Raw genomic sequence first — 54,851 nt, 5'->3', positions numbered from 1 at the left:
TGACGTCGAGCCCGGCCGCCCGCAAGGCCTCGATCTTGGCCGGATTATTGGTCATCAGCCGCACCCGGGTCACGCCGAGCAGGTCGAGCATGCGCGCGGCATAGCCGAAGCGGCGCTGGTCGAGGCCGAAGCCCAGAATTTCGTCGGCGTCATAGGTGTCGTGGCCCTGGGCCTGAAGCTTATAGGCCCGCACCTTGTTAGCGAGGCCGTTGCCGCGCCCTTCCTGGTCGAGATAGAGGATCACGCCGCCGCCGTTTTCGGCCATGATCTTCGCGGTGTGACGCAACTGGTCGCCGCAATCGCATTTCAGCGAGCCGAACAGATCGCCGGTCAGGCAGGCGGAATGGAGCCGGACATGGACCGGGCCCGACAGGTCCGGCTTGCCGACGATCACCGCAGCCTGGTCGCGCAGGCCCTCGCCGCCCCGGAACACCACGATTTCGGAATCGGGCGCCCCTTCGAGCGGGACGGGCGCACGGCCGACGAGATGGAGCGAGAGCACCTTTTTGGCGCGAAAGGCGCGCACGTCGCAGCCCCGGACCTCCTGCAACTGAGACAAGGGTTCGGACAAGGGCGCGACGATCGCGCCGGGCAGAAGCGTGGCGAGGCGCAACAGATCGAGCGCCGCCTCCTCCGCCGCGCCCGGCGCCGACACCGGGGCGTCGATGCGCGCCTCCTCGTCGGCGAGCAACGCGCCCACCCGTTCAACGTCGATGCGCGGCGTGGCGACGAGTCCGGGCGTCGCCCGCTCGACCCCGAGCCGGCGCAGCCTTTGCGGCGAAAGGATCAGATTGGCGCGACCATTCGAAAGATTTTCGAGAATGGCGGCGGAGGCGGAATCGAGGTTCTCGGCCGGAAAGACCAGCAGGCGCGCGGCGCCCTCGGTCAGGACGACCGGCCGGCCGGCGCGCAGTTCCGCCATCGCGCGCTCGACACCGACCGCGCCGGAAACCGCAGGCGAAGAGAAAAGAGCCGATATATCTGTCATTTACCAGTAGTTTCCAAACCCACGCCGCGCCTTTTGCGTCCTTCTAGATAATCCCATTAGGACGTGAGAGCCAGCCTTAAGCGAGAATGGCGCCAGAGACAAAAATAATCCACTTATCTAGAAACTTATCATAACACACTGTTATTACTAGATAACATTTTTAAACTACCTTCTTCTTCGGCTCCGACGCCTGCGCATGAACACTCCACTTTCATTGCAGGAGATCCAACAGGGGCGGGCGGGAATCAGCCGAACAGGCCAGGCGGGCGCCAGATCATTTGTGCGTAAACCTCGTCGCCGCCATCCTCTGCCAAACCAAGGCGGCGATAGAGCTTTTCCGCGCCAATATCGGCGCGCGACATTAAGACCCAGCGGCCTGCCATGCCTTCGGGCCTCCTCCGGGGCAATGAATGGACCAGCGCCGAGGCCAGAGCCGCCCATTCCAGCGCGCGCGAGAGGCAAAACAGACCGAAACGGAAATCGGCGTCGCCCGCGGTTTCCGGCCGCAGCCGAATCGCGCCGGCGGCCGTGACGATCTCCATCGCTTCTCCTCTTTCACTGCGTCCCCGCTTCGCTATAGTTTCGCACGAATGGCGGGTCGGGGGAACATCATGAGCGAAGCCTTATCCGACGACGGCGCGGCGAAAATCGTCAGCGCCGCGGATTTTTTTTGCCCTATCGCGGCGCCGGTTTCACCGTCGCGGGGTTCGAACCCCGGCTGCTGCTGCGCGAGATCGACGAAGGCCCGGACCGCCCGCCGTTTCGCCCGCGATTCCGGTATCCCAGGGGTTGTTGGATTGGTAGGACGGCGCCAGCCCGAGCAGGGTCGTCTGCGGCGTTCGTCCGATGCCGCAACTTTGGGGACGGTCTTTGCCGCATGCGACGCCGAAGTCGCGGCGGCCTGAGCGAAACGATCGGCCATGGGGTTGCGCGGCAGCATCGATATGGTTTCCGGCGCTCTCGTCGAAGGCTGGGCCTGGGACGACGATCAACCGGAGGCGCCGGTCAGCATCATCGTCCTCGCGAACGGGGCGGTGGTGGGGCGTTGTCTCGCCAATCGCTTCCGGCGCGATCTTCTCGATGCGGGGATCGGCGACGGCAGGCGCGCCTTCAGCCTCCCGTTCCGAAAACGTCTTCCGGGCGGCGAGCGTTATACGGTCGAAGTCCGGCGGGAGGAGGACGGCGCCTTGCTGCCCGGTTCTCCGAAAGTCATCGAAACGCCATTGTCCTTCGACCAGGCCGTGGCGGACGAATTGGCCCGCATCCTTGCGGCCGCCGAGACGGACGAGGATTTCGAGCGGCGCATGGCCTTCCTGCTGGATCGGGCCGAGAAGCTGAAAAGCGATTACAGCCGGAAACGCAGCGGTCTCGCCGAGCGCGAGAAGCGTCAGCGATGGCAATCGCAGGACCCGGCAGGATCGCCCAACGGCCATCCCGCTCCCGAAACGCGGCCGTCGGCTTTGGTGATCGACGACCGGCTGCCCGACCTCGCCAGGGACGCTGGATCGAAGGCCATCGTCTCGCATATGCAATCGCTGCAAAGGCTGGGTTTCGACGTGAGTTTCGCGCCGGCCGACATGCGCGGCGACGCCGGCGCGCTCGAAGCTCTGGGCGTGACCTGCCATCTGAAGCCATGGGTCAATTCGGTGGAGGAAGCGCTTGAGCGCCAGCGCGGCGCCTATCGCCTGGTCTATCTGCACCGGTTTTCCAACGCCTCGTGCTATCTCGCCCTGGTCCGCAAGTTTCAGCCGCGCGCCCGGGTCATTTACAGCCTCGCCGATCTGCACGGGTTGCGGCTGGCGCGGGAAGCCGCGGCGGAACAGCGCGACGACCTCGCGCGGCACAGCGAATGGCTGCAGCAGCAGGAACTTTGGTTCGCCGCGCAGGCCGACGCCATCTTGACCCATTCTCCGGTCGAGCGGGAGATTTTGCAGCGGCGTCTGCCGCCCAGGAAAATCTTCGTCGCTCCGTGGCATGTCGCGCCCAATCCCGCCGGCGCCCGCTTTGCGCAACGCAATGGCGTGGGATTCCTGGCCCATTTCGCCCACCGGCCGAATCTCGACGCGGCGCAATCGCTCGTCAAATCGATCATGCCGGAGGTTTGGAGGAGAGACCCATCGATCCCCTGCTTTCTCGCCGGCAGCGAAATGCCGGAGAGTTTGCATCGGCTGGCGAGCGAGAGGGTCCGCATACTGGGCGCCGTCGCCGATCTCGGCGAGATTTTCAACAGCGTCCGCCTCACGGTCGCGCCATTGGCTTACGGCGCCGGACTGAAAGGCAAGGTGCTCGACAGCCTGGCGGCGGGCGCGCCCTGCGTCTATACGCCGGTCGCGGCCGAGGGATTCGCTTTCCCGAGAATTCTCGCCGATCAGATACGCGCGACGCCCGCCGAAATCGCGGAAGCCGTCGTCGCCTTGCACAATGACGAGGCGCTGAACGGACAAGTCCGCGAGGCGGGGATCGATTTCGTGCGGACGTCATTCAGCGAAAGCCAGGTCGACGCCGCGCTTGGCGAAGCGGCGGGTTTGCCCGGGAAAAGCCGCGAGGCCGCAAGGGCCGAGGCGCCGGACATGGCCCGCTCGGACACGAATGGCGCTTGACGCCTCCGGCAAGGGAGAGTTTTGGCGCATAGGTCCGATGCGCCTGAGCTTGCCATAGTCGCCCTCCGGGCTTAAAGGCGGAAAGGCTCACCGGAACGCCTTCATGCGCCTTTGTCGTCTCGCCCTCGCCGCCCTCCTTGTTCTCGCGCCGGCGCTTGTCGCGCCTGCCCGCGCCGAGGGCGCGAAAGATTTCGGAACCGAGCTGGCGGTGAAAGTCGTCAATAAATCGACGCCCGAACTTTGCGCCGAGCGCGACAATGTCGAGCTGGATTTCATCTCGCCGCAGGTGCGCCACATGACCGTGCAGGCGGTCCATCCCGCCTATATCGGGATGATCAAGACCGACCGCTGGGCGCCGGATTTTTCCGCCTGCAACATGCCGCATGGCGAGGGCGCGCTGCCGCGCAAGACCTTTTATGAATCGCCAACCCTGTGGCTGACCGGCCTGATCGATCCCAATTTCTGGCGCCCGACCAATATTCCGATCAGGGTCGGCGACCATGTCGAGTCCGGTTTCGCCTATATCCAGCTCTGGATGCTCTATCGCGAACGCGCCGAGGAGGTTCTGGTCCTCTATCCGGCGGACGGCAATTGGCGCATTCGCCCCCTGCCCTTCGGCGACATGCGCTGGACGGCCTATGGCTCGTCGTTCCAGATCGGGCCGCTGGAGGTGCAGGATTCGCCCGCGGGCCCCCGTCCGATCGTCGCGATCAAGGACATCGCTTTCAATCCCGCCACCAAGGCGTTCACCCTCGATTTCGTCCGCGGCGGCTCGGCCACCGTGACCCTCAAACTGGTCGATCAGGACCATATCGCGCTCGACGTGAGCTATTCCGGGGCCATGCCCGGCGATCTGCCCTTCGCCGCCCTGCGCTCGATGTACACGACCGAGACCAATTCCGACGTCGCCCGGGTCGCCTGGCGCGAAAAGGACGGCAAGGGCTGGAAGGAATCGCCGATCATGAGCTTCCCGGGCGCTTCCGTCACCGAGCTATGGGCGGGGCGTCATGCGCCCTCGCGCCATAATCTCTCGGCGCCGGACATGGTTTTCTCCCATTTCGCGCCGTGAGCGCCGCCCCGCGCCTCCTCTGGGTTGACATCGCGCGCGGCGTCGCGCTGTGGGCCATGTTCGCCTTCCACTTCACCTGGGATCTCGGCCATTTCGGCTGGATCGCCCCCGGCCTGCTCTATAGCGAAAGCTTCCACTGGCTGGGCCACGCCATCGCATCGAGCTTTCTGCTGCTGGTCGGGATCAGTCTGGTCCTCTCCCGAAAGGCGCGCGGGCCGCTGCTGCTCAGCCGCGCCTTCTGGCGCCGCTGGGCGACGATCACTGCGGGCGCGGCGGCGATCAGCGCGGCTTCCTTCTGGCTTTTCCCGCAATCGCCGATCTTTTTCGGCATTCTCCATCTGATCGCTTTATCGAGCCTGATCGCCGCGCCCCTGGTCGAGGCGCCGGCATGGATCGCGCTCTCCCTGGGCGTCCTGGCGCTGGCCGCGCCAACGCTGTTCGCCGGTCCATTCTTCGACGCCAAAATCTTCTGGTGGACCGGGCTTGGAACCTTCGAGCCGCCCAGCAACGACTACCAGCCGCTCCTGCCCTGGCTGGCCATGGTTCTGTTCGGTGTGGCGCTGGCCAAATTTCCTCTCCCAGCGGGCGGCGAGAGGGAGTCAGGGCGTGCGCTGCCCCGGGGGCTCGCCTTTTTCGGACGGCATTCCCTGACCTTTTATCTGGTCCATCAGCCGATTCTGTTCGGCTTCATGTCGCTTCTCGCTCTCTTTGTGGTTTCGCCGGGTCAGGAGCGGCTATTCGTCAGCCAATGCGCGGAGCAATGTATCCGCGAGGCCGACCAGCCGGACCTTTGCCACCAGACCTGCACTTGCGTGGTTTCGCGCGCCAAAGCCGCCGGCTTCTGGCCGCGCATGGTCCGCGACGCCTTGACGCCCGAGCAGAAGACGCGCGCCCATGACGACGTCGTCGCCTGTTTCAGCGGGCAGGCCATGTCGAAAGACGCGGGCCGTCCAGGCGGAAAATAACGATTTCGTGATCGCAATTCGGCCGACTCGGCGCGACCAAACGCAGCCTCGCGCGTTGGACGTTAACAATAAGGCTAAGCGCGCTCGGCGCGCGCCTGCGAGGTTATGCCATGGAAACGATCAAAAAGGCCCGGGGCTTCGCCTCGATGGATCCCGAAAAGCAGCGCGCGATCGCACGCAAGGGCGGCGAAAGCGTTCCGCGCGAAAAGCGCAGCTTTTCCCAGAACGCTGAACTGGCCGCGGAAGCCGGGCGCAAAGGCGGACGTAGCGTCAGCCCAGCCAACCGCAGCTTCGCCCGCGACAAGGATCTCGCCAAGACGGCGGGTCGCAAGGGCGGGCGTGCGGCTCACGCCAGCGCCGAAAACGAACATCGCTGAACGAAAAGAGGCCCCCGCAGGGGCCCCTTTGCCATTCCTTTCGCGCGAACGCCGCGCGGATCAGTGGGCGACGTCGGCCCAGATCTTCTTTTTGGTGAAATAGAGCAGTCCGGCGAACACCAGCAGGAAGATCATCACGCGGATGCCAACGCGCTTGCGCTGCTCCATGGTCGGTTCGGCCGCCCAGTACAGGAACGCCGCCACGTCCTTCGAATATTGATGGAGCGTCATCGGCGCGCCGTCGGTATATTGGACCTGGCCGTCGTTCAGCGGCTTGGGCATGGCGATCTTGTGACCCGGGAAATAAAGGTTCCAGTTCGGGTCGTCCGGATGAGTGTAGCCATTGAGAATGGCGTAGATCATATCCGGGCCAACTTCCTGATACATGCCGCCGGGAATCGGCAGCGCATCGAAGATGAACCACGGAAAGCCGCGCTCATATTTGATCGACTTCGCGAGCAGTGACATGTCCGGCGGCGCGGCGCCGAGCGAGGCCGCGGCCGCTTCCGGATTCGGGAAGGGCGACGGGAAATAATCCGCCGGGCGGCCGGGCCGGTCGAACATTTCGCCCTGCAGGTTCGGCCCGTCGTGGATCGTATAGGTCGCGGCGAGCGTTTTGACCTGCGCCTCGGTGAAGCCCGGGCCGCCCGGCTCCGCGAGCGTGCGCATCGGGATATGCAGCTCGTGGCAGTTCGAGCAGACTTCCTTGTAGATCTGGAAGCCGCGCTGCAACTGGGCCTGGTCGAAGGCGCCGAAGGGACCGGCGAAGCTCCACGACTGACGCTCAGGCTTCGGCGTTTCGGTCGATCCGCCTTCCTGGGCGCGCAGGCTCAGGGTGGTGAAGGCGACGCAACCGAGCAAGGCCGCCGCCGCGATTCCGAACTTTTTGGTAAAAGCCATTGTTTGAGTTCCTCGAAATCGGCCGGTCAGCCCTTGGTGTGGGGAGCGGAGGCGCCGCCGTGCTTGGCGAGGACCGCGTCGGCGATGGTGGCCGGCACCGGCTTGGTCTTCTCGAAAAGGCCAAGCAACGGCAGAACGATCAGGAAGAAGGCGAAATAGGCCACGGCCAGGATGCGCCCGGCGAGAACGTAGCCGCCTTCCGGAGGCATGGCGCCGATATAGCCCAGGCCCACCGCGCAAACCACGAAGACCCAGAAGAAGACCTTGTAGATCGGACGGTATTTGGCCGAACGCACCTTGGAGGTGTCGAGCCACGGCAGGAAGGCCAGCAACGCGATCGACGAGAACATGGCGATGACGCCCGCGAGCTTGTTCGGGATCGAGCGCAGGATCGCGTAGTACGGCAGGAAGTACCATTCCGGCACAATGTGCGGCGGGGTCTTCATCGGATTGGCGCGGATGTAATTGTCCGCGTCGCCGAGGTAGTTCGGGATGAAGAAGATGAACCAGCAATAAAGGAGCAGGAAGATCACGATGCCGAGCGAGTCCTTCATCGTCGCGTGCGGGGTGAACGGCACGGTGTCCTTGGCGACGTCCTTGATCTCGACGCCGTCGGGATTGTTCTGACCGACGACGTGCAGCGCCCAGACATGCAGGCCGACCACGGCGACGATGATGAAGGGCAGCAGGTAATGCAGCGCGAAGAAGCGGTTCAGGGTCGGGTCGCCGACCGAATAGCCGCCCCACAGCCAGACCGTGATCTGGTCGCCGACCAGCGGGATCGCCGAGAACAGGTTGGTGATGACGGTCGCGCCCCAGAAGGACATCTGGCCCCAGGGCAGCACATAGCCCATGAAGCCGGTCGCCATCATCAGCAGGAAGATGATCACGCCGAGGATCCACAAAACTTCGCGCGGCGCCTTGTAGGAGCCGTAATAGATGCCGCGGAACATGTGGATATAGACGGCGAAGAAGAACATCGACGCGCCGTTGGCGTGGGCGTAACGCAGCATCCAGCCCCAGTTCACGTCGCGCATGATCTTTTCGACCGATTCGAAGGCGAGGTCCGAATTCGGCACGTAATGCATGGCGAGCACCACGCCGGTGACGATCTGCGCGATCAGCATGAAGGAGAGGATCGCGCCGAAGGTCCACCAGTAATTGAGGTTCTTCGGGGTGGGATAGGCGACGAAGGAGCCGTGCATGAAGCTCAGGATTGGCAGGCGGGCTTCAAGCCACTTCACCAGGCCGTTCTTCGGCTCGAAAGTTGACAGTCCGTGCATTGGGAATCTCTTCGAAAAATGGCGGGAAAGGCGGATGTCCGGCGCGCGCCGGACCACGATCAGCCGATTTTGACCTTGGTGTCCGTCAGGAAGGAATATTGCGGAACCGCCAGATTGAGAGGCGCGGGGCCTTTGCGGATGCGGCCGGACGTGTCGTAGACGGAGCCATGGCAGGGGCAGAACCAGCCGCCATATTCGCCCTGGTGGCCGAGCGGGATGCAGCCGAGATGGGTGCAGACGCCGATGACGATCAACCATTCCGGCTTTTTGACGCGGGCGGAATCGGGCTGCGGATCGCGAAACGTCTTCCAATCGACGTCTTCCGCTTCCTTGATTTCTTTCGCGGTGCGGTGGCTGATGAATACCGGCTTGCCACGCCATTTGACGGTGACGATCTGGCCGACCGCGATCGAGCCGATGTCCACTTCGCTCGAGGCCATCGCCAGGGTCGAGGCGTCGGGGCTCATCTGGTTGATCAGCGGCCACACGACGGCGGCCGCGCCCACGGCGGCCATCGCGCCGGTGGCGATGAACAGAAAGTCTCTGCGTGTCGGTTCGACCGTCGTTGCGCTGGCCAAAGTCAATCCCCGTTCGTTGGCCGGCTTCGCGCCCGGGACGGACCCCTGTTCCGCCCGCGACGGGAAGCCGATGAATTTCGCGCGTCCTAGGTCTCGGTCTTCGGCGCGCGGCGATCATTCTCCGCCAAAATTCTCGATTCCGCCGGCCGTCGAAAGACCTGATGCGATGTTGAATTTGGGCGAGCCTGTTTGCGTAAGCGCCGTTATTTGGCGCCTTTCCGACCCATTGTCCATATCTTCGCCCAGATTGAAGGGCGCCCAATTCGGCCAGTCCGCCACGCCCAGGGCTTAGGCAAATCCCCCGATGCCCAATCATGCGGCGCGGCTCGATGGGCCGACGCCGATGAAAGAGACAATATTGGCCGTGCGCCCAGGTGGTGCTATCGAACGCCATGCCTTCGGCCGACGCCTCCCTTTGCCTCGCCCTCTATCAACCGGAAATCCCGCAAAACGCGGGAACCATGCTGCGCCTCTGCGCCTGTCTCGGGGTGGACGCCGCCCTGATCGAGCCGGCTGGATTCCCGGCCTCCGACAGACACTTCCGCCGCGCGGGTCTGGACTATCTCGACCATGTGCGCATCACGCGCCATGTGTCCTGGCGCGCCTTCGCGGAATGGCGTGCGACAAGTAGCCGCAGGCTCCTGCTGCTCTCGACGCAAGGGGCGACGCCCTATTCCGATTTCGTCTTCCGCGCGGACGACATTCTCATGGTCGGCCGCGAATCCGCGGGCGCGCCGGCCGAGGTCTTCGCGGCCGCCGACGCCACTTTGCGCATTCCGATGCGCCCGAAACTGCGTTCGCTGAATGTCGCGGTGGCGGCGGCCATGATTTTGGGCGAAGCTCTGCGCCAGACGGGGGGATTCGCTCAAAAAGGCGAACAAGGGGAGTTTTCGTGAAAGACACGATCATGGATGTGCGCAAGCGCGTGGCGGTCGAATGGTTCGACGCGCTGCAGTCGCGCATCATCGCCGCCTTCGAGGCGCTGGAGCAGCGCGACGACGCCGTTCTCGCCGAACCCGGCGCCGCGCCCGGCCGATTCGCGCTGACGCCCTGGGAGCGGACCAACCACGACGGCGCGCCCGGCGGCGGCGGCCAGATGGCTTTGCTCAAGGGCCGCCTGTTCGAAAAGGCCGGCGTCCATTGCTCCGCGGTCCATGGAACCTTCGCGCCCGAATTCGCCAAACAGATTCCCGGCGCGGAATCCGACCCGCGTTTCTGGGCGGGCGGCATTTCGCTGATCGTCCATCCCTGGAATCCGAATGTTCCGGCCGTCCATATGAACACAAGGATGGTGGCGACGACCCGCGCCTGGTTCGGCGGGGGAGCCGACCTGACCCCGGTTCTGGACGCCCGCCGCACCCAGGACGACCCCGATGCGATCGCCTTCCACACCGCCATGCGGGCGGCCTGCGAGGGCCATGAGGTCGCTGATTACGCCCGGTTCAAGGCCTGGTGCGACGATTACTTCTTCCTCAAGCACCGCAACGAGCCGCGCGGGATCGGCGGCATTTTCTACGATTACCTCGAAGCGGGCGGCGACGCCTTCGAGCCCGCCTTCGCCTTCACCCGCGCCGTGGGCGAGGCTTTTCTCGACATCTATCCGCGCCTCGTCGAGGCCAATATGGGCCGGGCCTGGACGAATGCGCAACGCGAGGAGCAACTCGTGCGGCGCGGCCGCTATGTCGAGTTCAACCTGCTCTACGATCGCGGCACGATTTTCGGCCTGCGCACCGGCGGCAATGTCGACTCCATATTGTCATCCATGCCGCCCATAGTGAAATGGCCCTGATGCGCATTCCGCATGATCCATGCGGAACGCCTATTCCGTTGGCGTGAAAATCCGCTCGCGATTTCAAGGATTTTCGCGCCATGGCGTTCCCGCGGATTGCCCAGCAATCTTGCGGAAACCGTATGAAAAGGGAAGATTCGGCCGGCGCCTGCGCCGAACGAACACGAGAGGCAAAAGAGGAAAGATATGGACTTCAAACCCGGCGAGGTCGTGCAATTGAAATCCGGCGGACGCAGCATGACCGTGGTGCGCCAGACCAAGGATCAGGTCGAACTCACCTGGTACGCCGACAGCGACGATGCGATCCGCACCGCGATCGTTCCGGCCGCCTGCCTGTCCCTGATCGAATTCGACGACGACGAAGAATTTGACGACGAAGACGAGGACGAGGACTGAATTGGCGCGATCGGCGGCGCCCGGCGTTCGTCGCCGCTAATGCAGGTCGAAATCGGACGGGCCCCCTTCGGGGACATAAACGCCGTCACGCCGGATCGCGCCATGGGATTCGCGGCGCGGCGGCGCCGGATATGGATATTGGGCGCTCAATTCGGCATGGAGCGTGACCGGGCGCAGGTCGCCGGGGCGGCGCGGCGGCGGCGGTGGCGGCGATTGCGCCAGAATGCGCTCCGTCTGCGCCAGAAGCGACGCGCGCCACCGGCGGCGGATCAGGTCCGGCGCCGCGCCTGAGACCGCCAGGCTTTCACCGCGCATCGCAAGCGCCGGCCGCTCGCGCGGCGCGCCAGCCTGAGCGACGTCGAGATCGTCGTCGAAATCCGGCGTCTCCGGCAGATTGTCCCTGGGCTGCGGCGCGATCGTGTTCTGCCGCGCCGGCCGGCAGATGTGGCGCGGCCCCGTCGAGCGCATGCCATGCATCGCCAGATCGACATGCATGTGATTGTAGTGGAACGGATTTGAACCGGGGCTGAGCACCGTCGTGAAGAGTTGGCAGGCGCCGCCGTGAAGATCGCGCAGGAAGGCCTGCGTCTGCTGGTCGCCGTGGGTCCAGTCGTGGACATAGGTGATCTTGCGTCCATCGGCGAGGCGGTAGCCGCCGATGTCGATGGCGTTGCCGAAGGAATGTTCCGAGAGCCGCGCGCCGAACTGGTGGTTCATGGAGCGGCAATTATAGGAGCCCATCGACTCGATCTCGACGACCTTTTGGCGGAAACGGGCCTCGGCCGCCGGCTGGACCACTTCGGCCAGCCATTGGTTGAGCTCCGCCACCATCGAGCAGTCCAGCGTCTGGGTCGAGTTGAACATCACCGCGCCGTCCTGCAGCGCGGTGACCTTGAGCGGCCGGGTCAGGCCGCAGATCGACGGGCCGTCGATCTCATGCGACGCTGGCCGGACATAGGCCGAAAAGGCGACGCGATGGTCGGCGAAACAGACATTCTCGGCCCGCGCGCGCCAGGCCGGGCGTTGGGCGCGCTCGAATTTCGAGCATCCGGCGAGGCCGCCGAGCCCGATGACGAACAAGAGGAAAGTAAGACCGCGACGCGCCATAGCGCGATTCCTGCGGCCTGGGCGTTAATCTCCCCTGAAGCAGGATGGTTAATATGTAAAATTCGCGCGACCGTGGCAAGAAAACGGCAACCCCGACCGGGCGTCGCGAGACGCCCGTCTCACGATGGGCTTATAGGGGCCGCCGCCGAGCGATCAGGAATCCTTGTGTTCCGGCGGGCTGTTTGGCGCGCCCTGCGAAGCGCGGCTCGCCATGAAACGCTCGAATTCCTCGCGGTCGCGGGCGCGGCGCAGGCCTTCGAGATAGTCGTAAAAGGCTTTTTCCGCCTCGTGGATCTTGCGGCGCTCTTCCTCCAGGCGCTCCAGTTCGGCCTTGCGCCATTCATCGAAGGCGGCGTTGCCGCTCGACGCGCCCCAGCCGCCGGCGAAATCGCGCGCCATTCCGCCAAGCCCGGCGCGCCTTTCGAATTCGCCCCATTTTTCCTGGGCGAACTGGCCGAAATCGCCCGCATAGCGAGTCTTGCTCTGGTAGATTTTCCAGCCCAGCAGGGCGAGCCCGACCGGCCAGAAGAAGATGAAGCCAAGGATGATCGCCGCGATTTCGATCGGCTTCCAGCGCATGCAGCCGCGATGACCACGATGCGCACCAGCATGTTGTGAGCAGTTCATCGAACACTCCCTTCACCGCCGTCGATCGAGACCGCGATGTGAATGTAATATACATTTACATCTGAGCCATTCACAGGGGGCGGAGAAAAATTTGTTTCAGCCTCGCGGAGGCAGGATCGACGATACGCCCAGCGCCTTGCGCACGGCGGCTTCGACCAGCGCGGCGACCGAATCCTCCAGCAGCGCGAGCGCCTGATCGGGCGTTTCGCCGAAATGTCCGGCGAACATGAGGTCGGCGATTCCATGAGTCGTCGCCCAGATTTCGAGCGCCAGCACGCGGGCGCCGTGCTCGGGGGCGTGAAACTGGCGCAGCACCGCCACGGTCGTGCGCAGCAGGTCGTCGAAAGCCCTTTGCCCGGCCCTGTCGCCGCCCTGGCGCGCCAGTGCGCCGGCGTCGCCGAACATCGCCTTGTAAAGGCCCGGCTCGGCCTTGGCGAAGGCGAGATAGGCCGCGCCGCGCCGGCGCAGGGCGGAAACGGCGTCCGGCCTGCCGCCGTCCCAGGCGCGCCCCAATTGTTCGTTGAAATGTTCGAAACCCTGCTGCGCCAATTCGGCGATCAGGGCGTTGCGATCGGCGAAATGGCGATAGGGCGCGGCGCCGGTGACGCCGACCCTTTTGGCGGCCTCGGCGAGGGTGAAGCCGGCCGGACCGCGTTCGGAAATCAGCGCCCGCGCCGCCGCGAGCAGCGCCTGGCGCAGCTTGCCATGGTGATAGCCCCGCCCCTTTTCGGCACGCCGTCCGCAAAAGCCGCCCTCGGCGCCCATGCCCTCACCCTGCCCTTCGATCCCGCGCGACTCGATGCTCCGTCATTAAGCGCGGAGCGGCCTCCCGTTTCAACGTCTGACCCGAGCAAAACCGGCGCCCGCGAAAAATGCGAAAAAAACAGGCGGATGCTCAGAGTTGAGGCCGCAATGCCCGTCATTTGGAATTGTTCGGATATGTCGGAAAATATACAATACATTAAACTTTGGTTGGAGAAGTTGGAAAAATAGCAACCTGTGGCGTCTTGCGCGACTCATCTCATCCAAGCTCGTTGGAGGTTTCAATAATGACGAACGCGATCATGGTTGAAATTTTTTCGATTTGCGCCGCTTTCGCCTTCGTGACAGCCGTTCTCGCGGTGGTCTGGTAAATCATGCATTCCGGCCGCGTCGCCTGGGGCGCGACGCCGGACTCTTGTCGCCAAGGCCCGGACGCATTCAGGCGGGGCAGCCTCCTTCCACCTCGGCTTGAGTTCAAGGCGAAGCCGGGCGGCGGCGACAAGAAGAGAGCCTTCCGCGATCTGGTCAATCGCGGAAGGCTTTTCGTTTCACCGCGACAATTCCGCGTTTATTTCACGAATCTCTGACTCGCCGTCTGCTGGAACAGCCGGTCCTGCGCCAAGGTCAGCATTTCCATCTTGCGCAGGTTTACGGGTGTGAGATTCATCACCGACTCCACCCAGACGTCGGTCACGTCCCGCAGCTCCTGCAATGTGAGCGGCGCAATGCGGCGGCGCACCTTGCCGACCGCCCCGAGCAGGGAATGGCGCCGTGAATTCTCGGCGATGAAGGCGCGCGCGCGCTCCTTGCCCTCGCCCTTTTCGACCAGGACGTCGATCAGGCCCATCTGATGGAAATCCTCGGACTTTAACATCCGCCCGCCCATAATGAGCTTTTCGGCGCGCGCCGCATCCAGCCGCCGCGACAGCAGGCTGTAGGCGCCCATGCCGGGGAAGGTGTGGAACATAGCCTCCGGGAAGCCGAGATTGATCCCGCGCTCGGCGATCACATATTGGCAACTCAGCGCCGCCTCCAGGCCACCGCCCAAGGCGTCGCCCTCCAGCAACGCGATCGTCACCACCGGCGAATCGAAGCCGTTGTAATTATTGTAGACGGCGTCGACGCAGGCATAGGCGTATGCGCGCAGCCCCTCGGCGTCGCGCGCGCGCACGCGGTCGAGGAAAAAGGACAGGTCGCCACCCATGTTGAATACGCCCGGACGCAGCGAGGCCCCGACGAAGAATTGGATCGGCGGGTCGTCGAAATTCGCACCGGCATGGAGCGCGCGAATGTCGGCATAAAGCGCGTTGAGTTCGCTCAGCAGAGGCCGGGTCCAGCTCACGCTGTTCTCGTGCCGCATCGAACACCAGACGGCCCTGGCCGAGGGATCGAAGCGCACATCCAGCGTCTGGCGCGGCTTGGCCAGAAAATCCAGCGGCAGCGCCTTGCCTTGCCGCGAGCCCGCATCCGGGCCGCGCGCGATGTGGCTCGGCACGGGATGGGCGTTCGGCAGCGACGAAAGATTTATATATTGCGTCATTGTTGGAACATTCCGATAGGCGTCGCGCCCGCGAGCGACAACACGCATGGAAATCCTAACAAAGGTTAACGCGCCGAAATGTTATGTTGGAAGCTATGCGGACCGAATAGTGAAAATTTCGTGGCCTTCCGAAGGCAACGCGAATCAGCGTGAAATACAACTTGCAGCGTGTGCAAGCTTAGACATTGTCGATAACTGCGCTTTCAACAAGAGAAATGCCGTATCGCGCCAAAAATCCGCTTGCATCGCCGTAAGCAGCGACCAACTCGGGAAGGCTCGCTGGCGGCGAATCGACCATGCGAATCAACGCTTCGTCGCCGATGATCCGGACGGGCGCGAGCCGGGCCTTGCGCGCGATGGCCAGACGCGCCGCGCGCAGACGTTCGAGTCGCCGCGACTGCTCGACGGTGAGAATCTTGCGCCCGCGCGTCCAGTCCTCCCCTGCCGGCTCGGGGGCCGGCGCGGGCGTTTCCACCGCCGTCGCCGGCCCCGGGAAAAGGGCCGCAAATCCGCTGGTCAGGCCATGGCGCGCCAGGCTCCACGCCTCCCGCGGCGCGGCGCGGAAAAATCGCGCCGCGCGCCGCGCCGCCGACCCGCCGCGATGGCAATTGTCGCAGCGCCCGCAAGGCGGCGCCGCCTCGCCCAGCGCCCGGAGCAAGGCCTGTTCGCGGCAGGTCTCGCCCAGGAAATAATCCGGCAGCGCGCGCGCCCGCTCGGCCGCCGCGGGATCGAGCCGCGCCAGATCGAAGCGCGCGGCGCGCAACTGCGCCATGGCGCGGGGCGAATAGAGCGCCACCGCCTCCGCCGGCAGGCCGTCGCGGCCCGCGCGGCCGCTTTCCTGATAGAGCGTTTCAAGATCCTCCGGCGCATCGTAATGGATAACGAAGCGCACGTCGGGCTTGTCCACGCCGAGGCCGAAGGCGATGGTCGCCACGATCGTCAGGTCGGAGCGCTCGAGAAATTCGTCCTGGCGCGCCGCGCGTAGTTCCGCCGGCAGGCCGGCGTGATAGGACGCCGCCGCCAGCCCCGCGCCCATCAGCGCCACGGCGACGCGATCCGCCGCCTCGCGCGTCCGGCAATAGACGATTCCGCTGCGGCCGCGCCGGGCCCTGACCAGATTCACGATCTGGCCGAGGCGGTCGCGGTCGCGGACGAGCGCCGCGAGGGCGATCGCCGGCCGGCGGAACGAGCCGACGAAAAGCCGCGGCGGCCGGACGAACAGGTTTTCGACAATGTCCTCCCGGGCGCGCGGCGACGCCGTGGCCGTGGTCGCGATGATCTGGGGGCGGCCGAGCAAATCGGCGGTCGCCGCGATTCGGCGATAGTCGGGGCGGAAATCGTGGCCCCATTGCGAAACGCAATGGGCCTCGTCCACCGCGAGCGCGCGCACATCCGCCGCGCGCAGCAGGGCGAGCGCGCCGGAATCCACGAGGCGCTCGGGCGAGACGTAAAGCAGCCGCAGCCGCCGCGATTCGAGGCCGTCGCAAATCCGGCGATATTCCTGCGGCGCAAGCTCGGCATAGAGGGCGGCGGCGGGGAGCCCGAGCGCCGCGAGCTTCCCGGCCTGGTCACGCATCAGCGCGACCAGCGGCGAGACCACCACTGTCAGACCCGGGCGGACAAGCGCAGGTAGTTGATAGACCAGCGATTTTCCTGCGCCGGTCGGCGCAAGGACGAAAATGTCCTCGCCGTCGAGCGCGGCTTCAATCGCGGGAGCCTGCCCCGGCAGGAAATCGGCGAAGCCGAACCGGGCCTGCAGGAACGCGCGGGCGGCGTCGAGATCAGCCATGGTCGCGCCGCACTGCGACAATTGGAGGCGCCAAAGTCGATGGCGCGAGAATAGCGGAAGCGATTGTCATTGGCATTTCTACGGCCTAGATTCCGGCGCGCAGGATATTCTCCGGCCCCGCGCCGGGGAAGTCCGCTCACGTTGGGGTTTGAGAAACCATTCCTCCAGGAAGGAAACGTCAAATGAAGCTCATCCATGCGCTGCCGGCGGCTGCCGCTCTTGCTTTCATCTCTTCCTCCGCGCTTGCCGCGGGCGATCCCGCCGCGGGCGCCAAGGTGTTCATGAAGTGCCGAGCCTGCCACCAGATCGGCCCGGGCGCCAAGAACGGCGTCGGCCCCGATATGAACGGCCTCGACGGCCGCAAGGTCGGCACGGCGGCCGGCTATAGCTATTCCGAGGCGATGAAGAACGCCGGCTTCACCTGGGACCAGAAGAATTTCGAGGAATATATCACCTCCCCCAAGGCCAAGGTCCCCGGCAACAAGATGCCTTTCGCCGGCCTGCCGAACGCGACCGACCGCGAAAACGTCTGGGCCTATATCTCCGAGTTCAAGGCCGACGGCTCCAAGAAATAAGCCTTCGCCGCGACGGTTTGCCACGCCGGCCGCCCTGCGGCCGGCGTTTTCGTTTCAAGCGGCGATCAAGTCATTTGCGGATGGAGCCTTTTGCGACTAAACCGCCGCCATGCCCGACCTGTCCCTCAATTATTCCAACGCCACGCCCGCCGACCGCCCCGCGATCCTGAAACTGGAGGAGCGCGCGTTCGGCCCCGGCCGCTTCGCCAAAACCGCCTATCGCCTGCGAGAGGGCGTCGAGCCCGACTGGAGCCTGTCCTTTCTCGCGCGAATCGGCGGCATGCTGGTCGGCGCCAACACCATGACCCGCATCCTCATCGGCGGCGCCCCGGCCCTGCTGCTTGGACCGCTCACGGTTGAGGAGCCTTTCCGCGCCAAGGGGCTCGGCGAGGCCCTGGCGCAAAAGTCGCTTTCCGCGGCGCGCGACGCCGGACATAGCCTCGTCATTCTGGTCGGAGACCCGCCGCTTTACGAGCGCCTGGGTTTCGTCCGCGCGCCCTTCGGCCATTTCGCCTTTCCGGGCCCGGTCGATCCCGGCCGCATCCTCTTCTGCGAGCTTCAGCCGGGAGCGCTGCAAAGTCATAAAGGCGCGGTGCGCCCGGCGGTTTAGACAATCTTCTTATGAATTGCGCCCGTCGGCGCCGCACGGATTTCGCCTCCGGCGGCGGAAAGACGCGCCGCGATCCGGCGCCAGTGAAAACAGAATGTGACAACCATATAACATTGCCGTAAATTCGCCGTGGTAGAATGAAAAGCTTCCTATCGCGCAGGGAGCGAAAAGCTTTGGTTTTTGCCGAAATCGCGGAAACGCGCAAGCCGGACAAAGATATGTGCGCACCAGGCGGGGCCTTGCCGGCGGAGTCTCCGTCTTCGATAAAACGGATAGGCCCGACGCCGAACCGCGTGTGTGTCTTGATCCTCGGCATGCACCGTTCCGGCACGAGCGCTCTCGCACGCGTGATCAGCCTTTTTGGCGCAGAACTTCCGGCGCATGTGCTGGGGCCCGGCCTCGGCAATGAGACCGGCCATTGGGAGCCCGAACGACTCGTCGCGCTTCACGATGAAATGCTTGCCTATCTCGGGAGCAGTTGGGACGATTGGCGCGCGCTCGACCTCGCCGACACGGCGTTCATGCCCGGCGGCCGATATTGGAGCGAGGTTTCGAGCATCATCAAGGACGAATATGGAGATGCGCCGCTCATCGTCGTGAAAGAGCCTCGCATATGCCGGTTCACGCCGTTTTACGCCAATTTGATGCGAGCCAACGGCTATGAGGTCAAGTTCGTTCACACATTTCGCAATCCTCTCGCCGTCGCGGCTTCGCTGCAGCAGCGCAACGGCTTTCCGCCGTGGTTTTCGCATCTCATTTGGCTCCGCCATGCTCTCGACGCGGAGGCGGCGACGCGCGGAGCCTGCCGTATCTTCTCCTCATATGAGGAATTGATCGAAGAACCGCGCCTGACCGCCGAAAGGATTGCGGCGAGCCTGGCCATCGACGCGGGGAACAATGCTTCCGTCGAGGCGGACATCGATTGTTTCGTCGACGAGGCGCACCGGCATCATCAAAGCGATCTGGATGCGCTTTTGACCGATCCTGGCGTTTCGAGCTGGCTGAAGGGCGCCTACCGGTCTTTGGTGGCGCTTCAACGCAATCCGAACGATCCATCGGCGCTGACGAAACTTGATGGCATTCGCGAGGCGTTCAACACCGCCGCCATCCACGTCGGCGCTCCACTCCTTGCCGAGAAGGAAAGGCGCGTGGGGGAGCTTGCCGCCGCGCTCGCCGATCGCGACGAACGCATGGCCGGACTCGAACCTGCGCTCGCCGATCGCGACGAACGCGTGGCCGGGCTAGAGGACGCGCTGACTGATCGCGACCGAGGTCTGGCGGCGTCGAAGAAAGCCATTGCCCGCCGCGACGCTCTGATTGCTCGTTTGGAAAAAGCGCTTGCCGAGAGAAACAAGTTCGCGAGCGGACTCGCCCAACAACTCGCTGCGGTCCGAGCAAATCCAATCCGGGCTCAATACGACCTTTTCGTCTACCGCATTTTCATGGTTCTTTTGCGCTTCCGGTTCTGGATGACCCCGCGTTTTGCCGAGAAATGCACCAACAGCGCCAACAAAAGAAATCCGCTGCGATCCATCGGCGGCTAAGTTACCCGGGCGGGCGCCTTTCGGCGAAACCTGAGCGGGGGGCCGGGGAATTTGTGCGCCGGCCGCTCATCCCCTCGCCGATCTTCCGCGCAAGCCCTCCCACGCCCAGGCCGTAGCCAGGGCGCCGAGCAGGACCAGCAGGCCGAACCAGCCGATCGCCAGCGGCGTCATTTTGACCCCGCGCGCCACGCTCGATTCGGTGCGGCGGATTCCGATATAGTCCGAGCCCGCATAGACCGGGCTGTCGCCCATGGCGACGATGCGCGGCATGGTGATCGCGCTTGTTCCCGGCGATCCGATGCGGCGCGCCGAACCGCCGGTCGCCTCGGCCAAGGGCCGCAATTTTTCCGTGGTGGAGACCACGTCGCGATATTCGAGCGGATTTTCGGGCCCCACATTGACCAGCGCCTTCAGGCCGTCCTCGCTGGCGCGATAGAGGCCGAACTCCTGCGCCTTGACCTGCGCGCGAAACAGACCCGGCTCGGCGCGCGCCAGAACGATGTCCTGCGCCTTGCCGGAGGGCGCGACCAGATGGACCGGGTCCGCCTTGTCGCCCAAAGTCTGGCGCTCGATCGTCAATTCGCGGCCGCGCGCGGTGGCGCGCAAGGCCTCCTCCTCCAGTTCAGGCTCCTTCATCAGCCAATGGGCGGTGCGGCGCATCAGATCGGCATAAGGGCCGCCGCCTTCAAAGCCGCGCGCCCACAGCCAGCTCTGGTCGGTAAGGAGCAGAGCGACCCGGCCCTTGCCCTCGCGCGACAGCACCAGCAGCGGCGCGCCGCCGGCCCCGGACAGCACCGAGGCGCCGCGCAAAGGCGTCGCCTTGACCAGCCGGAACCATTCGCTCCAGCCCGCCGGCTTGCTTTGACCGCCCGGCAGGTCGCGGGTCACGGGATGGCGCTTGCCGATCTCGGTCAGCGCGGCGCGGAAAGGCGTCTCGACGACGTCGCCGGTCGGCTCCGCCGGAACGACATTGCCAATCGGCGTGTAAAACAGCCCGTCGGGCTGGGAAAAATTCGGCCCGGCGACAATGGCCATGGCCCCGCCCCTGCGGACATAGCGCACGATATTGTCGAAATAGGTCGGCGGCAGCAGGCCCATGTTGGAATAGCGGTCGAATACGATCAGGTCGAAATCGACGATCTTGCGCCCGAACAGTTCCGCGGTCGGAAAGGCGATCAGCGCCAGTTCGCGCAGCGGCGTGCCGTCCTGCTTCTCCGGCGGGCGCAGGATGGTGAAATGGACCAGTTCGACATTGGCGTCGGCTTTCAGCAGGTTGCGCCAGGCGCGCTCGCCCGGGTTGGGCTCGCCTGAAACCAGCAGAACCTTCAAATGGTCGCGGACGCCGTCGACGGTCGCCACCGCCTTGTTGTTGACCCCGGTGAGTTCGCCGGCAAGAGGCTCGGCGTCGAATTCGAGCACGTTCTTGCCGCCGTGATCGAGCTTGACCGGGATTTTCAACGGCTCTCCCGGCTGCGCCAGCACCCGGGTCACGACGTCGCCGTTGCGCCGCACCGTCACCGGCACGGGATCGCCCGGGCCATTGGTCTCGTCGACCTTGACCTTGAAAGTGATGTCCTTGCCGATCAGGCCGAAACGCGGCGCCTCGACCAGTTCGATGCGGCGGTCGCGCTCCGCGTCGTCGCCGGTGACGAGGACATGCAAAGGCGCCTTGAGATTGGCGGCGGCGAGCGAAGGCGGAATGTCGTGGACCTGTCCGTCCGTCACCATGATGACGGCGCCGAGCCGCGAGGAGGCGACATCGGCGAGGCCGGCGTTGAGCGCCGAAAACAGCCGTGTGCCCTCCTCGCCATCGGCGGCGCTTGCTTCCGCTCCCGAGTCTTTCGGGCAGTCGCTCTGGCAGTCGCCAACCGCTCCCGCCTTCTTCGCGCAATCGCTCTGGCAGTCGCCAACCGCTCCTGCGTTCTTCGCGCAGTCGCTCTGGCAGTCGCCAACCGCTCCTGCGCTGATGAACCGGACCTCGACATTGTCGAGACGCTTCAGCTCCTTCGCGAGCGCGGCGCGCGCCTCTTCGGTCTGGGCGCGGCGATGGCCGAAGTTCTGAGAGGCGCTATGGTCCACCACCACCGCGACCACATCGCGCAAGGGCTCGCGCTTTTCCTCGACCAGCGACGGATTGACCAGCGCGCCGAGCAAGGCGGTGAAGACCAACAGGCGCAGCATCGCGCCGCGGCGCCGCAAGACAAAGGCGGCGGCGACCAGCGCCGCCGCGAGCAGGGCGAACAGCGAAATGAGCCAGAGCGGCGCGAGCGGCGCGAAGGCGAGGCCGAACTCCTTCACCGGCTGAGCCTTTCCAGCAATTCACGGACATGGACCTGATCGGCCTTGTAATTGCCCGTCAGCGTGTACATCACGATATTCACACCGCCGCGCAGAGCCATTTCGCGCTGGCGGGCGCCGCCGGGGGTCAGCGGATAGAGCCCCTCGCCGGCCGGGTCGCCGGCCCAGGCGGCGGCGAGATCGTTCGAGGCGACGATGATCGGCGAGACGCCGTCGCTGGCGAGCGCGGGCCTGTTCTCCTTTTCCCGTTCCGGCGGCAAGGCTTCGATATAGGTCGGGCCGTTTTCGGTGCGGCCGGCGAAATTGTCGAGAATATAGAAGGTGCGATAGACGACATGGTTCGCCGGCGCCGGCTCCAGCGGCGGAAGATCGATGTTTTTCAGGAAATTCTGCAGCCAGACATGCGCCGGGGTCGGCGGACCGCCCGGAACCTGCATGCCGGCGTCGCGGGTGTCGAACAAGACCAGCCCGCCCTGTTTCATATAGGCCTCGATCCGCCGCGCGACCTCAGGCGTGGGCTGCGGCCGGTCCGGCGCGACGGGCCAGTAAAGCAGAGGATAGAAGGCCAGTTCATCATGGGCGGGATCGATCGCCTGGGGCTGGCCCGGCACGAAGGAGGTCCGCTCGGCCAAAGTCTGGGAAAGCGAATAAAGCCCCTGGCGGCTGATGCGGTCCACCCGCGGGTCGCCGGTGACGACATAGGCGAGACTGGTGGTGAGCGCGGCCTGAATGTCGCGCGGGCTATGAACTTCGGCCTTGGCCGGCGGCGGCGCCAGGGCAAGCAGCAGAGCAAGGCCCGCGATCGCTGGCCCGGCTTTGGCAGGACCAACTTGGCGCCGCCAACGGCCGCCGAGCCAGATCATGGCGAGCGCATCCGCCAGAGCCAGCACAAAGGCGAGGATCAGCAGCGGCGGCCGCAGATCGACCGGGCGCGGTCCGGACAGATCGACGAGGCGCAGTTTGAGGCCGGAAAAGTCGAGCGGCGTCAATTTCATATTGCGGTTGAAGGCGTTGAGCGCGCGCGGCGCGGCGGCCGGCCCGTAAAGCCCGGCCGGATGATCGGCGCTCGGAATAGAAACGCCTTTGGCCGGTAAAGGCTTGACGCTCGCCGGCGGCGCGCCGGCCACGCCAAAGCCGTCGAGAATTTTCAAGGGCGCCAGAAAGGCCTGGGTCTCCGCGCCCGGCCCGCTCGTCCTGGCGACATAGCCGGCGCGATCGACAATCCGCTTCAGCATGTCCACGAACAGGCCCGACATAGGCAGATTGGACCAGCTCGGGTCCGCCGTGACATGAAACAGGACGAGCGTTCCCGGGCCCCGCCGCTCGGCGGTGACGAGAGGGGTGCCGTCGGCGAGCCGCGCCCAGGTTTTTGCCGGCAGACCCTCCTCCGGTTCGGCCAGCACCTGACGCGACACCGTCACCTCATGCGGCGGGCTCAGGCCGAAGAAGGGGCTCGATTGGTCGAAAGGCGCCAGCGGCTTGGGCCTTTCCCATGACATCGCGCCGCCGAGCGTGCGCCCGCTGCGCCGCAGGCGGGTCGGGAACAGATCGTCACCGCGCGCGGCGGCAAGATGCGGCCCGGCGAAGCGCAACAGCGTGCCGCCCGAGGCGAGAAAGGCGTCGAGACGCTTGCGCACGGCCGGCGCGGCGGCGTTGACGTCGGCGAGGATCAGCACGTCCACGCCCTCGTCGAGCAATTGGCCGATCGGATCGGCGGCGCCGGGCTTGGCCTCGCGCAAATCGGCGAAGGGCGAGAGCGCGTCGCGCAGATAATGAAGCGACGACAGCAGCGGCTGCTCGCCCATTTCCCCCGCGACCAGACCGACGCGCCGGCGCCGCGAACCGGCGTCGAGCAGCAGCACGGCGCCAGCCGAATGCGCGCCGAGAATCTCGAGCCGCGCGATTTCGTTGCGCAATTGCACCGGAAGATCAAAGGAGGCTTTGGTGGCAAGGCCATTGCCGAAATCGAAATCGGCGTCGCCGAGCGAGGCGCCCTTGGCGTCCAGAGCACGCACCCGCCCCGCCGAAGGCAAGGACGTCTTGCTTGGCGCGGCCGAGCGCAAGAGATGCGCCTCGAGCGTCGCGACGCCATTGTCGGCGCTCGCAATGACCCGCACGCCGCGCGGATCGCGCAGGATTTCGGCCTCCGGCGCCAGCGCCGCGAGCCGCGCGGCGAAAGAAGCGCCGTCGGCATCGTCCAGCCCGTCGGTCACCCAGACGATTTCTGCCGCCGGATGGGCCTTGAGGAAAGCGGCGATCGCGCCGAGCGCCGGCGCGCGGGCGGGCAGGAAGGCTTTGGGCTTGAGCGCCCGCAGCCGGCTCAGGGCGCCCGCCGCGTCCTGCGCCGTGAGCCCTTCCGCCGGCGGCTCGGAAAAGGCGAGGACCGCCGCCGCGCGCCCGTCGCGAATAGCCGCCTGGAGCCGCGATTCGGCGCCATCCATGCGCAAGGTCCAGTCGCTCGCGGCGGTCCAGCCGTCGTCCACCAGCAACAGCAGCGGCCCCTTCTTCAAGGCCGCGACGCCCGGCGGCGTCAGCATCGGCCCGGCCATGGCGAGCACGACCGCCGCGGCGAGCGCCATGCGCAGCAGCAGCAGCCAAAGGGGCGTGCGCGCTGGGGTCGCGTCGGGCTTTTTCAGGTCGAGGATGAGTTTCAGCGGCGGGAAGGCGACCCGTTGCGGCGGCGGCGGCGTGACCCGCAGCAGGAGATAAAGCAGCGGCGCGCCGGCGAGGACCAGCAGTAGCCAGGGCGACGCGAAAGACAGCGACAACAGGCTCATCGCGTCCCATCCGCGGTCAGCGCGAGCCGCAAATTGAGCAGGGCCTCCGAGGCCGGGCGCACGGTGGAATGGACGGCGAAGGTCCACCCTTGCGCGCGCGCCGCCGCCGACAGGGCCTCGCGATGGGCCGCGAGCCGGGCGCGATAAGGCGCGACATAATCCTCGGCGCGGCCGGCGCGCAGCAAATCTCCGGCTTCGTCATAGAATTCGGTCTGGCCGGAAAACGGAAAAGCTTCTTCCGCGGGATCATAGACCATCAGGACGTGCCCGCGCGCGCCCTGGATGCTCAGCCGTTGCAGGCAGGCGGCAAATGCCGCCGGCTCGACCAGGAAATCGCCGATCAGCGCGGCCTTTTCGCGCGGACGCAAGGGCGCGGCGGCCTGCGGCAGATCCTCGAAAAGCTCGCCATTGAGCCGCGCTTCCGCGACCAGCGCCACGGCAAGGCTGTCCACGATGTCGCGCGCCGCCGACAGCCTTGTCAGGCCGAGCCAGCCGGCGCGCTCGCCGGCGCGCACGGCGGAATCGGCCAGGGCCAGCGCCAGGATCAGGGCGCGGTCGAGTTTGGATTGGGCGCTGAGCGGCGAGCAATAATTCATCGAGCCCGAAAGATCGGCCCAAACCCACAAAACCTGCGCCGCTTCCCATTCGCGCTGGCGGACGTAGAGCCGGTCGTCGCGCGCGGAGCGGCGCCAATCGACATTCTGCGCCGCTTCGCCTGGAATGAAGGGCCGGAACTGCCAGAAATTCTCACCCGCGCCCGCCCGCCTGCGCCCATGCAGCCCGGCCTGGGCGGAAGCGGCCGCCTGCCGCGCCGAGAGCGTCAGCGCCGGCAGCCGGCGCGCGAGATCGAGCGCCTGGATTCGTTTTTCATGATCGGGCCGCGCCGCCTCGCGCGGACGAAAGACGTAGCCGTTCCGGGCGTTTGCAGCCATCAGGCGAATCTTTGCTTCAGACGCTCAATGACCCCGTCGACGGTTTCGCCGTCGGCCCGGGCGCTATAGGTTAGCGCCATGCGATGTTTCATCACCGGGGCGGCGAGCGCGAGAACATCGGCCTTGCTCGGCGCGAGCCGTCCCCGCGCGAGCGCGCGGGCGCGGCAGGCGAGCATCAAGGATTGCGCGGCGCGTGGGCCGGGACCCCAGGCGATATGCTGGGTGAGAACCGGGTCGCCGTCGCCGGGGCGCACGGCGCGGACGAGGTCGAGGATGCAGTCCACCACCGAGGCGCCGACCGGCATCAGCCGCACCAAAGTCTGAATGTCCATCAGGCCCTGGGCGTCGATGACCTGCGCCGGCGCCGGACGCGTCCGTCCGGTCGTTTCGATCAGGATGCGCCGCTCGGCGTCGCGCTCCGGATAGGGCACGTCGATCTGCATCAGGAAACGGTCGAGCTGCGCCTCGGGCAGCGGATAGGTGCCTTCCTGCTCGAGCGGGTTCTGGGTCGCCAGCACATGGAAGGGCTTCGGCAGATCGTAGCGCTCGCCGGCGATAGTGACGTGATATTCCTGCATCGCCTGCAACAAAGCCGACTGGGTGCGCGGGCTCGCGCGGTTGATCTCGTCGGCCATCAGGAGCTGGGCGAAAATCGGCCCCTTGATGAAACGGAAGGCGCGGCGATGGTCGACGCCCTCCTCCAGCACTTCCGAACCGAGAATGTCGGTCGGCATCAGGTCCGGCGTGAACTGCACGCGATTGGCGTGCAGGCCCAGCACGCGGCCGAGCGTTTCGACGAGAAGGGTCTTGGCGAGGCCGGGCGCGCCGACGAACAGCCCATGGCCGCCAGAGAGAATGGTCACGAGAGCCTCCTCGACCACCAGCTCCTGGCCGAAGATCGCGCCGCCGATCGCCTCGCGCGCCGCCGCCAGCAGATCAAGCGCCTGTTCGGCCCTGGCCTCGATCTCGCTGTCGCTGACGGGAATGGTCTCGGCGCGAAGGGCGGGTTCGGCGTTCATGCCACTGGGTCTCCAAATATGCTGGCGGCGATTGTCGGGCCGGCGACGCCAATATAGTCTGGCTCTTGCCGGCGGATAAACAGGCAATCGGCGCCGGCCCGCCATTCACGACGCAAAATGCCGCCAAATCAAGGCGGCGACTGGCCTTTGACGTGCTGCGATGAACGATCTCCCCGAAGCCAGGCCGGGCGCCCCGACCGATCCTTTGCGCGGCCTCGCCGCCGCGCGCGAATCACGCGGCGGGCCGGCGCCCGTCCATCTGTGGAACCCGCCCTATTGCGGCGAGATCGACATGCGCATCGCCCGCGACGGGACCTGGTTCTATAACGGCACGCCGATCGGCCGGCCGGCGCTGGTCAAACTCTTTTCCAACGTGCTGCGCAAGGACCCCGAGCGATTCGTGCTGGTGACGCCCGTCGAGCGCGTCGGCATCGTGGTCGAGGACGCGCCTTTCCTCGGCGTCGAATTTTTACGCGAAGGCGAAGGCAAGGGCCAGAAGTTGCGACTGCGCACCAATGTCGACGATTGGGTGGAGATTTCCGCGCAACATCCATTGAAATTCCTGCCCGGCGAGAGCGGCGGCCTCAAGCCCTATGCGCTGGTGCGCGGCGATTTGTGGGCGCTGGTCAAGCGCGCCTTGTTCTATGATCTCGTCGCCTGGGGAGAATCCCGGATCGTCGAAGGCGAGGAAATGTTCGGCGTCTTTTCGCACGGCGCCTTTTTCGCCATGGCGCCGATGCGCGACATCGCGGACCTGACATGACCTCCTTCGAAGGCAGATCTTTCGATTCTCGCGACTTTCTGGCGCGCGCCCGCGGTAAACTGCGGCATAACTGGCCGGAAGAAGCCTTCGATCCGGCGACCCGTCCCCATCACGGCGACCACAGGCTCGACGAGCCCATGGGCGGCGCGACCGCCCTTCTGCCCGCCCCGGCCCGCCCGGCCGCCGTGCTCGCGCCCATCGTCGCCCATGGCGACGGCGTTTCGCTTCTTTTGACCCAGCGCGCAGGCTCGTTGCGCGAACATTCCGGCCAGATCGCTTTTCCCGGCGGCAAGATCGAGCCCGGCGAATCGCCGCTGGAGGCGGCGCTGCGCGAGGCGGAGGAGGAAATCGGCCTTTTCCGCGCGCAAGTCGAGATTCTCGGCTGTCTCGATCCCTATCAGACCAGCACCGGCTTCCGGGTCTTTCCCCTCGTCGGCCTCATCCGCCCGCCGCTCGAACTCGCCCCCAACCCGCAGGAAGTCGAGGACGTGTTCGAGACGCCCCTGTCCTTTTTGATGAACGCCGCCAACCACCAGCGCCAGTTCCGGGAATGGCAGGGCCGACGGCGGCAATTTTACGCCATGCCCTATGAAAACCGCTATATATGGGGCGCGACGGCGGGCATGATCCGCAATCTCTACGAAAGGCTTTATCTCTGAAGCCGCGGGCGAGGGGAGCGAAATTGGCGCGCCGAACGGTTCTGGCGCTGGCGTCGGCCGGCATGATCTTGACCGGATGGGGCGCGGCCGCGGCGCAATGGCGCCTCTATCACAACAGCCGTTTCGGGGCGACCGCCGACTATCCCGCCGACTGGAAGGTGGAGCCGGCGCCGGAAAACAATGACGGACGGGCGTTCACATCGTCTGACGGCCGGGCGCGCCTGACGATATCCGGAATTTTCGCGCTTGAAGGCCGCGAGGAGGAATTCGCGGAAAAAGCCCGGCCCCTCGAAGGCGAAACCGTGACCTATACGGCGCGAAAAGGCGATTGGATCGTCGTTTCCGGCCTGCGCGGCGGCAAGATCTTTTACCGGAAGGCAATCCTTTCATGCGGAAACAAGGTGTGGAACGACCTCGACATCGAATATCCGAAAGCGGAAAAGGCGAAATATGACGCCGTGGTCGCGCATCTGGCGGATTCCCTCAGGCCGGGAAGCGGTTACGATACGGATTGCAAATGAACTTTGGTCAGACGGCGGCCGACCGCGTCTCGTCGGGTTTCGCTCAGCCAGGTTCAGAGTCGGAGCGAGTCTAATTATGGCGCGATCGCTGTTCGAATCGCTCGGCCTGTTCGCCGCGCCCTTTCTCGTCTACGCCCTTTTTCTGGTCCTGCGCGCCCGCCACCCGCTGCTTGTCGCCCATTGGTCGCGAGGTCGGCTGTTCTGGCTTACTCTTTCCGGCTTCGCCTTGGTCATCGCCGGCTTTCTCTATGCAGGCTTCGCCGGTTCAAACCGGTCGGGCGTCTATGTGCCCGCCCATATCGAACACGGCCGCCTGACGCCGGGGCGCTTCGAGTGACGGCCGAAACCCAATCCGCGATCAGGGCGCTGCTCGACCGCCCGGCGCTGAAAAGATTATTCGCCGCGCTCGAAGGCGAGGAATTGCGGGTGGTCGGCGGCGCCGTGCGCAACGCCCTGCTCGGGGCGCCGGTCGCCGATGTCGATCTCGCCGTCGCCGCCACGCCCGATGTCGTCGTCGCCAAGGCTGAGCGCGCCGGCTTGCGGGTCGCGCCAACCGGCATCGAACATGGCACGATCACGGTGATCCTCGACAGCGCTCATTTCGAAATCACCTCGCTGCGCGAAGATGTCGAGACCGACGGGCGCCGCGCCAAGGTGCGGTTCGGCCGCGATTTCGCCGCCGACGCGCGACGGCGCGATTTCACCATCAACGCCTTGTCGGTGGATTCGCACGGCCGGATTTACGATTATGTCGGCGGCCTGGACGACCTCGCCCGGCGCCATGTGCGCTTCATCGGCGACCCGCGCCAGCGCATCGCCGAGGATTTCTTGCGCATCCTGCGCTTTTTCCGCTTTTCGGCCTGCTACGGCGAGGAGCCTCTCGACGCCGAGGGTTTTGCCGCCTGCGTCGCCCTGCGCGACGGCATGGAGCATCTGTCGCGCGAGAGGCTAGGCGGGGAATTGCTGAAAATCCTGTCCGTTCCCCGCTCCGCCGCCGTCATCGAGACCATGAGCCAGGCGGGCCTGCTGGCCTTTCTCCATGTCGCGCCCTGGCCGGCGCGCTGTCGCCGCCTCGCCGGAAATTTCGCCGCGCGCGGCGTGGCGGACGCGCTCCTCTCGCTCGCCGCGCTGGCGCTACACTCCCCAAGCGACGCCGATCGTCTGGCCGAGGCCTTGCGCCTGTCGCGGGCGCAAAAACGCCGCCTGACGGCGATGGCCGAGGTCGCCGCCGCCTGGCACGGCGCGTCCCAGGCCCCTGCCCCGGCGCAATTGCGCGAGCAGCTTTTCCTGCATGGCGTCCAAGCCGCCCGCGACGGGCTGCTCCTAATTCAGGCGGAAAGTCCGGCGGCGCCGGACGACAGGGCGTTCCTTTCCGCCGACGTTTTTCTGCGCGACACGCCGGCGCCGAAAGCGCCCTTCGCCGCCGCCGACCTCCTTTCGCGCGGCGTCAGACAGGGCGCCGGGCTCGGCGCGGCCCTCAAGCGCCTCCAGGCGACCTGGATCCGCGCGGGTTTTCCGCAGGACCCCAAAAGGATCGCCGCCCTGATCGACGCCGCCTGCGCCAGCCAGCCCCACGAATCCAACTGGACGCGGCCACGCCGATTGGATTAACTTTCGGCGGGCCGGAGCAGCATATGGCCGTCAAGAACGAAAAACCGGGCGATATCGCCGCGCGCGTGGCGGGAAATCCGCGGCGGGCCTCGGGCCAGCGGCGGGCGGATGGATTCAAGCGGGAATCCTTTGTGCTGCCCCGCGAAAAGGCGCGTGAAAAGGCGCGCGAAATTTTCGCCTCCTTCCCCAAGGCCGCCTACATGACCGAAATCGAATCCTGGCGCGAACTCGCCGACGGCCAGATCGAATTCACCATGCGGCGGCTGCCGAGCGCGGATTGATCGCGATTGCGCCGTCAGTGCGAGCCATCGGGCGCGCACTTTGCACGCCGCAGGTTGATGGATTTACGCCCGGCGCTTGCGCCGGGCTCCGGCCAAGCAATCCACTATTCAACCTGCCGAAAAGCTGCCTGGATCGCCGCGTCGCTATCGCTCCTTGCAATGACGGCCTTTACCATGGAACGTCTTGGATGCACTCGATAGGAACAGACATCGACCCGTCGTTTCAGCGAGCGCCCTTGCGTAGGCGCGCGCCTTATTAACCAACATATTTTTCATAAAATTTATTGCGACAGCGCAATCTTCACCACTGTCAGCATAAATAAACCAACTAAACTTGCCATATTTTGGTTAAACATGGCTATCTCCATTTAACTCATTATTCGCCGTCTCCTCAACATATTTCCTAATTTGCATAAACCATTTATTTTTACACTCCAATTACCTTTACCATCCTAAATCGCTCCAGACAGGCCGTTCAAGGGCCTCGATCCGGAGTGGAATCATGAAAAAGGTTTCGATCGCCTTGATCGGAGGCGCGGCGATCTGTTTCGCCTCGCTGGCGCAGGCCGCCGATCTGCCATATGGCGCGGCGGCGTCCAATTACGATTATCCGTCCACCTTCACCTGGAGCGGCTTTTACGCCGGCTTGAACGCGGGCGCCGGCTTCGGCAATTTCAACGGCAGCGGCCAGGCCTATCTCGGCTCCAGTCCGAGCGGCTGGCTGATGGGCGCGACGGTCGGCTACAATTATCAGCAGGGCAACCTGCTGATCGGCGCGGAAGGCGATTACGATTGGTCGCGCATCGCGTCCGACGCGTCGGTGGCGCCGGGCGTCGCCTCGACCGGCATCATCCAGAACCTCGCCACCATCCGCGGCCGTGTCGGCTACGCCATGGATCGCATCCTGGTCTTCGGGACGGGCGGCTACGCCGGAGGCGACATTCGCGGCGTGCTGAACAATATTCCGGCGCACGCCGTGGCCGACCAGTCGTACTGGGCCAATGGCTGGACGCTTGGCCTCGGCGCGGAATATGCGATCACCCCGCATATCACCGCCAAGGCGGAATATCTCTATGCCTCGCTGGGCAGCAACGATTACTTCAATTCGACCCCGAACTATATGAGCGCTGGCGCGAATGTGAACATTCTGCGCGCCGGATTGAACTACAAGTTTTGACGAGGGCGCCGCTCCAACGCCTGACGAAGCTGGTCCCGGCGCCAAGCCGGGACCTTTTTTTCAGGCTTTAGTCCCGGTATAGGCGGGAACCGCCGCGGCGAAGGCGTCTAGCCAGGCGACGAGACGCGGATGGTCCGCGCGCCAAAATCCCTCGAAACGCAGATCGAGATAGCCCAAGGCGCAGGCCAGCGCGATCGCGCCGACATCAACTTCCGGCTTTGGTTGCGCCGGCAGGTCGCTTTCGAGCGCCACGAGCGCGCGCTCGACCTTGTCGCGCTGATGCGCGACCCAGTTCGCGCTGTATTCGCTTTCGGCGCGCATGCGCTTTTCATAAATCTGCAAAATGCTGGCGTCGGCGATCCCGTCCCCGAGGGCTTCGAGCGTGAGCGCGGCAAAGCGCGCCTCGCGCTCTTTCGGGATGACGCGCCCGCCGCCGGCAAGATCGTCGAGATAAGCGCAGATCACCGCGCTGTCGTAAAGGCAGACGCCGTCGTCGCGCTCCAGCGTCGGGATTTTGCCGAGTGGATTCTTGACGCGGATAACGTCCTGCGGATTGCCGGTGTCGGTCCCGATCAATTCGATCTTGTCGTCGAAACCCAGCAGAGCGGCGACGATACGCACCTTTCGCGAAAAGGGCGAGGTCGGAGAGAAGTATAGTTTCATGGCGCGGACTCCAGACGCGCGGAAAGCGCGCGCCGGAGCGAAGCCGATTCCCGGCGGGTCTGCAACCTCCAGCCCGCCGCGGAGCTTTTCCGCCGTCTGAATGGATCATTCCAGATGGAGATTGACCGCCTTGGGTCCCTTGCCCTTCTTGTCCGGCTCTACCTCGAAGGAGAGTTTCTGGCCCTCGTTGAGCGACGACAGGCCCGCCTGCTCAACCGCTGTTATATGTACGAAAATATCCCGCCCGCCGTCGCTGGGCCGGATGAAGCCGTAGCCTTTGTCTGCATTGAAGAATTTAATCGTCCCCGACTGAGCCATGACGCATTTCCTCCGTTCAAGGCCGACAGTTCGGGCGGCGCGCCGCTGGGATTGCAATTCCAAATGCAGTCCAACCGGCCCGATTCCCCATCGGCCGCTTGGCGGACCCCCCTTGCTTTTTTGTGTAGTCTTTTTCGTCGCAAGACAGGCTGCGTTGTTTTTCTCGTCAGCCCCTTCGCCAAGGCGAAGCCCCCAAATTCATAAAGTTGCGGCAGAATGACGCGCTTGGCAAGTATCTGTTTTTTTCGCCCTAAGTATCATGGGCGCCGGCTCCGCCGCCGCTTTCGATCAAGAATTCGGCGCCCGCCCCGCGCGCCAGCGCGCGGGCCAGCGCCGGAACGATGATTTTCATTTCCTCTTCAAGCACATAGGGCGGATTGACGACCATCAGCCCGGTGCGAGCGAGCGGACGGCCGGGCGCGGGCGCCTCGACCTGAAGGTCGATCCGCAGCCAATCCGGCGCCTGGGCCGCGAGCGCGCGGCAGAAGGCGTCGGCAATGTCGCGCTCCTTGACCGGCTGCCAGACCATGAAAATGCCGCCCGGCCATTTGCGCAGAGCAGCGCCGAGCGAGTCGAACAGGCGCTCATATTCGTCGCGGCGCTCGAAGGGCGGGTCGATCAGAACCAGTCCCCGCCGCTCGACCGGCGGGACAAAAGCCTTGAGGCCGGCATAACCGTCGATCCCGATCGCCTTGACCCGCGAATCGCGGCCCAAAACCCGCCGCAAGCTCTCCAGGGCCTGCGGCAGCAATTCGCAGAACAGGGCGCGGTCCTGCGGCCGCAGCAGGGATTGCGCGATGGCCGGCGAGCCGGGATAAAAACGCGGGGCGCCGGCCGCGCGCACGGCGTCGAGATAAGGCGCGATCAGTTCCCCCGCCGCGCCGAGGTCCGCGCCCTGAAGCAGGCGGAGAACGCCGTCGCGCGCCTCGCCGGAGCGCGCCGCCTCCGGTCCGGAAAGATCGTAAAGCCCGGCCCCGGCATGGGTGTCGATGACCCGGAACGGCTTGTCCTTGCGCCGCAGATAGAGCAGCGTCCGCGCCAAAGCGACATGTTTCAGGACATCGGCGAAATTGCCGGCGTGGAAGTCGTGGCGGTAGTTCATCGCGCTGCTGGCGCGACGACGCTCTGGCTGTAACATCCCTGCCGCGCGACCTGGGGACAGGCCACGAAATTGCGCAGATCCCTGGAAAGGCAAAAGCGCGCCTCCTGGAACAGGCCGCGGCGGCAGGTCACCGCCATCATGCCCGGCCGCAGGCGCGGATTGACCTCGATGAAGGCGCGCTGGATGGCGAGCGGCGACAGCCTTTGATCGGCATCGGGCGCCCTGAAAGCCGGCGGCACGACGATCGCGTCGCGGGCCGCGCGGACATCGGCGAAATAGGCCGAGGGGCTTTCGCCGGAGCACAGGCCGTGCTGGCGCCATTCATGACGGGCGAGACCGGGATCGGGATAGAGATTGCCCAGACGCGACAAGACGGCAAAGGGAAGGAAGGGGTTGCCGGGGCAATTCCTCGGATAGCCATTGTCATTTTGCGGCCACAGCCCGTGGACGACGAAGCCGGGATTGGCCCCGCGCGCGCATTGGGCCGGCGAACGGCGGGCGCCGCCCATTTCGCAGAAGCTCGGCGACCACGACAGCGCCAGGACGTAAAAGTCGAAATCGCCCGCTGGCGCGCCGCCGCGCCGGAAATCCGACGGGCGCGGCGCATCGGGCGCGCCTTGGCCCTGCGACGGGGGGCGCCGGTCGGCGCAATTGTCGAGAATGCAGTCGTCCGCCGCAAGGGCGGGCGCCGCGGCGAGAAGCAGCAGGGCCGCGGCCAGAAAACCCTTCATCTTGCGGTTCCGAAAGCGCGATCAGGGACCGGCGGCGTCGCAGTCCGGCGAAAAGGCGCGGTAGCGGTCGAGGCCGAGCACGCAAAATTGGACGCCGCGGTTGAACCCCATGAAGCCGCCGCTTTCGACGATGAAATATTTCATGGTGCGCACGCTGTGGTCATTGAACACGACCTTGGCGGTGCAATAGCGGCGGGGGATGAAATCGGAACCGTTGGGACGGAAGCCGGATTGGCGGATGTCGGTGAAGGCGGCCATCCGCAAGGGCGAGTTGAACGTGAAGGCCTCGGCCGTCGCGAAACGCTGCGAGATTTCATAGAGCGAAGTCCCGTCGTCGCACGCCGGCATGCGGCCGTCGTAATTCATGGTGAAGAAATCCTCGGCGCGCTCGCGCGGACGGGCCGAGGCGGAGCCGGCGCAGAGCGCCAGCACGGCGGCCGCCAGAATGGCGCTACGGGTCAAGTGCATGGAATCCCCCGGCTACGATTGAGGGGGACGATGCGCAAAGAAGGGCGGACGCGTCAAGAAACTTTTCGCAGCAACCGCCTTTTGCGCGGCCGTTCGGCCGGGCGGCGTTGCAGAGGAATCACTCTGCGGCGCGACGCTCATTCGCTGGCCTCCTGGACCTCCATGGGCGCGACAGGGCCGAGCTTCTGGTCCAGCCACAGGCGCGCAAGCAGCGCCGCGCATTGAGCATAGCGCCCCATAAGGCGGCGCGGCTGGCTCGCCAGCCGCCATGCCCATTCCATGCCGAAAGCCTGAACCGCGCGGGGCGCGCGCGCCTGCGCGCCGGACTGGAAATCGGCCGCCGCGCCGACGCCGACAAAGCCGATGCCGCCATAGATCTGCGCCATGCGGTCGGCGAAAATTTCCTGTCTCGGCGCGCCGAGACAGACGAAGCAGAGCCGGGCGCCGCTGCGCGCGATGGCCGCGCCCCAGGCGTCGGCCTCGTCAGAGCGCGGGTCGAAGCCGAAATCGGGGCTAGCGATCAGGACGATATCCAAACCGGGCGCGAGCATCCGCAATCTTTCGGCGGCGAGCCTCAGGCTTTGTTCGGTCGAGCCGAACATAGCGACTGGAACGCCCTCGCCCGCCGCGAGCTTGCAGAGCGGAACCAGGAGATCGGCGCCAGTAGTGCGCTGGATTTGCGGAACCTGCCGGCGCGCAAGGGCGGCGACAGGCGCGCCATCCGCCGAAACGAAGGTCGTGCGCGCGTAAGCCGCGCGGAAGGCGGCGTCCGCGCGCAATTTCACGAGATGGTCGAGATTGAGCGTGGCGAAAGTAAAGCCGAGGCGCGCCCGCAGCCGCGCCCGCACGGCGCCAAGCGCGTCCTCAGGGTTCAAGACATTGATGGCCTGGCCGTCGACACGAGCGACGGAGCCTGCCAGGAGGTCGCACAAGGACATTTCGACAGCCTCAAACAATTATTTGCGTGAAAATAGAATAGTTTCGAGAAAAAACATTTTCAACAACAAGGCATTAAGGCATGTTTTGAACACTATAGGCATAACCGCGGCTATTAGCGTGACTATTAACGATTTTTGAGCCAATTTATTACATTAATGTTGCGTCTTATAACATGCATGCTTGGTAAATGTATCATAATGGTGCATTTGAGGCGCGCAAAAAACTCTTTGCAGACTTCAATTGTGGTTAACGCGGCCACGCCGCGACCATGTGTTCCGTCATCGCGGGCCCTTTGGCGCGCAATGACGGGTTTCAGCTTCCGGTCGCGGGAAGAAACGCGCGGCCTCAGGCGCGCGCGATCTGATAATCCTTGATGTCGGCGAATTTTATCGCCGGCCAGCGTTCCTGGTCGTAGCGCAGGTTGAAGACCGATTGCGCCAGGAAGACCGGCGCGCCGTCGAGATCGTCGGCCATCGAGGACGGATAGGCGCGGACGAATTTTTCAAGCTCGGCCGGATCGTCGGCGCTCACCCAGCGGCAGATCTCGAAGCGGCTGGTCTCGAAACTGACCGGCAGGCCATATTCCGCCTGCAGGCGCTCGGCGAGCACGTCGAGCTGCAGGGCGCCGACGACGCCAACCATGGCCGGGGCGCCGTCATGGGGCAGGAAGAGCTGCACCACCCCCTCTTCCGCCATCTGCTGCAGCGCCTCGCGCAATTTCTTGGCCTTCATCGCGTCGCCCAGCTTCACCCGGCGCAGGATTTCCGGCGCGAAGCTCGGCACGCCGCGAAAGACCAGGTTCTCGCCTTCGGTCAAGGTGTCGCCGATGCGCAAGGCGCCGTGGTTGGGAATGCCGACGACATCGCCCGCGAAAGCCTCGTCGGCGATCTGGCGGTCCTGGGCGAAAAAGAACTGCGGCGCGTTCAGGGCGATGTTCTTCCCCGTGCGCGACAGCCGCGCCTTCATGCCGCGCGAGAGCTTTCCGGAGGTGACGCGCAGAAAGGCGATGCGGTCGCGATGGTTCGGGTCCATATTCGCCTGAATCTTGAACACGAAGCCGCTCATCTTGCTCTCGCGCGGATCGACCGTGCGGGTCGAGGCCTCGACCGGCTGGGGCGAAGGCGCGAATTCGGCCAGAGCGTCGATCACGTCCTGCACGCCGAATTTTTTCAGCGCCGAGCCGAAAAAGACCGGCGTGAGATGGCCTTCGAGAAAGGCCTCGACCTCGAACGGCTTTTGCGCCTGGCGCGCGAGTTCGATCTCCTCACAGGCCTGCATTGCGTCGGCGTCCGACGAAATTTCCGCGATCTTCGGGTCGTCCGGACCGGAGACGCGGATCGGCTCGGCGTCCTCTTCTAGCCGCCGCACCACATTGGCGCGCAAATCATAGGTGCCCGCAAAATTCCTGCCCCGGCCGATCGGCCAGGTCAAAGCCACGGTGTCGAGCGCCAGCGTCTTTTCGATCTCGTCGAGCAGGTCGAAGGGATCGCGCGACTCGCGATCCATCTTGTTGACGAAGGTGATGATCGGAATGTCGCGCAGCCGGCAGACTTCAAAGAGTTTGCGCGTGCGCGCCTCGATGCCCTTGGCGGCGTCGATCACCATGATCGCGCTATCGACCGCCGTCAGCGTGCGATAGGTGTCTTCCGAAAAGTCCTCATGGCCCGGGGTGTCCAAGAGATTAAAGACGCAATCGCCATATTCGAAGGTCATGACCGAAGTGACGACCGAAATGCCGCGCTCGCGCTCGATGCCCATCCAGTCAGAGCGGGTCTGGCGGCGATTGGCCTTGGCCCGCACCTCGCCCGCGAGCTGAATGGCGCCGCCGAACAAAAGCAGCTTTTCGGTGAGCGTGGTCTTGCCGGCGTCGGGGTGGGAAATGATGGCGAAGGTGCGCCGACGCGCGACGGGATCGAGATTGTTCATGATGAGCCGGGATGAAGAAGGTCCCGGCTGATTAGCGCAGATGGCGGGCGGAAGGCAATTCGCGCGTGAATTCACTCCGCCGGCGCGACATGGCCGGCCTCGGCGGCGGCGATCCACTTTTTCAGCACGGCGACGTGGCCGGCTTCCTCATCGACGAATTCAGCGGCGAGGACCTTGGTCTCCGGATCGTCCGTCGTGTCGCGAACCGATCTGTAATAATCATGGCCCGCCTTTTCGGCGGCCAGAGCCACGTCCAGCGCCTCGCGTCGGCTCAGAAGCGGATCGGCGCCCCAGATCGCCGCCTTTTCCGGGCTTTCGAGATCGGGCCATATGAAATCCATCGGCCCGATTTCGGGAATTTCACGAAAACCGGCGCGCGCCTTGGCGTCGGCAAGGTGCAGCCTTGAATAATCGGCGAGCTGGCGGAATAATTGCGCGACTTCGCGGTTCCCGCCCGTCTCCATGGCGTCGGCCAGTTCGCCGAAGCGCGAAGCCGCTTCCTGTTCGAGATGGATGGAATAGGCCAGAAATTCCTCGACCGTCTTCATCGAAACTCCCCCGATCCCGCTGACCTTCTGTTGGACGATTGGTTCTGACTCCCGCCCCCGCTCTGAGCAAGCCGCATTTTTAGGCAAAGGCGGAAAAACCGGCGCCAAACGGCGGCACCTTAGGCGGAGGCTACTCTAAAGCGGCATTTCGCCCGGTTTTGACGCCCCGAGGTCACGAAATGATGTAATCTTTCCGACGCCTTTCACGTAACCGCTGCAATGGTTCCTGCGGAACAGACCCCATGAAGTTTTGGCATTTGCTCGTTGTCGCCCTGCTCTGGTCGCCTGGCTTGGCCCAAGCGGCGGAACTCCGCTTCGCTGTCACCGCCGCTTTCGCGGACGATCCCTTCGTCAAGAGTTTTGCCGCGAGCAAGGTTCTCGCTGGCGCCGGCCTCGCGATCGTGGAAAAGCCGGTCGCGAGCGACGCCGAAGCCATGGCGGCGCTGAAAAATGGCGAGGCCGATCTTGGCGTCTTCGCGCTCGACGAGGCGGACCGCAAGGCGCTTCAGCCCACGGGCGCCGCGGCGTCGCTGCTCAGCCGCCCTTACCTGTTCAAATCGGCGAAGGAAGTCTTCTTGATGCAGGACAGTTTTCTGGGCGCGTCGGCCGCGGCCGACGCCGGACGCACCGGCCTGTTCCCTCTGAAAATCTGGTCCCATTCGATCGAATATCTGCTGACCCGCGCCCCCGTCCGAACGAGGGAGGATTTCGACAATTTGCGAATGGCGGCGAAAGGCGGCGCGATGGACGAGACGAAGGCCAGGCAAGCCAACGCCATGCAAACCCATCTCGACGCCACGACGCTCAGCTTCGCCGAAAATTTCGCCGGCACGCTCTATCTTACCGTCGGCAAGCCCGAGACCGGCCTGCTCGCGGCCGCGCCCGCCTCCTGGATGAAGCGCAGCGAATTCGAGAAGAACGCGATCACCACCGCCGCCGAACAGGCGCGGGCGATGGCCAATGCCGAACTTGTCGCCCGCGAGGACGCCATCCGCCGCCTGCCCAATGTCGAAATCAACCGCCTCGACCACGACGCCCGGATGGCCATGGCGATGCGCGCGGCCGGCGGGGAAGCGGCGATGAAACGCGACATGGCGATGTGGCGTAAGGCGGAAATCGAGGTTCACGGCATGGCGGCGCCCCCATCCAAGCCCCCCGCGGAGCCGGCGCCGAAAATGAAAATGAACTCGCCGGTGTTCTTCGCCACCGACCGCGACGACGAAGGGGGTGCGGATTTCGTCAGCCGTTTCGGGGCGCGGCGGCTCGATCCCTATCGGATGACCTGCGGACTGCTCGGCGCCCCGGCGCGGCATGCGCCGCCGCCGTCCCTGCCGTCCGCGCCGCCAAACCTTGCCATGGGCGTGGACGAGTGCGCGCAAGAAATCGTCGCGGCGACGCGCGCCGCGGAGGCGTCGAAAATCCTGATCCTGATCCATGGCTTCAACACGTCCTTCCGCGGCGTCGCCGAACTGGCGCTGGAGCTTGGCGCAAACCTCGACTATGCTGGCGCGATCGTCGCCTGGAGCTGGCCGTCGGAAGGCTCGGCCTTCGCCTATCCCTATGACGAGGATTCCAGCGCCTGGAGCGAGCCGCATCTCGCCGATCTCGTAACCCGGATCGCGGCGATTGCGCCGGACTTGCGGATCGATTTCGTCGCCCACAGCATGGGCAACCGCATCCTGCTGCAAATGTTGCGCGACTTCGCGCTGGAAAAAGCAAAATTGCCCATCGGCGTCGCCGTCTTCGCCGCGCCCGACGTATCCCAGGACGTATTCCGCCAGCAATTGCGGCAGGCGAACAAGATCGGCGCGCTGCGCACGCTCTACGCCTCGGAATATGACCGCGCGATCCTGATCTCGCAGGGCTATCACAGCGCCCCGCGCGCCGGCAGCGGCGGGGCCGACATTCTGGTCGCGGGCGGCATCGAATCGGTGGATGCGCAGCTCTCCGGCCATTCCTATGTGTTCGCCGAGCCCAAGGCGATGAATGACTTCAAGAAGATCGTCAATCGCGAGATGACGGCCCCGCAACGCGGCCTCCCCGAGCGCGAAAAGTCCGGCGAGGCCTATTGGCTGATCGAACCGTGACGACGCGCGATCCAAAGCGCATGGATTGCAATGTGGTGGATGGAGGGCCGAGCTTAGGTCCTGCTACCGCTTGCAAAACGGCAACGGTCGCGGCGGCGGGGGCGGATGATCGCGCTCATAGCGCGCGAGGATAGGGCCGAGCGTTTCCTTCGACCAGAATTTCGGCGCGTGGATCTGTTTGAGGCAGGCGGCGTTCCAATAGAGTCCCGCGCCCGCCAGCAGCCAGCCGGCCTTCACCGCGCGCGCGACGGCGACGATGTCGTCCGATTCGGGATAGATGTAGAGCGTGGTCGGATCTTTTTCCATAATCGGGATGACGAGCCCGGCGTCCTCCGGCGACCAGGAGGTGCAGCCATTGCTGCGCCCGCCGGCATAGATCACCAGATTGCCGAAGGGAACATAGCCCTCGCGATCGGCATGAGGGCTGCCCGGCTCCTTCCGCAGGCAGAGGTTTCGCAACACTTCGGCCGCATGGCCGCCGATCGCGCGCGGCCGGGCGTTGGCGGCGTCGCCTTCGCCGTCAAACTGGACGAAAGAGCGCACCAGGGCCGCCTGCCCGCCGGCAGCGCGATAATAGCCTTTGAACGACGTTTTGGTCTCACGCGTCACATAGGGCCCGCCGGTCGTCAGCTTGGAATCCATAGCATTGCCGAAGTTCTTCGCGCATTGCCTGCCGTTTTCGAAATTCGCCAGTCCCCTCAGGTCGCGGCCGCCGCCATGCCCCGCCGCAATCGCGCGGAAGGATTTCCGGGCTTCGCAAATGATGTAGAAGCGGCGCCCGAGACGGCCATGGCCCAAATCATTGGGACGGGTGGCGTCCATGGCGAAATAGCAGGGATTTCGGACCTCGCCGGCGCGAACTTTCTCGAAATATAGAGCCCGCGCCCGGCGCAGGACCACCGGCGCGATCTGGCCTTCGCTTTCGCCGACATGGGCGCGCAGCCAGCTGGGAATATCCGAGGATTGCGCCGCTGCGAATTGCGGCGCCGCCGACAGCACGGCGGCGACGAATAAACGGCGGAGATGGGGAAGGATGGATTTGAACCGCACCGGATCAACTCTCCTGTCGAAGCTTCATGCCCTGGCTTGAGGCGTTGCCCTGAGGAATCGATCACATAGAACAAACTCGGCGCGATGATGACCGATCACGCTTTGCTTCTCCACCCCAAAATCGAGATCGCCCACAAGCGGCGCGGCGCCGATCCCGCAGATCAACCAGGCCGTCAAATCCAATTTGCATCTGTCTCCGGCAATTCTAAGCTGTTCGCCGGGAGTTGAAACGCCATATGAGAAAAACCTTTGCAGGGACCGGACGGATTCATGAGACGCCGCCCCTGACATCCGGCCTCATGTTCGCTATCGGATCGACCAAACATGACAAACTATAAAGATATCGCCGAAGCGCTCGAACGGCGCCTTTTCGAACTGACCGGTCTCGTCGCGGAGATCGACAGCGAATTGCGCTCCTCGCTTTCCGCCGATTGGGAAGAACAGGCGACCCAGCTCGAAGGCCAGGACGCGCTCGAAGGCATCGAAAAATCCAAACTTCAGGAAATCCGCCAGATTCGCGCGGCCTTGCAGCGGATCGCCGAAGGTAGCTACGGCGTCTGCGTCCGCTGCGGCGAAGACATCGATCCCAAGAGATTGCGGGCGCTGCCGACAGCGACGACGTGCATTTCCTGCGCTGGGCCATGACAGGGCTGCGCCTGGCGACCGAACGTCAAACTTCCGCGACTTCCCCTCGCGCCTTTTCCGGCGCGAGCGGCCCGGCCTCATCCAGCAACTCGCTGCTGTCGTGCTTGCGCGCCAGCAGGGAATAGACCGCCGGGGTGACGAAAAGGGTAAAAATCGTGCCGACGCTCATGCCAGCGCCGATGACCATGCCGATCGCGGCGCGGCTGCGGGCGCCGGCGCCCGACGCCACAATCAGCGGGATCATGCCGACCACCATAGCGGCTGTGGTCATCAAGATCGGGCGCAGGCGCACGCCGGCCGCGTGTTCGATCGCCTCGCGGGGGTTGAAGCCTTCGCGGCGCTGCATCTGATTGGCGAAATCGACCATCAGGATGCCGTGTTTCGAGATCAGGCCAATCAATGTCATCAGGCCGATCTGGGTATAGATATTGATCGAGGCGGCGCCGACGACGCCGAGAATGTTGAGCGGCAACAAGGCGCCGAACATCGAGGTCGGCAGGGCGATCAGCACGATGAAGGGATCGCGGAAACTCTCGAACTGCGCCGCGAGCACCAGATAGATCACGATCAGCGAGAACACGAAGGCGAGCGCGAGGGTGTCGCCCTCCTGGACGAATTGCCGGCTCTCACCCTGGAAATCATACGAATAGCCCTCGGGTAAAATCTCTTTCGCCTTGCGTTCGAGAAAGCCCAGAGCCTCGCCGAGCGTGTGGCCGGGGAAAGGCACGCCGGACAGCGTCGCGGCATTGAGCTGCTGGAAGCTCATCAGCGCATTGGGCTGGGTTTTCTGTTCGATGCTCACCACGGTCGAGAGCGGGATCAGCGCGCCGCTCGCCGTGCGCAGCTGGTAGCGCATCAGCCAGTCGGAGGTCAGGCGGAAGTCGCGCGGCGCCTGGGGAATGACCTCATAGGAGCGGCCGTTGAGATTGAAGCGGTTGACGTAATTGCCGCCCAGAAAAGTCGCCAGGGTCGCGCCGATGTCCTGCATGGTGACGCCGAGGCTCGACGCCTTGGCGGCGTCGATCTTCACCTCGAATTGCGGCGTGTCGAATTTCAGATCGCCGTCAGTGAAGATGAAGAGGCCGCTCTTGCGCGCTTCGGCGAGCATTTGATCGAGCACGCCGGCGAGCGTGCGATAGTCGCCGGCGGTGCGGATGACGAATTGCACCGGCGGGCCGCCGGTCGAGCCGGGCAGCGACGGCAAGGCGAAAGCGAAGACCTGGGCGCCGGTCTGATCGGCGAGCAGCGGCTGCAGGCTTTGCAGGATCTGGCTCTGGCTGCGTTTCCGTTCGTCCCACGGTTTGAGCAGCATGCCCGCCATGCCGGTATTGACGCCCTGCGAGCCGTTGATGACGAAGACATGGTCCTTTTCCGGAACCTTGTCGAAGACGTTTTTCTGCAGCCGGCTGGTGACGGTTTCGAGATAATCGAGATTGGCGTATTGCGGCGTCTTGACCATGGTCAACAGCAGACCCTGGTCCTCCTCCGGCGCCAGTTCGCGCGGGGTCGAGACATAGAGCAGGCCGGTGAGCGCCAGCACGCCGACCAGGACGAGAATGGTCAGGGCGCGGAAGTTGAGCGTGCGATGCAGCAGGCGCTCGTAGCGGCGGCGCAGGGACTCGAAGGCGTCGTCCAGAAATTCGACCATGCTGCGCCGGCCCTTGCGCGCCGCCCCCGGCGCGTGGCGCTCATGCGGCTTCAAGAGCTTCGAACACATCATCGGCGACAAGGTCAGCGCGATGAAGCCGGAAACCACGACTGCGCCGGCCAGGGTGAAGGCGAATTCCTTGAACAGGGCGCCGGAAAGGCCGCCGACAAAACCGATCGGCGCATAGACTGCGGCAAGCGTGATCGTCATGCCGACCACCGGCAGAGCGATTTCGCGCGCGCCGAGCATAGCCGCCCGTTTGGGCGAATAGCCTTCCTCGATATGGCGATAGATGTTTTCGACCACGACGATGGCGTCGTCCACCACCAGGCCGATCGCCAGCACGAAAGCGAGCAGGGTCAGGAGATTGATCGAATAGCCGAGCAGCAGCATGAAGATCATGACGCCGATGAGCGACAGCGGAATGGTGACGATCGGAATCAGGGTCGAGCGCAGGTCGCCCAGAAACAGAAAGATCACGACAATGACGATGGCCCCGGCTTCGAGCAGGGTTTTCGCCACTTCATGGATCGAGGCGCGGATGAATTCGGTCGCGTCATAGGCGATGGCGCCCTTGACCCCTGCCGGCAGCGCCGCCTGGATCGAGGGAAAGGCCGCGCGAACGTCCTGGATGACGGTCAGCGGATTGGCGGTCGGCGTCGCGTAAATGCCGATGAACACCGCCTTGAGCCCGTCGAAGACGGCGGAAGAATCGACGCTCTGCGGACCAAGGTCGATGCGGGCGACGTCGCCGAGCTTCACCAGGGCGTCGCCCTTGTTGAAGACGACGAGCTGGGCGAAGGCCTTGGCCGTTTCCAGCGAGGTCAGGGCGTTGATGCTGGTCTGGGTGAAATCGCCTTTGATCTGCCCGGCGGCTGAGGTGAAATTATTCGCGATCAAAGCGTTGCGGATGTCCGCCGCTGTCACCCCGCGCGCCGCCATCCTGTCGGGGTCGAGCCAGATGCGCATGGCGAAATTCTGCCCGCCGATGATCTGGGCGCTGGCCACGCCGTCGATGGTTTGCAGGCGCGGCTGTACGACGCGGGTGATGTAGTCGGTGATCTGGGCGGCGGTCAGCGTGTCCGAATTGAACGACATATAGAGCAGCGCCGTGCCCTGCCCGGTCTGCTTGACCACCACCGGATCGTTGGCTTCTTTCGGCAAAATCTGCTTGACCTGCGCGACCTTGGCCAGCACGTCGGTCATCGCCCGGTCGGCATTGGCGTTGAGGCGCAGGTTGAGCGTCACGGTCGAGACGTTCTGCTGCGAATTGGAGACGAGCGTGTCCACCCCTTCGGCGCTCGCCACCGCCTGTTCGATCGGCGTGGTGATGAAGCCCTTGACGAGGTCGGCGTTGGCGCCTGGATAGGTGGTGGTGATGGTGATCGTCGCCGACGACAGGGCCGGATATTGCCGGATCTGCAATTTGAAGCCGGCCTGCGCGCCGACGAGCAGGATCAGCAGGCTCACCACGACCGAGAGCACCGGCCGGCGGATGAAGAGATCGGTAAAGGCGCCCATCGTCGGCTCGCTTACGGCATGGGCCGGACGGCCGGCGGCGTCATCGCCGCGTCAGGCTCAATGCGCACATGGGCGCCGGGCTGGAGCTTGATCTGCCCCTCGGTGACGACTTTTTCGCCCGGCTCGACGCCGGCGAGCAGCACGATGCGGTCGCCCTGCGCGTCGCCGACCTTGACCGAGCGCCTTTCGACATGGAGCGGGCCGTCGAAACCCTTTTGCTTGTCGTCGGGCCTGACGACAAAGACCGAATCGCCATAGAGCGAAAAGGCGACCGAGGTGCGCGGCGCGGTGACGACGCGGGCCGGCTTGCCGGCCTCGAAATCGACATGGCCAAACATGCCCGGCAGAATCTTCTTGTCGGGATTGGCGAATTCCGCCCGCACCAGAATCGCCCGGGTGGTGGGATCGACCCGCGCGTCGATATTGCTGACCTTGCCCTTGAAGCGCGTCCCGGGGAAGGCGTCGAGCCGCGCCGAAACCTCCTGCCCGATATACAGGTTCGGATAGTCCTGCTCCGGCGCCGGGAAGTCGAGATAGATCGGGTCGAGCCGCTGGAGCGAAACCATCGGGCTGCCCGCTGCGACATATTGGCCGACATCAACTTTGCGGATGCCGAGGCGGCCCGCGAAAGGCGCCGTGATCGTCTTCTGGCCGATCAGCGCCAGGGTCTTGTCCTCCGCGCCTGCGGCCTGGTCGCGCAAGGCTTGCGCGAGATCGAAATTGGCGCGCGCGGCGACGCCGCTCGCCTGAAGCATTTTCTGGCGGTCGAACGCCTGTTGGGCGTTTTTCATCTGCGCCTTGTTGGTGCGCAAATCGGCCTGTTCCGTCGAATCGTCCAGCTTGACCAGAAGCGCGCCCTTTTCGACGTCCTGGCCGTTCTTGAAGGCGATGGCGGCGACGATGCCCGCCACCTGGCTGGAGACGTCGATGCCCGGAACCGACTTGAACGTCCCGATCGCCGACACATGCGGCGCCCAGGTCTCGGCGCGCGCCGCCTCCACCGCCACGCCGGCCGCCGGGCGCGGCATGGCGGCGATCGCCGCGCGCGCGATCTCCGGCTTGATCTGGAAATGGAAGTAATAAACCCCGGCGACGAGCCCGGCGAGCAGGACGAAGACAAGGCCGAAGACGAATTTCCGCATTAGATGAACCGATAGCGCGCGACTGGCCGCGAAAGCCGTCCGGGGCTTGTAACCCTGGCGACGTCGGGAAGCAAATGGTGTCGCCGGCCTCGCGGCGACAGGGCCGCGCGGGCTGGAAAGCAAAACTTCAGACAGTCTGATCATTTTTTATGCAGCCGACCGCATCCAATTGTTCTTCCGCCCGTGACAGGGCGCCTAGCTTAAAGTTTAGGCTGTCAAATCCCGCAACGCGGCATTTAAGCTAGGTCAAAGCGCGGGCGAGCCCGACGATTCAGTCTGTGAAGACCGGATGCGCGGCCGGTTCGCGGGCGCGGCGTGTAAGGTCAGAGTGAAACTTCCAACCAGGCGATCGAGCCGATGAGCGTTCCCTGTTTTGACGAGATGAACAATGGCGCTGGAACGCCGCGCGCCCTTTACAGGCGCATAGCCAAGTGGCTGGAGACGTCGCCGCCCGGGTTGCTGGATTCCCGGCGCCAGCAGGCGGAAATGCTGTTCCGCCGCATCGGCATCACCTTCGCGGTCTATGGCGACAAGGAGGCCGCCGAGCGCCTCATACCCTTCGACCTTATTCCCCGTCTGCTCGGGCACGACGAATGGCGGCGGCTCGAAGCCGGCCTGATCCAGCGCGTCAAGGTGCTGAACATGTTCCTGACCGACGTCTATGGCGCGCAGGAAATCATCCGCGCCGGCGTGGTTCCGGCGGACCTGGTGTTCCGCAACGAGTGCTACCGTCCGGAAATGCAGGGCCGGCGCGTTCCCCACGATATCTGGACCCATATAGCGGGGATCGACATCGTCCGCGTGGACGATCACGATTTTTACGTCCTCGAGGATAATTGCCGCACGCCGTCGGGCGTTTCCTACATGCTGGAGAACCGCGAGATGATGATCCGGCTAGCGCCAGATCTGTTCGCGGATCATCGGGTCATGCCGGTCGAGAATTATCCCGACGCTTTGCTCGCGACCTTGCGCTCGGTCGCCCCGCCGAACTGCGCGAGCGAGCCGAATATCGTGGTGCTCACGCCGGGCCAGTTCAATTCCGCCTATTACGAACATTCCTTCCTGGCCGACAAGCTCGGCGTCGAACTGGTCGAGGGCCGCGACCTCGTTGTCAAGGACGACGTCGTATTCATGCGCACCACCGAGGGCCACAAGCGCGTGGACGTCATCTACCGGCGAGTAGACGACGATTTCATCGATCCGCTCGTTTTCAAGGAGGATTCGGTGCTCGGCGCCGCCGGCCTGATGGGCGCATATATCGGCGGCAATGTCACGCTGGCCAACGCCGTCGGGGCAGGCGTGGCCGACGACAAGGCGATCTACACCTATATGCCGGAGATCACCCGCTTCTATCTCGGCGAGGAGCCGAAACTGAAGAACGTTTCGACCTGGCGCTGCCGCGAGCCCGAGGCGCTGAAATATGTGCTCGACCACCTTCCCGAACTCGTGGTCAAGGAAGTCAACGGCTCCGGGGGATATGGCATGCTGGTCGGGCCCCACGCGACCAAGGAGCAGATCGAGACCTTCCGCAAGAAACTCGAGACGGCGCCGGACGGTTTCATCGCCCAGCCGACCCTGTCGCTGTCCACCTGCCCCACCGCGGTCGCCAATGGCGTCGCGCCGCGCCATGTCGATCTGCGCCCCTTCGTGCTGTCCGGCTCGGACGGCGTCCGGGTCGTGCCCGGCGGCCTCACCCGCGTCGCTCTGAAAGAGGGTTCGCTGGTGGTCAATTCGAGCCAGGGCGGCGGCACCAAGGACACCTGGGTGTTGGAGACCGACGCCGCCGCGCCCTGACTCTCGCCGTTTGCCGCCACCATACGGCGGACCGGCCTATGCCTTTCCGCCCGAAGCTTTTCTCGCTAAGGTCGCCCATGCTTTCCCGCACCGCCGACAATCTCTTCTGGGTCTCGCGCTATCTTGAGCGCGCGGACTTCCTCGCCCGCCTGATCGAAGCCTCCAGCCGCATCGCGGCCCTGCCCAAGGCCTATGCCATGGCGCAGGACGAATGGCAGAGCGTGCTGATCGCCTCCGGAGCCGACGAAACCTTCTATGACTATTTCGAGACGCCGGACGAGGCCAATGTCATCGCCTATCTGGCCTTCGACGAGCGCAACCAGTCGAGCATCCGCAACTGCATCGAATTCGGCCGCACCAACGCCCGCGCCGTGCGCACGGCGCTGACCACGGAAATGTGGGAGGGCATCAACAGCGCTTGGCTGGAGCTGAAAAAATTCGAGGCCGTCCACAAGGAACTCGGCCGGATCGACCGCGAGGAGCTGTCCAAGTTTCTCGACTACGTCAAGAAGACGTCGAGTCTCTATGACGGCTCGGGCTACCGCACCATGCTGCGTAACGACGCCTATTATTTCTCCCGGCTCGGCGTCTATATCGAGCGCGCCGATAATACCGCTCGCGTGCTCGACGTGAAATATCACGTCCTCCTGCCCGAGCAGGAAGCCGTGGGCGGTTCGGTCGATTATTTCCAATGGGCCGCGATCCTGCGCTCGGTTTCGGCGCTCACCGCCTATCATTGGGTCTATCGCGAGAGCATCAAGCCGTGGAACGTCGCCGACCTTCTGATCCTGCGCTTGGAAATGCCGCGTTCGCTTCTGTCCTGCTATGATAATATCGTGCGCTTCCTCGACGCCATCGCCAACCAATATGGCATCCAGGGCGCGTCCCAGCGCCACGCCCGCAACATGAGGCGCCGGCTGGAGAGCGCCTCGATCAAGGAAGTCTTCCAGTCCGGGCTGCACGAATTCGTGGACGCCTTCGTCACCGACAACAACCGGCTCGGCGCGGAAATCACCGAGCAATATCTGATTGGATAAATTCGCACGTTCAGTCCCGGGGAAAGCTCCGCTCCATGCGCGCCTCTGTTCAGTTCCAGCTCCAGATTACCTACGCCGAGCCGGTTCGCGCGTTGAACCAGGTCTTTCGCCTCAAGCCCCGCAGCTACGACACCCAGGATATCAGGGACTGGGTGGTCGACGTGCAGCCGGACGCGACCCTGCGCCGCAGCAAGGACGCTTTCGGCAATGTCGTCCACAGTTGCTCGCACAACGGCCCGCTCGACAGGCTGACGGTGACGGCGGAAGGGCTGGTTGAAACATATGATGCGGCCGGAGTCGTGCGCGGACTGGTCGAGCGGCTTCCGCTCGACGTGTTCCGGCGCGACACGGCGGCGACCCACGCCGACAAGCAATTGACCGCTTTCGCCATCGACGCTTTGGCGCATGAAACCGACCCGCTCGGCCAGATGCATCTTCTGATGGGGGAACTCCACAAGACTTTGGCCTTCGCCCCGGGCGAGACGGATTGGCCGCGCCCGGCGGCGGAAGTCTTCGCCGCGCGCGCTGGCTCGGCCCGAGAGCTGGCCCAGGTTTTCGTCGCCGCGGCGCGCAGCCTCGACGTTCCCGCACGTTTCATTTCCGGCTTGTTTCTCGGCGCCGACGGAGCCGACGGCGCGGGCGCATATCACGCCTGGGCGGAGGTTCATGTCGAACCGATCGGCTGGATCAGCTTCGACCCCGCGCTAGGGTTTTGCCCGCGCGACGAACATCTGCGCGTCGCCCAAGGACTCGATTTCAGCGGCGCGGCGCCGCGCCGCGCCGCGTGCTTCAACAGCGCGCCTGAAGAAGCGATCGCCACTTTGACGGTGGACATCGGCCGGCAAGCCAGCTGGCAGATTCAGCAATAGATTTCCGCCGAAGGCCGCCGACGGCCTGACCGGCGTGGCCCGGAGCGCCGTAAGAGCATGATGCGGACATGCTCAAACGCCGCTCGCCCAGCCGAAAGCAATTTGTTTTTGAATGCGGCCACATTTTGGGCGCCAAGCAGGAATTGATTGGCGCGCCAACGAAATTCTGCTTAGATTCATCATTTGTTTCGCAGCGTTTTGTCTGGATGCGGGCGACTGCTTTTCGGGAATCCAGTACAGGGGGCAAGTCATGGACGCGATCGACCGCAAGATCCTGACCGTGCTCCAGGAAGACGCGAATATCGCCGTCGCCGATCTCGCCCGCGCCGTCGGCCTGTCGCCGACGCCATGCTGGAAGCGGGTGCAAAAGCTCGAAAAATCGGGCGTCATCACCGGTCGGGTCGCCCTCGTCGATCCGCAGAAGATCGGCCTCGGCCTCACCGTCTTTGTCTCGATCGAAACCGAGGACCATTCGCAAGGCTGGCTGGCGCGCTTCGCGCAGGCGGTCTCCGCCATGCCCGAGGTGATGGACATTTACCGCATGGCGGGCGACGTCGATTATCTTCTGCGGGTGGTGGTCGCCGACACCGCCGCCTATGACGCCTTCTACCAGCGGCTTATCGCGGCGGCGCCGCTCAAAAAGGTCACCTCGCGCTTCGCCATGGAAAGGATCAAGGCCAGCTCGGCCTATCGCGTGCCGGAACCGGCGAGCCCGCGCTGAAATTGAGCTGAATCAATTACGCGGGTCAGTGAATTTGCTATCCAGCCCTCCGGAATAAGTGGGGCGAAAACGCCAAGACCGTGAAATCGGCGGAAGATCGATAATCGGCGACAAGACCCAGAAAGCGGCGAAAGACTGCGACGGGCGGCAGAAGCGCGTTCCATTCTCTGAAATGACGATAAGTCCGGAAAATTCATCAATTTCGGACAAGCGGCTTGACGCAGCACGCGACTGGCTGGAGAGATGGATCCGGTTTGAGGCGGGGGGAGACATGAGCGTCGCCAAGGTGAGCGGTCGTCTGTGGGAAGATTTCATTTCCCGGGACGTTCCTGCCGGGCATGACACGATCTGGGGATGGGCGGCGAAATGGTCGCCGCAGGATCTTCCCCAGGGTCCCGATCTGAAGACCGCTTTCGCCGAGGAGATCGGCGTGCTGATGCGGCTCAGCGCGGCGAACGGCTGTTCGGTCGTATCTGTCCCGGCGCCTGCTGCGCTTCGCGCGATCGGCGCCGAGCAGATTCCCGCCTTTGAAACGTCCCTTCTCTATATGATGTCGCGCACTTAAGCGCGGCGTCGATTGCGGCGTCCGGGAGGAAACCGCCAACTCAATGCCGGCCCCTCGGGGCCGGCGATTTTATTTTCCCCGCCCCACGCTTTCGGCGAATGCCCAAGCAAACAAAGACCTTACGCGGGGGCGAGGGCATCGGCTGCTCCCGCGCGAGGCTTGCTGGCCAGGAGCAGCGCGCCCGCGCAGACCACGGGGACGAGGCCAAGCCACGAGCCGAGGCTGAACATCAGCGCGGCCACCGCCCAGAAGATCGACAGGCCATGTTCGACGAGGCCGACGATCTTGTTCTGGGCGTGGGTCTTGATGAGGTCGCCGCGCCGGTTCTTCAGCGGTTTCCAGAAATTCAAGGTCGCGGTCGAAGCCGCCGCGGCAGCGGCGCAAAGCAGGGTCACGAGGCCGATGCGCGGCGACGCCCAGGCGACCCCGGCGAGCGGCAAAACCAGCAGAATCGCGACCGGCGCCGCGACCGCCTCCAGCTTGCGGCGCAGGATTTCGCCCGGCGCGACCGGCGCGGTGGCGATCATTTCGGACGCCTCCTCGCTCGAGGAGGCGAGAAAGGCGAGCGCGGCCGAAAGCTGCGCCCCGATCGCGACCAGGGCCGGCGAAACCGACAGAGCGATGGAGCCGTTCGGGCCGAGGCTTTTCCAGATGATCAAGGCGACCGGCAGGGTGTAGAGCGATTGCAGCAGCACTTGCGACAGCAGATAGGGGTCGCGAGCGAGCAGGCGCCATTCCTTGCGGCGCAGGGCGGCGGCGCGAATGCAGTTGAAAGGCGCGTCGCGCCCGGCGCGATGCGACCTGCCCTCCCCCGCCGCAATCAGCGCGCCGCGCGCGAAAGAAGGACCGAGCGCCGCGATCGACAGCAGGAAAACGCTCAAGCCGAGGGCGAGCCAGAGCGCAAGCGCGACCGGCTCGGCCGCGGCCGCCCGCGCCGGCAGCCAGATCGGGCCATGGGGGTCGAACCAGCTTCCCGGCTTCGGATGGACCATGGCCGCATGCAGCTCCGCCTGACTTTTCGCCGGAAGAAAGTTGAATATCTGGGCGCAGACGACGAACCAGGCGCCGACCAGCGTCGCCACGACCTGGGACGCCGAGCGGGTCCGCCTGGCGCCGAGCAGGCGGAACAGGCCGAGCGTCGCGGCGAAGCTCAAGCCGGTGACCGCCAGCACCGAAGCGGCGAGCGCGGGATAGATCGCCAGCCAGCGCGGGCCGCCGAACAGCGCCGCCATATTGGCGAGCGGCAGGAGAAACATGCCGATGCCGCCGAAATTCTCGATGGCGACCGCCGTGGCGCGCGAGGCGAGGATTTTGCACGGCGGCAACGGCGCCGACAGCAGAAGGTCGAGATCGCCGCGCGAATAGAGCGCCCGCGTCGCGCCGGTCAGGCCCTGCGACATCAGCCAGGGTAAGACGACGACGAAGCCCATGCCAAGGAGCGGGATCGCGCCCTCTTTCGAAGCCGCCGCCAGCAAGACCTTGGCGAAAGGCGCCGCGACGAGGTGGAGGACGGCAAGAGCGAGGCCGACCAGGATCAGGGCCTTGGCCGTGGATTTGGCGCGCAGAAAAGCGCACAGCCGGCGCCAGGACAGGACGAGGTCGTGGCGAACGAGGCGCGCGAGCGAAAGCGAGCCTGCTCCGCGAGCGGTCGGCGCATGCGCAACCAAGGCCGTCACGCGGCTTCTCCGCGCGCGGTGAGATCGAGGAAGACATCTTCCAGATTGGCGGCGCCCGCGCTCATGGCGCATAATTGGCGCAGGCTTCCCTCCGCGATCAACCGGCCATGGGCGATGATCCCGATGCGGTCGGCGAGTTTTTCCGCGACTTCGAGAATATGGGTGGTCAGCACCACCGCCACGCCTTGGCGGGTCTGCTCGGCGAGCATGTTCTTGACGAGGCGCGCGGCCCCGGCGTCGAGGCCGGTCAGCGGTTCGTCCAGCATCAGCAGGCGCGGCCCATGGATCAGCGCGCCCGCCAGCGCCACTTTCTGGCGCATGCCGCGCGAAAAACCCTCGCAACGCTGGTTGCGCTGCTCCCACAGCCCGAGCCGGTGCAAGAGTTCTTCCGCGCGCGCCGCGCCGGCGGCGCAATCGAGGCCCCACAGGCCGGCGACGAATTCGAGATATTCCAGCGGCGCCAGCTTGTCATAGAGCAAGGGTTCATCCGGCAGCCAGGCGGTGAGCGCCTTGGCGGCGATCGGATTTTTCCGCGCGTCGATCCCGCAGATCGAGATTTCGCCCTCGTCGGGCTGGAGCAGGCCCGCGACCATGCGCAAGGTCGTGGTCTTGCCGGCGCCATTGGCGCCAAGCAAGGCATAGAATTCGCCAGGACGGATGGTCAGGTCGAGCCCATCCACCGCGACCTTGCCCGAAGACCCGCCGAAGGATTTTTTCAGGGCGCGCAGACGCAGGGCGTCGGGGTTTGCGGATTTGGAAATGTCGGCCATGGGAGGCGCCCGTTTGATCGGATTGCGCAATCTAGGTCGGCGCCCCTTTCCGCGGCGTTAAGGCGCTCGTAACATATGTTAAACATATGCCATACTGGCGGCAACGAGGCTCCCGATGCGCAAGATTTCCATTTTCCGCAACAACCGCAATCAGGCTGTCCGCCTGCCCAAGGATTTCGAATTCCCCGGCGTGACCGAACTGACGATTGAGAAGCGCGGCGACGCCCTGTTATTGCGGCCGGTCCGGCCGAGCTGGAGCTCCTTTGCCAACGAGCCGCGCGCGGACGCCGATTTCCTGCGCGAACGGCCGGCGCTGATCGAAGGAGGCCGGATCTCGCTTGACGACGACGGCAAGCAATGACCGCCGTCTATATGCTCGACACCAATATCTGCTCGTTCGTCATGCGCGAAAGGCCGCGCGCCGTGCTGGACCGCCTGCAGGCGGCTGTGGAGCGGCAGGACAGCATCGTGATTTCGGTGGTCACTTATTACGAAATGCTGCTGGGAACGATCGGCCGCAACGCCTCGCCGCGTCACGCGGCGCTGGTCGAGAGTTTTGTCGCGCGCCTCTCCGACATCTTGCCTTGGGACCGCAGCGCGGCGGAAGAAGCCATGCTCATTCGCAAGCAGCTTGCGGAAAAAGGAACCCCGATCGGCCCCAACGACACGATGATCGCCGGCCACGCGCTTGCCGCCGGCGGCGTGCTGGTCACCAATAACATTCGGGAATTCGCAACGGTTGAAAACCTGCTCGTCGAAGATTGGGCAATCCGCCCCTGACCATGGCTTTGTCTATCGGCGCATCCCAATGCTCACGGCAGCGCTTCGCATCCAGCCGCAAGCAAAGCGGCGGCAGTCTGGTCAAATTCAGCAGGCGATCGCGTCGGGTCGTCTTCGCTGCCGCTCGGGATAAAAATAATGGTCCCTGCTCGGGCGCGCGTCAGCAAAACGCGATATGCATTCAACCGGAATCGGCGCTTTTCCGGATCGCGCAGTTTCTGCCAACGCGGCGCCTGCATTCGGCGCGGCGCAAAGGCGTGGCCATCCCAAATTAAATCGCCTCCCCAACACAGGGCGGCAAAATCGACTTCCAA

57 protein-coding genes (2 of these 57 running past the window's edge) are annotated in these 54,851 nt (G+C 64.8%); 26 read left to right on the top strand and 31 right to left on the bottom strand.

Features of this window, described 5'->3' with window-relative positions:
- Positions 1 to 988: the 5' portion of a GTP cyclohydrolase II RibA gene (ribA, locus tag K2U94_RS07730; protein WP_243066655.1), read on the bottom strand. The gene continues 113 nt to the left of window position 1, outside the view; only the first 988 of its 1,101 coding nucleotides appear in the window; its start codon is at positions 986 to 988; the stop codon falls past the left edge of the window.
- Between the two features lie 245 nt (positions 989 to 1,233).
- Positions 1,234 to 1,530, bottom strand: coding sequence for a hypothetical protein (locus K2U94_RS07725; RefSeq protein WP_243066654.1), 297 nt, complete (start codon positions 1,528 to 1,530; stop codon positions 1,234 to 1,236).
- 378 nt (positions 1,531 to 1,908) lie between these two features.
- On the opposite strand from K2U94_RS07725, the gene K2U94_RS07720 reads away from it, so the two are divergent.
- The 4 genes from K2U94_RS07720 (at position 1,909) to K2U94_RS07705 (ending at position 5,999) form a co-directional block, all read left to right on the top strand.
- Entirely contained in the window at positions 1,909 to 3,588 is a 1,680-nt protein-coding gene (locus K2U94_RS07720; protein WP_243066653.1) for a glycosyltransferase family 4 protein, read from the top strand.
- A 103-nt stretch (positions 3,589 to 3,691) separates the two neighbouring features.
- Positions 3,692 to 4,657 carry a hypothetical protein gene (locus tag K2U94_RS07715; protein ID WP_243066652.1) on the top strand — a complete coding sequence of 322 codons (966 nt, stop codon included), beginning with the start codon at positions 3,692 to 3,694 and terminating at the stop codon, positions 4,655 to 4,657.
- Positions 4,654 to 5,622, top strand: a complete 969-nt coding sequence (locus K2U94_RS07710; protein ID WP_243066651.1) for an acetyltransferase domain-containing protein — start codon at positions 4,654 to 4,656, stop codon at positions 5,620 to 5,622. The genes K2U94_RS07715 and K2U94_RS07710 overlap by 4 nt, the downstream gene beginning before the upstream one ends.
- Positions 5,623 to 5,732: 110 nt before the next feature.
- Complete coding sequence (locus K2U94_RS07705) at positions 5,733 to 5,999, top strand: con-10 family general stress protein (protein WP_243066650.1); 267 nt, start codon at positions 5,733 to 5,735, stop codon at positions 5,997 to 5,999.
- A gap of 60 nt (positions 6,000 to 6,059) precedes the next feature.
- Here K2U94_RS07705 and K2U94_RS07700 read toward each other — a convergent pair whose 3' ends face one another.
- Genes K2U94_RS07700 through petA form a run of 3 tightly spaced genes read right to left on the bottom strand, consistent with a single transcriptional unit; the run spans position 6,060 to position 8,766 of the window.
- On the bottom strand, positions 6,060 to 6,899 hold the full coding sequence (locus K2U94_RS07700) for a cytochrome c1 (protein WP_243066649.1): 840 nt from the start codon (positions 6,897 to 6,899) through the stop codon (positions 6,060 to 6,062).
- Between the two features lie 26 nt (positions 6,900 to 6,925).
- A complete protein-coding gene (locus tag K2U94_RS07695) occupies positions 6,926 to 8,182 on the bottom strand; it encodes a cytochrome b (RefSeq protein WP_243066648.1) in 1,257 nt (418 codons plus the stop codon).
- A gap of 59 nt (positions 8,183 to 8,241) precedes the next feature.
- A complete protein-coding gene (gene petA / locus K2U94_RS07690; protein ID WP_243066647.1) occupies positions 8,242 to 8,766 on the bottom strand; it encodes a ubiquinol-cytochrome c reductase iron-sulfur subunit in 525 nt (174 codons plus the stop codon).
- A 386-nt stretch (positions 8,767 to 9,152) separates the two neighbouring features.
- Between petA and K2U94_RS07685 the strand changes: the two genes are divergently transcribed.
- The 3 genes from K2U94_RS07685 (at position 9,153) to K2U94_RS07675 (ending at position 10,945) form a co-directional block, all read left to right on the top strand.
- Entirely contained in the window at positions 9,153 to 9,656 is a 504-nt protein-coding gene (locus tag K2U94_RS07685) for a tRNA (cytidine(34)-2'-O)-methyltransferase (RefSeq protein WP_243066646.1), read from the top strand.
- An 11-nt stretch (positions 9,657 to 9,667) separates the two neighbouring features.
- Entirely contained in the window at positions 9,668 to 10,549 is an 882-nt protein-coding gene (hemF, locus tag K2U94_RS07680; protein WP_243068830.1) for an oxygen-dependent coproporphyrinogen oxidase, read from the top strand.
- 186 nt (positions 10,550 to 10,735) lie between these two features.
- Positions 10,736 to 10,945, top strand: coding sequence for a YodC family protein (locus tag K2U94_RS07675; RefSeq protein WP_243066645.1), 210 nt, complete (start codon positions 10,736 to 10,738; stop codon positions 10,943 to 10,945).
- Between the two features lie 36 nt (positions 10,946 to 10,981).
- Here the strand turns inward: K2U94_RS07675 and K2U94_RS07670 are convergent, their stop codons facing one another.
- From K2U94_RS07670 to K2U94_RS07645, 6 genes are all read right to left on the bottom strand, one after another.
- On the bottom strand, positions 10,982 to 12,052 hold the full coding sequence (locus K2U94_RS07670) for an extensin-like domain-containing protein (RefSeq protein ID WP_243066644.1): 1,071 nt from the start codon (positions 12,050 to 12,052) through the stop codon (positions 10,982 to 10,984).
- Between the two features lie 153 nt (positions 12,053 to 12,205).
- Positions 12,206 to 12,679 carry a DUF2852 domain-containing protein gene (locus K2U94_RS07665; protein WP_243066643.1) on the bottom strand — a complete coding sequence of 158 codons (474 nt, stop codon included), beginning with the start codon at positions 12,677 to 12,679 and terminating at the stop codon, positions 12,206 to 12,208.
- Between the two features lie 96 nt (positions 12,680 to 12,775).
- Positions 12,776 to 13,444 (bottom strand): TetR/AcrR family transcriptional regulator, encoded by a 669-nt coding sequence (locus K2U94_RS07660; protein ID WP_243066642.1) that lies wholly within the window; start codon positions 13,442 to 13,444, stop codon positions 12,776 to 12,778.
- Positions 13,445 to 13,700: 256 nt separating this feature from the next.
- Positions 13,701 to 13,943, bottom strand: a complete 243-nt coding sequence (locus K2U94_RS07655) for a hypothetical protein (protein ID WP_243066641.1) — start codon at positions 13,941 to 13,943, stop codon at positions 13,701 to 13,703.
- Positions 13,944 to 14,009: 66 nt separating this feature from the next.
- Positions 14,010 to 14,981: a crotonase/enoyl-CoA hydratase family protein gene (locus K2U94_RS07650; protein ID WP_243066640.1), complete on the bottom strand. Its 972-nt coding sequence runs from the start codon at positions 14,979 to 14,981 to the stop codon at positions 14,010 to 14,012.
- Between the two features lie 178 nt (positions 14,982 to 15,159).
- Positions 15,160 to 16,770 carry a RecQ family ATP-dependent DNA helicase gene (locus K2U94_RS07645; RefSeq protein WP_243066639.1) on the bottom strand — a complete coding sequence of 537 codons (1,611 nt, stop codon included), beginning with the start codon at positions 16,768 to 16,770 and terminating at the stop codon, positions 15,160 to 15,162.
- Positions 16,771 to 16,952: 182 nt separating this feature from the next.
- Here K2U94_RS07645 and K2U94_RS07640 point away from each other — a divergent pair, with 182 nt between their 5' ends.
- Positions 16,953 to 17,345, top strand: coding sequence for a c-type cytochrome (locus tag K2U94_RS07640; RefSeq protein ID WP_243066638.1), 393 nt, complete (start codon positions 16,953 to 16,955; stop codon positions 17,343 to 17,345).
- 109 nt (positions 17,346 to 17,454) lie between these two features.
- Complete coding sequence (locus tag K2U94_RS07635; protein ID WP_243066637.1) at positions 17,455 to 17,955, top strand: GNAT family N-acetyltransferase; 501 nt, start codon at positions 17,455 to 17,457, stop codon at positions 17,953 to 17,955.
- Between the two features lie 149 nt (positions 17,956 to 18,104).
- Here the strand turns inward: K2U94_RS07635 and K2U94_RS07630 are convergent, their stop codons facing one another.
- Positions 18,105 to 18,635, bottom strand: a complete 531-nt coding sequence (locus K2U94_RS07630) for a hypothetical protein (RefSeq protein WP_243066636.1) — start codon at positions 18,633 to 18,635, stop codon at positions 18,105 to 18,107.
- Between the two features lie 150 nt (positions 18,636 to 18,785).
- Here K2U94_RS07630 and K2U94_RS07625 point away from each other — a divergent pair, with 150 nt between their 5' ends.
- Positions 18,786 to 19,499, top strand: a complete 714-nt coding sequence (locus tag K2U94_RS07625; RefSeq protein ID WP_243066635.1) for a hypothetical protein — start codon at positions 18,786 to 18,788, stop codon at positions 19,497 to 19,499.
- Positions 19,500 to 19,565: 66 nt separating this feature from the next.
- Here K2U94_RS07625 and K2U94_RS07620 read toward each other — a convergent pair whose 3' ends face one another.
- Genes K2U94_RS07620 through K2U94_RS07605 form a run of 4 tightly spaced genes read right to left on the bottom strand, consistent with a single transcriptional unit; the run spans position 19,566 to position 26,525 of the window.
- Positions 19,566 to 21,797 (bottom strand): hypothetical protein, encoded by a 2,232-nt coding sequence (locus tag K2U94_RS07620; protein ID WP_243066634.1) that lies wholly within the window; start codon positions 21,795 to 21,797, stop codon positions 19,566 to 19,568.
- Positions 21,794 to 24,574, bottom strand: coding sequence for a DUF4159 domain-containing protein (locus tag K2U94_RS07615; protein ID WP_243066633.1), 2,781 nt, complete (start codon positions 24,572 to 24,574; stop codon positions 21,794 to 21,796). The genes K2U94_RS07620 and K2U94_RS07615 overlap by 4 nt, the downstream gene beginning before the upstream one ends.
- Positions 24,571 to 25,506 (bottom strand): DUF58 domain-containing protein, encoded by a 936-nt coding sequence (locus K2U94_RS07610; RefSeq protein WP_243066632.1) that lies wholly within the window; start codon positions 25,504 to 25,506, stop codon positions 24,571 to 24,573. The genes K2U94_RS07615 and K2U94_RS07610 overlap by 4 nt, the downstream gene beginning before the upstream one ends.
- A complete protein-coding gene (locus tag K2U94_RS07605; RefSeq protein ID WP_243066631.1) occupies positions 25,506 to 26,525 on the bottom strand; it encodes an AAA family ATPase in 1,020 nt (339 codons plus the stop codon). The genes K2U94_RS07610 and K2U94_RS07605 overlap by 1 nt, the downstream gene beginning before the upstream one ends.
- Before the next feature lie 160 nt (positions 26,526 to 26,685).
- Here K2U94_RS07605 and K2U94_RS07600 point away from each other — a divergent pair, with 160 nt between their 5' ends.
- The 7 genes from K2U94_RS07600 to K2U94_RS07570 all read left to right on the top strand — a co-directional run bounded on the left by K2U94_RS07600 (position 26,686) and on the right by K2U94_RS07570 (position 31,537).
- Positions 26,686 to 27,288: a DUF1285 domain-containing protein gene (locus tag K2U94_RS07600; RefSeq protein ID WP_243066630.1), complete on the top strand. Its 603-nt coding sequence runs from the start codon at positions 26,686 to 26,688 to the stop codon at positions 27,286 to 27,288.
- Positions 27,285 to 27,947, top strand: a complete 663-nt coding sequence (locus tag K2U94_RS07595) for a CoA pyrophosphatase (protein WP_243066629.1) — start codon at positions 27,285 to 27,287, stop codon at positions 27,945 to 27,947. Before K2U94_RS07600 ends, K2U94_RS07595 begins: the two co-directional genes overlap by 4 nt.
- Before the next feature lie 23 nt (positions 27,948 to 27,970).
- Positions 27,971 to 28,468, top strand: a complete 498-nt coding sequence (locus K2U94_RS07590; RefSeq protein ID WP_243066628.1) for a hypothetical protein — start codon at positions 27,971 to 27,973, stop codon at positions 28,466 to 28,468.
- Positions 28,469 to 28,544: 76 nt separating this feature from the next.
- Positions 28,545 to 28,805, top strand: a complete 261-nt coding sequence (locus K2U94_RS07585) for a DUF6111 family protein (protein ID WP_243066627.1) — start codon at positions 28,545 to 28,547, stop codon at positions 28,803 to 28,805.
- Positions 28,802 to 30,079, top strand: a complete 1,278-nt coding sequence (locus K2U94_RS07580) for a CCA tRNA nucleotidyltransferase (RefSeq protein WP_243066626.1) — start codon at positions 28,802 to 28,804, stop codon at positions 30,077 to 30,079. Before K2U94_RS07585 ends, K2U94_RS07580 begins: the two co-directional genes overlap by 4 nt.
- Positions 30,080 to 30,102: 23 nt before the next feature.
- Positions 30,103 to 30,360, top strand: a complete 258-nt coding sequence (locus tag K2U94_RS07575) for a hypothetical protein (RefSeq protein ID WP_243066625.1) — start codon at positions 30,103 to 30,105, stop codon at positions 30,358 to 30,360.
- A gap of 502 nt (positions 30,361 to 30,862) precedes the next feature.
- Positions 30,863 to 31,537 (top strand): outer membrane protein, encoded by a 675-nt coding sequence (locus tag K2U94_RS07570; RefSeq protein ID WP_243066624.1) that lies wholly within the window; start codon positions 30,863 to 30,865, stop codon positions 31,535 to 31,537.
- Between the two features lie 60 nt (positions 31,538 to 31,597).
- On the opposite strand, the gene K2U94_RS07565 is transcribed toward K2U94_RS07570, so the two are convergent.
- The 8 genes from K2U94_RS07565 to K2U94_RS07530 form a co-directional block, all read right to left on the bottom strand.
- Positions 31,598 to 32,200 (bottom strand): glutathione S-transferase family protein, encoded by a 603-nt coding sequence (locus K2U94_RS07565; protein ID WP_243066623.1) that lies wholly within the window; start codon positions 32,198 to 32,200, stop codon positions 31,598 to 31,600.
- Between the two features lie 105 nt (positions 32,201 to 32,305).
- Positions 32,306 to 32,518, bottom strand: a complete 213-nt coding sequence (locus K2U94_RS07560; RefSeq protein ID WP_243066622.1) for a cold-shock protein — start codon at positions 32,516 to 32,518, stop codon at positions 32,306 to 32,308.
- A gap of 250 nt (positions 32,519 to 32,768) precedes the next feature.
- Positions 32,769 to 33,656: a 23S rRNA (adenine(2030)-N(6))-methyltransferase RlmJ gene (locus tag K2U94_RS07555; protein ID WP_336606155.1), complete on the bottom strand. Its 888-nt coding sequence runs from the start codon at positions 33,654 to 33,656 to the stop codon at positions 32,769 to 32,771.
- Entirely contained in the window at positions 33,617 to 34,351 is a 735-nt protein-coding gene (locus K2U94_RS07550; protein WP_243066621.1) for a ribonuclease T2 family protein, read from the bottom strand. Before K2U94_RS07550 ends, K2U94_RS07555 begins: the two co-directional genes overlap by 40 nt.
- Before the next feature lie 21 nt (positions 34,352 to 34,372).
- The gene (locus tag K2U94_RS07545; protein ID WP_243066620.1) at positions 34,373 to 34,819 is read right to left on the bottom strand and encodes a hypothetical protein; all 447 of its coding nucleotides are present in this window, start codon (positions 34,817 to 34,819) and stop codon (positions 34,373 to 34,375) included.
- A 137-nt stretch (positions 34,820 to 34,956) separates the two neighbouring features.
- Positions 34,957 to 35,751 carry a WecB/TagA/CpsF family glycosyltransferase gene (locus K2U94_RS07540; RefSeq protein WP_243066619.1) on the bottom strand — a complete coding sequence of 265 codons (795 nt, stop codon included), beginning with the start codon at positions 35,749 to 35,751 and terminating at the stop codon, positions 34,957 to 34,959.
- 352 nt (positions 35,752 to 36,103) lie between these two features.
- Positions 36,104 to 37,684, bottom strand: a complete 1,581-nt coding sequence (locus K2U94_RS07535; RefSeq protein WP_243066618.1) for a peptide chain release factor 3 — start codon at positions 37,682 to 37,684, stop codon at positions 36,104 to 36,106.
- A 71-nt stretch (positions 37,685 to 37,755) separates the two neighbouring features.
- Positions 37,756 to 38,232, bottom strand: a complete 477-nt coding sequence (locus K2U94_RS07530) for a ferritin-like domain-containing protein (RefSeq protein ID WP_243066617.1) — start codon at positions 38,230 to 38,232, stop codon at positions 37,756 to 37,758.
- A gap of 242 nt (positions 38,233 to 38,474) precedes the next feature.
- Between K2U94_RS07530 and K2U94_RS07525 the strand changes: the two genes are divergently transcribed.
- A complete protein-coding gene (locus tag K2U94_RS07525) occupies positions 38,475 to 40,319 on the top strand; it encodes an alpha/beta hydrolase (RefSeq protein ID WP_243066616.1) in 1,845 nt (614 codons plus the stop codon).
- A 63-nt stretch (positions 40,320 to 40,382) separates the two neighbouring features.
- Here the strand turns inward: K2U94_RS07525 and K2U94_RS07520 are convergent, their stop codons facing one another.
- The gene (locus K2U94_RS07520) at positions 40,383 to 41,369 is read right to left on the bottom strand and encodes a murein L,D-transpeptidase catalytic domain family protein (RefSeq protein WP_243066615.1); all 987 of its coding nucleotides are present in this window, start codon (positions 41,367 to 41,369) and stop codon (positions 40,383 to 40,385) included.
- Between the two features lie 24 nt (positions 41,370 to 41,393).
- A complete protein-coding gene (locus tag K2U94_RS07515) occupies positions 41,394 to 41,552 on the bottom strand; it encodes a hypothetical protein (RefSeq protein ID WP_243066614.1) in 159 nt (52 codons plus the stop codon).
- 141 nt (positions 41,553 to 41,693) lie between these two features.
- On the opposite strand from K2U94_RS07515, the gene K2U94_RS07510 reads away from it, so the two are divergent.
- Positions 41,694 to 42,014 (top strand): TraR/DksA family transcriptional regulator, encoded by a 321-nt coding sequence (locus K2U94_RS07510; protein ID WP_243066613.1) that lies wholly within the window; start codon positions 41,694 to 41,696, stop codon positions 42,012 to 42,014.
- Positions 42,015 to 42,039: 25 nt separating this feature from the next.
- On the opposite strand, the gene K2U94_RS07505 is transcribed toward K2U94_RS07510, so the two are convergent.
- Positions 42,040 to 45,183 (bottom strand): efflux RND transporter permease subunit, encoded by a 3,144-nt coding sequence (locus K2U94_RS07505; protein WP_243066612.1) that lies wholly within the window; start codon positions 45,181 to 45,183, stop codon positions 42,040 to 42,042.
- Between the two features lie 11 nt (positions 45,184 to 45,194).
- Positions 45,195 to 46,325, bottom strand: coding sequence for an efflux RND transporter periplasmic adaptor subunit (locus K2U94_RS07500; protein ID WP_243066611.1), 1,131 nt, complete (start codon positions 46,323 to 46,325; stop codon positions 45,195 to 45,197).
- A gap of 357 nt (positions 46,326 to 46,682) precedes the next feature.
- On the opposite strand from K2U94_RS07500, the gene K2U94_RS07495 reads away from it, so the two are divergent.
- The 5 genes from K2U94_RS07495 (at position 46,683) to K2U94_RS07475 (ending at position 51,311) form a co-directional block, all read left to right on the top strand.
- Positions 46,683 to 48,119 carry a circularly permuted type 2 ATP-grasp protein gene (locus tag K2U94_RS07495; protein WP_243066610.1) on the top strand — a complete coding sequence of 479 codons (1,437 nt, stop codon included), beginning with the start codon at positions 46,683 to 46,685 and terminating at the stop codon, positions 48,117 to 48,119.
- A 77-nt stretch (positions 48,120 to 48,196) separates the two neighbouring features.
- Entirely contained in the window at positions 48,197 to 49,156 is a 960-nt protein-coding gene (locus K2U94_RS07490) for an alpha-E domain-containing protein (RefSeq protein WP_243066609.1), read from the top strand.
- Between the two features lie 35 nt (positions 49,157 to 49,191).
- On the top strand, positions 49,192 to 50,025 hold the full coding sequence (locus K2U94_RS07485; RefSeq protein ID WP_243066608.1) for a transglutaminase family protein: 834 nt from the start codon (positions 49,192 to 49,194) through the stop codon (positions 50,023 to 50,025).
- A gap of 250 nt (positions 50,026 to 50,275) precedes the next feature.
- On the top strand, positions 50,276 to 50,746 hold the full coding sequence (locus K2U94_RS07480; RefSeq protein ID WP_243066607.1) for an Lrp/AsnC family transcriptional regulator: 471 nt from the start codon (positions 50,276 to 50,278) through the stop codon (positions 50,744 to 50,746).
- A gap of 271 nt (positions 50,747 to 51,017) precedes the next feature.
- A complete protein-coding gene (locus K2U94_RS07475) occupies positions 51,018 to 51,311 on the top strand; it encodes a hypothetical protein (RefSeq protein ID WP_243066606.1) in 294 nt (97 codons plus the stop codon).
- 119 nt (positions 51,312 to 51,430) lie between these two features.
- Here K2U94_RS07475 and K2U94_RS07470 read toward each other — a convergent pair whose 3' ends face one another.
- Together K2U94_RS07470 and K2U94_RS07465 are read right to left on the bottom strand one after the other, a co-directional pair.
- Positions 51,431 to 52,987 (bottom strand): hypothetical protein, encoded by a 1,557-nt coding sequence (locus K2U94_RS07470; protein ID WP_243066605.1) that lies wholly within the window; start codon positions 52,985 to 52,987, stop codon positions 51,431 to 51,433.
- Positions 52,984 to 53,757, bottom strand: coding sequence for an ABC transporter ATP-binding protein (locus K2U94_RS07465; RefSeq protein ID WP_243066604.1), 774 nt, complete (start codon positions 53,755 to 53,757; stop codon positions 52,984 to 52,986). Before K2U94_RS07465 ends, K2U94_RS07470 begins: the two co-directional genes overlap by 4 nt.
- A 115-nt stretch (positions 53,758 to 53,872) precedes the next feature.
- Here K2U94_RS07465 and vapB point away from each other — a divergent pair, with 115 nt between their 5' ends.
- Together vapB and K2U94_RS07455 are read left to right on the top strand one after the other, a co-directional pair.
- On the top strand, positions 53,873 to 54,118 hold the full coding sequence (vapB, locus tag K2U94_RS07460; protein WP_243066603.1) for a type II toxin-antitoxin system VapB family antitoxin: 246 nt from the start codon (positions 53,873 to 53,875) through the stop codon (positions 54,116 to 54,118).
- Entirely contained in the window at positions 54,115 to 54,537 is a 423-nt protein-coding gene (locus tag K2U94_RS07455; protein WP_243066602.1) for a type II toxin-antitoxin system VapC family toxin, read from the top strand. The genes vapB and K2U94_RS07455 overlap by 4 nt, the downstream gene beginning before the upstream one ends.
- A 32-nt stretch (positions 54,538 to 54,569) precedes the next feature.
- On the opposite strand, the gene K2U94_RS07450 is transcribed toward K2U94_RS07455, so the two are convergent.
- A protein-coding gene (locus K2U94_RS07450; RefSeq protein ID WP_243066601.1) for a DNA/RNA helicase domain-containing protein crosses the window boundary here: on the bottom strand, positions 54,570 to 54,851 show its 3' portion. It continues 1,740 nt past the right edge of the window; the window shows 282 of its 2,022 coding nt (coding positions 1,741-2,022); its start codon lies beyond the right edge, outside the window; it ends in the stop codon at positions 54,570 to 54,572.

Source organism: Candidatus Rhodoblastus alkanivorans, assembly GCF_022760755.1.
Lineage (GTDB): Bacteria > Pseudomonadota > Alphaproteobacteria > Rhizobiales > Beijerinckiaceae > Rhodoblastus > Rhodoblastus alkanivorans.
This window is presented reverse-complemented; position numbering and strand designations above follow the sequence as displayed.

What these genes read in the sequence shown, in the direction of transcription:
- K2U94_RS07475 (WP_243066606.1), top strand. Translation starts at nt 51,018, where the DNA reads ATGAGCGTCGCCAAGGTGAGCGGTCGTCTGTGGGAAGATTTCATTTCC.
- K2U94_RS07570 (WP_243066624.1), top strand. Translation starts at nt 30,863, where the DNA reads ATGAAAAAGGTTTCGATCGCCTTGATCGGAGGCGCGGCGATCTGTTTC.
- K2U94_RS07535 (WP_243066618.1), bottom strand. Translation starts at nt 37,684, where the DNA reads ATGAACAATCTCGATCCCGTCGCGCGTCGGCGCACCTTCGCCATCATT.
- K2U94_RS07610 (WP_243066632.1), bottom strand. Translation starts at nt 25,506, where the DNA reads ATGGCTGCAAACGCCCGGAACGGCTACGTCTTTCGTCCGCGCGAGGCG.
- K2U94_RS07635 (WP_243066637.1), top strand. Translation starts at nt 17,455, where the DNA reads ATGCCCGACCTGTCCCTCAATTATTCCAACGCCACGCCCGCCGACCGC.
- K2U94_RS07550 (WP_243066621.1), bottom strand. Translation starts at nt 34,351, where the DNA reads ATGAAGGGTTTTCTGGCCGCGGCCCTGCTGCTTCTCGCCGCGGCGCCC.
- K2U94_RS07600 (WP_243066630.1), top strand. Translation starts at nt 26,686, where the DNA reads ATGAACGATCTCCCCGAAGCCAGGCCGGGCGCCCCGACCGATCCTTTG.
- K2U94_RS07585 (WP_243066627.1), top strand. Translation starts at nt 28,545, where the DNA reads ATGGCGCGATCGCTGTTCGAATCGCTCGGCCTGTTCGCCGCGCCCTTT.
- K2U94_RS07685 (WP_243066646.1), top strand. Translation starts at nt 9,153, where the DNA reads ATGCCTTCGGCCGACGCCTCCCTTTGCCTCGCCCTCTATCAACCGGAA.
- K2U94_RS07565 (WP_243066623.1), bottom strand. Translation starts at nt 32,200, where the DNA reads ATGAAACTATACTTCTCTCCGACCTCGCCCTTTTCGCGAAAGGTGCGT.
- K2U94_RS07675 (WP_243066645.1), top strand. Translation starts at nt 10,736, where the DNA reads ATGGACTTCAAACCCGGCGAGGTCGTGCAATTGAAATCCGGCGGACGC.
- hemF (WP_243068830.1), top strand. Translation starts at nt 9,668, where the DNA reads ATGGATGTGCGCAAGCGCGTGGCGGTCGAATGGTTCGACGCGCTGCAG.
- K2U94_RS07490 (WP_243066609.1), top strand. Translation starts at nt 48,197, where the DNA reads ATGCTTTCCCGCACCGCCGACAATCTCTTCTGGGTCTCGCGCTATCTT.
- K2U94_RS07525 (WP_243066616.1), top strand. Translation starts at nt 38,475, where the DNA reads ATGAAGTTTTGGCATTTGCTCGTTGTCGCCCTGCTCTGGTCGCCTGGC.
- K2U94_RS07500 (WP_243066611.1), bottom strand. Translation starts at nt 46,325, where the DNA reads ATGCGGAAATTCGTCTTCGGCCTTGTCTTCGTCCTGCTCGCCGGGCTC.
- K2U94_RS07455 (WP_243066602.1), top strand. Translation starts at nt 54,115, where the DNA reads ATGACCGCCGTCTATATGCTCGACACCAATATCTGCTCGTTCGTCATG.
- K2U94_RS07555 (WP_336606155.1), bottom strand. Translation starts at nt 33,656, where the DNA reads ATGTTACAGCCAGAGCGTCGTCGCGCCAGCAGCGCGATGAACTACCGC.
- K2U94_RS07560 (WP_243066622.1), bottom strand. Translation starts at nt 32,518, where the DNA reads ATGGCTCAGTCGGGGACGATTAAATTCTTCAATGCAGACAAAGGCTAC.
- K2U94_RS07725 (WP_243066654.1), bottom strand. Translation starts at nt 1,530, where the DNA reads ATGGAGATCGTCACGGCCGCCGGCGCGATTCGGCTGCGGCCGGAAACC.
- K2U94_RS07615 (WP_243066633.1), bottom strand. Translation starts at nt 24,574, where the DNA reads ATGAGCCTGTTGTCGCTGTCTTTCGCGTCGCCCTGGCTACTGCTGGTC.
- K2U94_RS07485 (WP_243066608.1), top strand. Translation starts at nt 49,192, where the DNA reads ATGCGCGCCTCTGTTCAGTTCCAGCTCCAGATTACCTACGCCGAGCCG.
- K2U94_RS07660 (WP_243066642.1), bottom strand. Translation starts at nt 13,444, where the DNA reads ATGGGCGCCGAGGGCGGCTTTTGCGGACGGCGTGCCGAAAAGGGGCGG.
- K2U94_RS07650 (WP_243066640.1), bottom strand. Translation starts at nt 14,981, where the DNA reads ATGACGCAATATATAAATCTTTCGTCGCTGCCGAACGCCCATCCCGTG.
- K2U94_RS07705 (WP_243066650.1), top strand. Translation starts at nt 5,733, where the DNA reads ATGGAAACGATCAAAAAGGCCCGGGGCTTCGCCTCGATGGATCCCGAA.
- K2U94_RS07545 (WP_243066620.1), bottom strand. Translation starts at nt 34,819, where the DNA reads ATGCACTTGACCCGTAGCGCCATTCTGGCGGCCGCCGTGCTGGCGCTC.
- K2U94_RS07605 (WP_243066631.1), bottom strand. Translation starts at nt 26,525, where the DNA reads ATGAACGCCGAACCCGCCCTTCGCGCCGAGACCATTCCCGTCAGCGAC.
- K2U94_RS07495 (WP_243066610.1), top strand. Translation starts at nt 46,683, where the DNA reads ATGAGCGTTCCCTGTTTTGACGAGATGAACAATGGCGCTGGAACGCCG.
- K2U94_RS07505 (WP_243066612.1), bottom strand. Translation starts at nt 45,183, where the DNA reads ATGGGCGCCTTTACCGATCTCTTCATCCGCCGGCCGGTGCTCTCGGTC.
- K2U94_RS07465 (WP_243066604.1), bottom strand. Translation starts at nt 53,757, where the DNA reads ATGGCCGACATTTCCAAATCCGCAAACCCCGACGCCCTGCGTCTGCGC.
- K2U94_RS07645 (WP_243066639.1), bottom strand. Translation starts at nt 16,770, where the DNA reads ATGGCTGATCTCGACGCCGCCCGCGCGTTCCTGCAGGCCCGGTTCGGC.
- K2U94_RS07595 (WP_243066629.1), top strand. Translation starts at nt 27,285, where the DNA reads ATGACCTCCTTCGAAGGCAGATCTTTCGATTCTCGCGACTTTCTGGCG.
- K2U94_RS07700 (WP_243066649.1), bottom strand. Translation starts at nt 6,899, where the DNA reads ATGGCTTTTACCAAAAAGTTCGGAATCGCGGCGGCGGCCTTGCTCGGT.
- K2U94_RS07510 (WP_243066613.1), top strand. Translation starts at nt 41,694, where the DNA reads ATGACAAACTATAAAGATATCGCCGAAGCGCTCGAACGGCGCCTTTTC.
- K2U94_RS07665 (WP_243066643.1), bottom strand. Translation starts at nt 12,679, where the DNA reads ATGAACTGCTCACAACATGCTGGTGCGCATCGTGGTCATCGCGGCTGC.
- K2U94_RS07480 (WP_243066607.1), top strand. Translation starts at nt 50,276, where the DNA reads ATGGACGCGATCGACCGCAAGATCCTGACCGTGCTCCAGGAAGACGCG.
- K2U94_RS07715 (WP_243066652.1), top strand. Translation starts at nt 3,692, where the DNA reads ATGCGCCTTTGTCGTCTCGCCCTCGCCGCCCTCCTTGTTCTCGCGCCG.
- K2U94_RS07530 (WP_243066617.1), bottom strand. Translation starts at nt 38,232, where the DNA reads ATGAAGACGGTCGAGGAATTTCTGGCCTATTCCATCCATCTCGAACAG.
- K2U94_RS07640 (WP_243066638.1), top strand. Translation starts at nt 16,953, where the DNA reads ATGAAGCTCATCCATGCGCTGCCGGCGGCTGCCGCTCTTGCTTTCATC.
- K2U94_RS07695 (WP_243066648.1), bottom strand. Translation starts at nt 8,182, where the DNA reads ATGCACGGACTGTCAACTTTCGAGCCGAAGAACGGCCTGGTGAAGTGG.
- K2U94_RS07670 (WP_243066644.1), bottom strand. Translation starts at nt 12,052, where the DNA reads ATGGCGCGTCGCGGTCTTACTTTCCTCTTGTTCGTCATCGGGCTCGGC.
- K2U94_RS07720 (WP_243066653.1), top strand. Translation starts at nt 1,909, where the DNA reads ATGGGGTTGCGCGGCAGCATCGATATGGTTTCCGGCGCTCTCGTCGAA.
- K2U94_RS07575 (WP_243066625.1), top strand. Translation starts at nt 30,103, where the DNA reads ATGGCCGTCAAGAACGAAAAACCGGGCGATATCGCCGCGCGCGTGGCG.
- vapB (WP_243066603.1), top strand. Translation starts at nt 53,873, where the DNA reads ATGCGCAAGATTTCCATTTTCCGCAACAACCGCAATCAGGCTGTCCGC.